This is a genomic window from Micromonospora sp. CNZ295 (assembly GCF_004217535.1).
Genome location: NZ_SHKZ01000001.1, coordinates 2,115,096 through 2,172,766 on the forward strand (window position 1 = coordinate 2,115,096; position 57,671 = coordinate 2,172,766).

Below are 57,671 nucleotides of genomic sequence, written 5' to 3' on the forward strand. Positions count from 1 at the left end.
GCCCGGGTCGGGATCACGAGGAGGTGACTCGTCTTGCGGTTGATGGCCTTGCCCAGCGGTGCGAGCTCAGTGGCGCGCTGCAGATCGGCTGCCGCACCTCGCGTCTGCCGGTACGCGTCCCATTCGGCGAGGCAACGCAGGAGATGGGTGGTCTCCGGATGGCGGTTGCTGATGTCGATGCGGACCGGCATCTCGTCGTACGTGGTCTGCCAGATCGCTTGCGCTGCTCCGACCATGCGCCGTGCGGACGTCTCCCCGACGCCTGGGAGCGCCTGAAGGGACGAGCCGACCTCCAGCACATCCTGGACCGTGCTGACGCCCGCCTCGACGAGCGGCCCCAGCCGGAGTCGATCGCGGGTGGCGGTCTTCAACGCATCCACCGGCATCTCCTGCAGGACCCGTTGGACCTCGGCGCGTCTGACCTTCTCACCCGCGTCGCGCACAGCCGAGCGGTACGACGCCTCGCCGGCGACGACCTTGTCGATGACGGCCAGCGCCTCCGGCAGGCCCTCGAAGACCGACCGGTCCAGAATTTCCGGCTCGGGGCCCGTCAACCCGGAGACGAGATCGAAGCGAAGGGCCGGGTCGAGCAGCGCGTCGATTTCAAGTCGTGCCGTGTCGACGGGCGCGGTGAAGACGGCGAGCTGCTCCAGACGACCCTGTGCGCCGACCCCGGTGATTGCCGCGTGGTGACGACGCAGGTACTCACCGGCGGCCTCCGCCGACTGCTTCCGCGCCGACCCGAGGAAGAAGCGACGCACGTTGAGCAGCCGGCTGACGTCGGCGATGGCGCTCGGCACATCCTTGGTGAGCAGCCGCAGCAAGGCCGAGTCGTCGGCCGTCGTCCCCGGGAGGTTCGCGCGCTCGCGCAGGCGCCTCACGATGTCGGTGTCGCTCGCCCAGAGTGGCACTACGCGCCAGGTCGGCTGACCAGCCCGGTCGATTCCGACACTGCGTGAGCGCAGCTCCCGCTCGCCGCTGCCGGCGGCGTCCCGGACAGCCTGGTGCCAGGCCTGCACATCCGCGGCTTGCAGACCCCACTGTTTGAGGTCCGCCACGAGGCGGCGAATCTGCTCGCGCTCTGTCTTGTCCATGCCTCGCCAGAAGTCGGATGGGTCAGCGGAGCGTATGGTATGGCACCCGTCCGACAGGACGGGACCTCCAGGGATCCCGGCCGTTGGCGCAGGTCAGTAAGCTCTGCAGGCGGTTGATCTGGGGGTAGTCGGTGAGGCTTGAGGATCTGGCGGCCGGTGTCCGGGTGGCCGGGGTGGTGCCCGGTGAGACGGTCTCGGTGATCGCCGCGCAGTGGCACGGCCCGGACGCTCTGGAGCTGACCTTCAAGACGCTCAACGGGGGCCTGCGCCAGCAGGTGCTCTTCCGGGCCGACGAGGCCAAGCTGAGGGCCTCCGATGCGGGCAGCCGGCCGTTCGACGCCGATGCCGACGAGTTCCGGCTGGTCGCTGAGGCTCAGCGGATCTCTCTGGCGGGGTTGTTCGACCCGATGTTGGCGGTGGCCACGAGCGACGTGCAGCCGTTGCCTCACCAGATCCGGGCCGTGTACGGCGAGATGCTCGACCGGACGCCGCTGCGGTTCCTGCTGGCCGACGACCCGGGCGCCGGCAAGACGATCATGGCCGGGCTGTACGTCAAGGAGCTTCTGCTCCGCGACGACGTGAAGCGCTGCCTGATCGTCGCGCCCGGTGGACTGGTCGACCAGTGGCAGGACGAACTGTTCTTCAAGTTCGGCCTGCGGTTCGACATCCTCACCACGGCCATGGTCGACGCCGCGCTCGGGTCGAACGTGTTCGAGCAGTACCCGTTGCTCATCGCGCGCATGGACCAGCTCGCGCGCAACGAGGACCTGACGGCCCAGCTCGACGACGCCGAGTTCGACCTGGTCGTCGTGGACGAGGCCCACCGGATGGGTGCGCACTACTTCGGCGGCAAGCTGAACAAGACCCGGCGCTTCCAGCTCGGCGAGCGGCTACGCGACCGCACTCGTCACCTGCTGCTGATGACGGCCACCCCGCACGCCGGCAAGGAGGAGGACTTCCAGCTCTTCCTCACGCTGTTGGAGCGTGACGGCTTCGAGGGCAAGTTCAAGGCCGGCGTTCACAATCCGGACACCAGCGGGCTGATGCGGCGCATGGTGAAGGAGGATCTGCTCACCTTCGAGGGCAAGCCGCTGTTCCCCGAGCGCATCGCCCAGACCGTGCCCTACGAGCTGACCACCGACGAGCAGGACCTCTACGAACGCGTCACCGAGTACGTGCGGGAGGGGATGAACCGGGCCGCCCGGCTGGACGACAAACGCCGCAACACCGTGGGCTTCGCGCTCACGGTGCTGCAGCGTCGCCTGGCCTCCAGCCCGGAGGCGATCTACCAGTCGCTCGTTCGGCGCGCCGAGCGACTCAAGCGTCGCCGTGACGACCTCATCCGCGGCCGTGGCGTGAGTGACGAGCCCGCCCCGATCGACCTGCGCGACCTGGACGACGACGAGCACAGCGCCGAGGAGGTCGAGCAGCTCGAGGAGGAGCTGCTGGACTCGGCCACGGCGGCCCGCACCATCGAGGAGCTCAACGTCGAGCTGGCCGACCTCGACGAGTTGATCCACGTCGCCCGCCGGGTCCGTAACCTCGACACCGATCGCAAGTGGGTCGAGCTGCGCAAGATCCTCAAGGACAACCGCCTCATCCACCCGGGCGCGGAGAAGGCCCGCAAGCTGATCATCTTCACCGAGCACCGCGACACCCTGAACTACCTCGCCCGCAAGATCCGCTCGCTCTTCGGGAGGCCGGAGACGGTGCAGGCCATTCACGGTGGTGTGCGGCGCGCCGACCGACGGACCATCACCGAGGAGTTCACCAAGAACCCGACCTGTCAGGTGCTTCTGGCGACCGACGCCGCCGGCGAGGGGCTCAACCTTCAGGCCGCCCACCTGATGGTCAACTACGACCTCCCGTGGAACCCCAACCGCATCGAGCAGCGCTTCGGACGCGTCCACCGCATCGGCCAGACCGAGGTGTGCCGCCTCTGGAACCTGGTCGCGGCCAACACCCGCGAGGGCGAGGTGTTCACGCGGCTGCTGCAGAAGGTCGAGGAGCAGCGCAAGGCCTACGGCGGCAAGGTCTTCGACGTTCTCGGGTCGGCCTTCGACGAGACGCCGCTACGAGAGTTGCTGGTCGAGGCCATCCGTTACGGCGACCTGCCCGAGACCCGCGCCAAGATGGAGCAGGTCATCGACGCCTCGGTCGCCCACGGCGTTCAGGAGCTCCTCGAGGAACGCGCCCTCACCCACGACGCCATGTCGGACGCCGACCTGACCCAGATGCAGCGCCTCATGGAGGAGGCTCGCGCCCGGCGGCTGCAGCCGCACTACGTCGAGTTGGCCTTCCGCCTCGCGTTTCAGCGCCTCGGCGGCCGGCTCACCAGACGTGAACGCGGCCGCTACGAGATCAGCCACGTGCCCGCGGCCATCCGCGCCGTCACCAGGCACGGCCCCGTGGCCAACCGCTACGAGCGAGTCACGTTCGACCTCGATCGCATCGACGTCGACGACAAGCCGCGTGCCGACCTGCTCGCTCCAGGTCATCCGCTCCACGACGCCGTTGCCGAGCTCACCATCACCCAGCTCCGACCCTCGCTCGAGCGCGGCACCGTCCTGGTCTCGCCGCAGGTCGAGGAGCCGACGCTGCTGGTCGGCGTGGTGGAGGAGGTCGTCGACGGCACCGGGGAGTCGATCGCCCGGCGGTTCGGCTACGCCTACGTCGACGCCGCCGGAGAGGTCACGCCCGCCGGCCCGGCGCCGTACCTGGACTGCGTACCCGCTCCGCGCACCCCGGCCGTGGCCGCAGCGACGAAGCTGGCGTGGCTCGGTGAGGCCGAGTCCCGGGCGAGGACCTGGATCATCGGCCACCAGCTCAAGCAGTACCTCGCCGAGGTCTCGCCCCGCCGGCTCGCGGAGACCGAACGGACCCGGAAGCGGGTCGACCAGCGGCTGGCGCATGAGTCGAACCGGCTCATCGACGAGGCCGTCGCCGCCCAGGAGAAGGAGCAGGCCGGCATCAAGCCGAAGGAGAGTTCCGACAGCCTCATCCGCAAGGCACAGGACCTCCAGGCTCGCCGGGAGAGCCGTCTGGCGCTGCTGGACCGGCAGGCCCAGTTGGCCACGAAGCCGCCCCGGATCATGACCGCAGCTCTCGTGTTGCCGCTATCTCTGGTCGGTAGCGAGATCCCAGCGGATGCCCCGATCCATGCCTCAGAGACGAATTCCGTCGAGCGGCGTGGAATCGATCTGGTCCTTGCCGCCGAGCGTTCTCTCGGCCGAAAGCCGCAGGAGCAGAGCTTCCACAACCCCGGCTACGACGTACTCTCCATCCCCGCCGACGGCGGCCCCTCGATTCGCATCGAGGTCAAGGCACGGTTCCAGGGAGCCGAGGACTTCCACGTCACCCACAACGAGATCGTCACCGGCAAGAATGCCGCCCCGCACTATCGGCTCGCCCTGGTCACCGTGAGCACGGCCGGCCCCGAGTACGACCAGGTGCGGTACGTCGCCGACCCGTTCCCGGGCGTGGACGTCGGGGATCTGGATGGGACCGGCCTGCGGGTCAGTTGGTCGAGGACGTGGAACGCCGGCATGACGCCCTTCTGATTGACGGCGCTAGGTCGACCGGCGGCTGCTGGTTGCCTCGGCACGAGCGAGGTCGCTGATCACCGTCGCGACCGTGTCCCGCAGGCGTCGTAGTTCACCGGCGGTGAGCCCGAGTTCGTAGCAGTGGTGGTGGCCTGCCCGGGACAGCGCCGCCCACGCGTAGCCGGCGCGGGCGGCGAGCTGCCGGCCGGCGTGGCGGTCGAGGATAAGGAACTGCGGTGACCGGGCGCGCATCGAGGCGACCTCCGGGCGGAACCGCCGCCAGTAGTCGTCCATGGCGGCCTCGAGGGCGAGCCGGAGCAGCCAGGCGCAGGCCCGCGGCCAGGCGCCGCGGGTGCCGCGTACGACGCTGGTGAGCAGCTTGTCGGCGGCGGCGAGGCAGTCCTGCGGCGAGGTGACAGCCGTCATCGCAGCTCCTTGGCGAGTCGGCGGCAGTCGCGGACGAGGATCTCGAGGTCGAAACTGCCCGGCCCGTGGACGCCTTCCTTGCAGGCGCGGAACGCATCGCCGGCCCAGCGGCCGTACTGGTTGAGGCGGTTGAACACCTTGCCGCCCTGGTGCAGGTCTCCGAACAGCGCCAGCGCGGTCACCTGGTTGAGCGTCAGCGCCTTCTCGATGAGCTCTTCGACGTCGCCGTGCCGCTCGCCTCGCGCGATGCGCTCCCGCCGGATCCGTTCATGGCAGGCCGCTTCGAGCGCCGATCGGCAGAAGCCGGACACCAGTGGATACCGCGCGTTGTCGGTTAGCTCCTCGGCCCGGAGGATCGCTGTGGCGTCGGCGAGGTACCGGTCGACCGGGTCGCTGTTCTTGCGGATCTCGACCTCCGACCCGTCGCGGCGGGTGACCGCCCAGATGGTGGCGTCGATGCGCAGTCGGCGTACCGCCTCGGGCAGCCGGTTGTCGTGCGTGAAAACCACGACCTGCCGGGTCTCGGCGAGGCCGGCGAGCACCTGCGCCAGGCCGTCGACCTTCGACGGGTCCATGCTCTGGACCGGGTCGTCGATGATGACGAACCGGAACGGGCTGTCGTCGGCGCAGGCGCGGGGGAGGAACACCGACAGGCCGAGCGCCTGCAGCTCGCCCTGGCTCATGACGGCCATCGCCGAGGTGTCGGTGCCGTCGACCTTCGCCGGGAAGGAGATCTTCCGGCGGGTGTTGGTGCCGTCGAGTCGCATCCCGCTCAGCTCGACGTTGCTCTCCTGTCGCAGCTCCTCCCAGATCTGCTGCGAGCGCTGCGCGAACGGTGCGAACCGTTGGTCGCGCAGCGCGGCCAGCGCGGTCTTCAACCAGTCCCGGGCGGCGTTGACCAGCTTGAGTTTCGCCTCGTTCTCGATGCCGGCCCGCGCCTGGCCGAGCCAGCCCTGCAGCGCGACGGCGTGCTCGCGCCAGGCGTCGTGCCGCTGCCGCAGCCACGCACCCGTCAGCTCCTGCAGCTCGGTGAACGCCTCGAGCAGCGGCGGGTGCGCGGTCCGCAGGCGCGCCGCGAGCTGATCGGGAGGAAGCGAGGCCGCGTCGGCACAGAGGTCGTCGACCCTGGCCCGGTAGCGCTTCACCGCCTCCGGCTGGTCGAGTGCACCGGCCATCGCGTCCAGGTCGTGGATGCTGATCCGCCGGTCCAGGTCGAGCAGCCGTACGGCTCGGGCCTGCGCCTCCCGCAGCCGCCGGTGCGCCTCCTCGACCGCGACCGTGTCGCGCCGCAACTGGGCCAGGGTCTCGTCGGCGCGAGTGCGCCAGGCGGCGTCGAGCGTGCCGGCGCCGCACACCGGGCAGCTGCCGTCGCCGTGGTCGTTGTGGAAGGCGACCGCCATCCGCAGCAACTGTGCGGCCTGCTCGGCGGTGCCGGCACGGGTGGTGGTGAGGCCGGCGGCCTGCGCTGTGGCGGCGGCGAGTTCGTCCGCCACCTCGGCGGCGTACCCCGTGTCGGGGAGGGCGGCGGCGACCAGGCGCCGGGCCGCGACCGCCACCGGGTCGGTGGTGTCGCTGCCGGCGCCGGCGAGTAACTGGTCGAGAGCGTCGAGGTCGACAGTCCGTTTCGCCAGGAGCGTGGCCGCGGCCTGGGTCCGCTGGTCGTCGACGACACTCAGCGCGTCACACAGGGCGGCGCGGGCCGCCTTGACCGCGCTGATCTGGTCGTTCAGCGTCCGGCGGACACGCATCAGCCGCCCGTCGGCCTCGACGAGGGGGTCCATGCCGAGGATCGGCGCCAGCGCGTCGAAGAGACCGCTGGGCCTGGAGGTGATGAGCCGGCCGAGGTCGCTCGCGGTCAGGAACGGCCGGTACGCGTCGAGCGGCTTGCGCCACCCCAGCTCCGCCGTCCCGGGGTAGCGCTGCCCGTCGTCGGCCAGGACGCTGCCGGTGCCCTGGCCGGCGTCGGTGTGCTCGTCGCGCCAGGTCCGGCGTACCCGAATGGGTTTGCTGGCTCCCTCGGCGCGGAGCTGGACCTCGATCTCGCAGGGCGACCCGTGGTGGAGGTTGCGCCAACCGTCCTTGAAGACGTTGTTGCGGTCGGCCCAGCGGGCGCTGTCGCCGGTGAGGGCGAGCTCCACGGCTTCGGCGAAGCTGGACTTGCCGGAGCCGTTGCGGCCGACGACGAGGGTGAGGCCGGCGTGTGGCTGCAACCGGAGGCTCTGCTGTGGACCGACGCCGCGGAAGCCGGCGACGGTGATGGACTCCAGGTAGAGCGGCTGCGGGCGGGACCGTTGAGTCGGATCCCGCTCCGGCAGGTCGACGGGCTCGCCGGCGAGGACGCCGCTGAGCGCCTCGTCTCCGACGTAGGCCGCGAGCACGAGGTCGACCACCGCATCGGACACGTCGTCTTCGGCCAACCGGTCGAAAACCTGGTCGAGTAGCGACTGGTCCCAGCCCATCCGGGTCTCCCTTCCAGGCGTCACCGTAAGTAGTGTTCCGCTTATCAACAATCCTGGTTACGGGGGATTGCTGGGAAACACTGGAACTTGTAGCATGCTCGTCGTGGCGGAGTCCATAGAAGACCTCGAAGGTCGGATAGACGACCTACGAGCGGCGGTCCGACGAGCGGTGGTGGCGCGCGACACGGCTCGTGTCAAGGCGCTGCGCGCCGAACTGCGAGCCGCCGAGCGTGACTGGGAGCTGGCCATCACCGACCTCGCCGACCGGGCCGAGACGGACAGCCAGTCTGTTCGGATCGAGGCGCCCCTGGTGTCGATGCGCGACCAGGTCCACCACGCCCTCACCCTGCTCTCCGCCCCGGCCGCCCCGAAGCTGATCGCCGAGGTGCACAACGCCTTCTTCGGCGCCGCCGGTCCCGGCCTCCTTCCCGGCAAGCTGACCCATCTGCGCCGCGACGAGGAGCGCTCGTTCCGCACCGCCCCGTACTCCCGGCCGTACTATCTCTGCTCCGCCCTGACCGCCGAGCATCTCGCGCCGGCCCGCGGCCTGCTCGCCGTGTCGACCTGGCCGCTGGAGCGGCGCATCATCGGGCCGCTGAGCCCTCGTGTCGACTTTCTGACAGCCACCATCAAGGTCGCGGAGCAGGCTGCTCGGATGCCGGAGCAGACCCTCACGGTGGCTCGCCTGCTCCGCCGGTTCGCCACCAGCATCCCCGGCGCCGTCGACGGCTTCGAGGCCGTCGACCCGGCGATCGTCATCAAGGCCGCCCAGGCCGAGCTGGCCGTCCACGCGGACGCCGACCGGGCCGACCGCGCCGCGGCGGCCGACCGCGCCCGCCGGCTGGACGAGGCGGAGCAGCTCTACGGCAGCCGCCTGCGCGTCATCCGGGGGCTGGCGTGACCGACCTCGCGCAGCGTCTGGCCACCATCCGCGGCGGCGTCGCCCCGGCCCGGCACAACGCCCGCACCATCGCGGCCCTCACCAACAACCCGGGCTGCGCGCGCCGGGCCGTGCTGGACTGCGCCGGCGTCGACAAGCAGCGCCTCGCCGCGTACATCGACCACCCGGCCCGGTTCGGCCAGTCCCAGTTCGCCATCACCCGGGGCAACGCCTTCGAGGCGCAGGTCAAGGCCAACGGCTGCGCCGAACTGCTGCGGCTGCTGCGCGAGCTGCTCGACCTGGAGATCCAGGAGGTCGCCTACGACGACCTGGAGTCGGTCGCCGGACGAGAGGGCAACGACGTCCGGTACGCGCGCGCCCGCACCCTGCTCACCCGCGCCGCCGCCGAGCCCGACCGGGCCGGCACGCTCTTCGACCACCCGCTGCTGCGGCTCGACGTCGCCGGTCAGCAGGCCTACCTCGAGCCGGATCTGATCGCGTTCCAGCACGCCGGCCGGTTCCACGTCGTCGAGATCAAGAGCTTCGCCGTCATCGACGGCCAGGCCGACCCCGGCAAGGTGGCCGCCGCCGCGATCCAGTCCGCCGTGTACGTGCTGGCCATGCGCAAGCTGCTCGAAGACGCCGGTCACGACCCGGAGATCGTCTCGCACGACGTCGTGCTGGTCTGCCCCCGCGACTTCTCCAACCTGCCGATGGCGGTCCTGGTCGACGTCCGCAAGCAGCTAGCCGTGCTGCGCCGGCAGCTGTCCCGGATGACCCGGATCGACGCGCTGCTCGCGGAGCTGCCGGCCACGCTCAGCTTCGACCTGGAGGCCGACGACACGGGTGTACCGACCCGCTCCCCGCAGTCGCTGATCGACACGCTGCACGACGTCGAGGCCCGGTACTCGCCTGAGTGCCTGGCTGCCTGCGAGTTGGCGTACTTCTGCCGGCACGAAGCCCGCGGCTGCACCGCCGCCCTCGGCAAGTCGGTGCGCGAGGAGCTCGGCGGCATCGAGCGGGTGGAGACGGCGCTGGCCATCGCCCGCGACGAGCGGGCGCCCGCCGAGGACCAGGCGGAGGCCGCGGAGCTGTTGCGCGCCGCCGCCCGGCTGCGGGCCGAGCTGCTCAGCGGGGTGGCCGGATGAGTACGCTCACCAGCCTGGCCCGCGCCGAAGCCGTCGTCGCGGAACGCGCGCAGCGGATCACCCTGGTCCGGCACCTGCACGTCGCCGACCGTCCGCTGGTGTTCATCCCGCTCACCATGGCCGGCGAGGCCAACGCGCCGCTCGCCGCGATGGTCGGCGACGACCCGGACAAGCCGACGCTGCTGATCGTGCCGCAGCCGCGGAACCGGGACCAGCGCTTCGCCTTCGCCGCTTCGCTGGCCGCAGTGTTGCTGTCCTATGTGGACAGCTTCCGTGGTGACGCGGAGGCGGTGTCCGTGAACCGGGGCAAGGACATCCGGGTCCGGTACGCGAACGCGCCGCAGCTGCTCGTACCGAACCGCGGCGGCGTCGCCTTCACCCGGCTCTTCGGTCGCTCCACCCGGTTCCGGCGCACCGACGGCGACTACCCGGTGCACCCGTCGGTGCCGCTGCTCGGCCGCTGGCTCACCTGGTTCGCCGACCGCGCCGAGCACCCGGGATCCTCGGCGCTGCTGGCGATGACCCAGGCGCTCACCCTGCACTGGGCCACCGGCCAGAGCCCAATGGAAGACGCCCAGCTCGCCGCCCTCATGGCGTGGATCGAACCGCCGGACGGGATGACCGGCCCGGAGGCCGCCGCTCTTGCGGAGGACCCGGTCACCTCGCCGCCGGCCGGCCCGACCACCGACCCGAGCTTCGACAACGAGGTCCTCGCGTCGGCGATGGCCGCCTACGACCGGGCGGTCGCCGCCGACTCGCTGGTCGACCGGCGGCGTGCCGAGCTGGAGGCGATTCTGTGCGAGCAGCTCGAACCGACCTGGCGGCTGATGTGGCAGGCCGTCGCGCTGCTGCACGAGCTGCCGGCCGGATCGCGGGTCACCGGCCGCTGGGCCGAGGACCGGGACACCTTCACCAACTTCTGCTCGTACCTGGACGACGGCGGCCTCCCGCAGCCGCGACGCGACGGGGCGGTGGCCGCCGCGCAGCGGCTGCACCGGCTGGAACGGGCGCAAGCCTCGTACGACGTGCAGCGCGCCTACGACGACCCGATGGTGATGGCCGACTACCGGCTCACCGGGGAGGCGTTCGTCGGCGAGGTGACGGCCGCCGACCCGACGCGGGTGGACAGCAGCGGCAAGCGCCGCGTGCTGCGCCCGTTGATCACGGTGACGACGGCCGATCCGGTGCTGGTCATTCCGGGCACGACGCTGTACTCGCCCGACCGGCCCAGCAACCAGAAGGCCAAGGTCGTGTCGATCGCCCGTAACGACGACGGGACCACTGCGGTGATGCTGGAGCTGACCGGTGGGATGGGGTCGTCCCTTACTCCGCCGCCGGGCAGCGTGCCGGAGGTGGGGGAGCGGCTCTGCTACACCACGCTGACCGACTCCTTCTTCCCGGCGGGCGCCTTCCCGACCCGGGAGGAGACGCCGTGGACCCACGGCGGCCCGCCGGCACCGTTCGACGACGGTGCCCCGACCGCCGAGGACGCCCGCGAAGAGTGGTCCTGACCCAACCTGATCCACCGCAGCACTACATAACGACCAGACGTTCAGATCCGTGGGGGAGCTGACATGAGCAAGTTGGGCACGATCCTCGACCAGATCGACTCGGGAACTGTGCTGCTGCCCGAGTTCCAGCGCGGCTACGTGTGGAACCGCGACCAGGTCCGCGGCCTGATGCGCTCGCTATATCTCGGCTATCCGGTCGGTGCGCTGCTGGTTTGGGAGACCGAAGCCGACCACGGGTCGGTGCGCGGCAACAGCAAGGCTGGTGGCGGGATCAAGCAGCTGCTCCTGGACGGTCAGCAGCGAATCACCTCCCTTTACGGGGTGGTGCGCGGCCAGCCGCCGGCCTTCTTCGAGGGCGACCCGGCGGCCTTCACCGGACTGCGGTTCAACGTCGAAGAGGAGACCTTCGAGTTCTACGCGCCGGCCAAGATGAAGGACGACCCGACCTGGGTCGACGTCACCGAGCTCTTCGTCGACGGCATCGAGCCGCACATCGGCAAGCTCTCCGCCGATCCGGCCACCATGCCGCATTTCGCCACGTACATGGGCCGTCTCATCCGGCTGCGCAACATCCTCGAGCGCGAGTTCCACCAGGAGAAGATCACCGGAGCCGACAAGGGCGTCGAGGTCGTGGTCGACATCTTCAACCGCGTCAACTCCGGCGGCACCAAGCTTTCCAAGGGTGACCTGGCCCTGGCGAAGATCTGCGCCGACTGGCCCGAAGCTCGCTCCACCATGCGCAAGCACCTCAGCACCTGGTCGACCGCGGGATTCCAGTTCAACCTCGACTGGCTGCTGCGCAACGTCAACGCCGTGGCGACCGGCCGCGCCCAGTTCGAGGCCCTGGAGGGCGTGAGTTCGGCGGATTTCGCCCAGGCGCTGACCTCCAGCGAGCACTACATCAGCGGATTCCTCGACGTGATCTCCGGGCGGCTCGGCCTCGACCACGACCGCGTGCTGATGGGCCGCTACGCCTTCCCGGTGATCTCTCGCTTCCTGCACCTCAACGGCGGTTCGTTCACCGACGCCACCCAGCGCGACCGGCTGCTCTTCTGGTATGTGCACGCGGCGCTCTGGGGACGCTTCGCCGGCTCGACCGAGACGATCCTGACTCAGGACTACGAGACCGTTGCCCGCAGCGGGATCGACGGCCTGATCACCAGCCTCAGTCGCTGGCGCGGTGGCAACCTCGTCATCGATGGTCAGGACTTCGAAGGATTCGGCCGCGGTTCGCGCTTCTACCCGCTGCTGTACCTGCTCACCCGCGTGCTCGGCGCCCGCGATTTCGGCTCCGGGCTCGAGCTCCGAGCCGAGATGCTCGGCTACCTCACGTCGCTGCAGGTGCACCACATCTTCCCGAAGGCGCTGCTCTACAAGCACGGCTACGGTCGCTCCGAGGTCAACGCGGTCGCGAACTTCTCATTCCTGACGCAGCAGACCAACCTGGCGATCGGCAAGCGGGCGCCGGAGGATTACTTCGCCGAGACCCAGCAGAAGCACCCGGGCGCGCTCGAATCGCAGTGGATCCCCACCGACCCGCAGCTCTGGCGTCTCGACCGCTACCGCGAGTTCCTGGCTGCCCGTCGAGAGCTGTTGGCCGAGGCCGCCAATGGCTTCCTCGCCAGCCTGCGTGACGGGACCAAGCCGACGGCCGAGCCGCTGCGACCGGTGGTCGTGGTGGCCGAGGAGGACGACGACGTCCGCGCCCGCCAGATCAAGGCGCTGGTCGACGAGCTGACCGCCGCCGGCTGTGCCGAACCCGCGCTGGACAGCGAAATCGCCGACCCGACGACGGGTCGTGTCCTGGGGGTGGCGGAGGCGTTCTGGCCGGACGGTCTTCAGCCAGGTCTCGGCAACCCGGTGGTGTTGGAACTCGACGCCAACCCCGACCTGCCGCGTATGGAGGAGCTCGGATACGAGGTGTTCACCTCGGTAGACGCGCTCCTCGGCTACGTGGCCCGGCGCAACGAGCAGGCGGCGGGACTGTCAGAGGACGACGACCACGTCGGCCCGGAGGATTTGACCGTCGAGGATGCAACGCCGACGGATGACCGGGCGTCGGCCACCGTGCCGGCGCAGGCCGCGCCCGGCGGCACCGGCGCCGACTTCGACCGGGCAATGCGGCACCTGTATGTGGCGGCGCGTGACGAGGCCGGCTACAACGCGACGCTCTTCCTCAGCATGCTCGCCGAGCACGGAAGTATCTCCACCGCGAAGAAACTGCTCGCCAGCCCGGTGGTGTCGGACGGGTTCGTGGCGCTTTGGGAACGTGGCCGGCTCGACCTGACGGTAGAGGCTCTGGTGACCAAGCCGGAGTTCGAGTGGCTGTTCGATCCCGCCGAGCTGGAGGTCGCTCGCACCCGCCTGCAGCAGTTCGAGTACGAGGCGCGATGACGTCCATGGCCGTCAGCAACCTGCTGCTTCCGCGACAGCCGGCGGTATCGCCGTCGGCTCAAGCCGAGCAGGTCATCACTGAGGTGCTGGCCGACCTGCATTCCCGCGAGCACCGGGGCGTGGTGGTCGACTCGCCGCCCGGCGCCGGCAAGTCGACCCTGGTCGTCCGCGCCGCCATCGAGCTTGCCCGCGCTGGCGAGCCGCTGATCGTCATCGCCCAGACCAACGAGCAGGTCGACGACCTGATCGACCGGCTCGCCCAGCAGGCGCCCGACCTGCACATCGGCCGCCTCTCGGCGAACGACTACAGCGCCACCGAGCGGATCAAGCGGTACGCGACGGTCCGGGTCGCCGCCAAGGTCGCCGACCTCGGTGGTCCGTCGATCATCATCGGTACGGCCGCGAAGTGGTCGATGGTGTCGGAGGGCTGCTGGCCCTGGGCGATCGTCGACGAGGCTTACCAGATGCGGTCCGACGCGTTGCTTCGCGTGGCCGGCCGGTTCGAGCGGGCGCTCTTCGTCGGCGATCCCGGCCAGCTCGACCCGTTCTCCACCGTCGAGACCGAGCGCTGGACCGGCCTCACCTGGGACCCGATGCAGTCGGCGGTCGCCGCTCTGCTGCGGCATAACCCGGACCTGCCTGTGCACCGGCTGCCGGTGTCGTGGCGACTGCCGCCGTCGGCCGCGCCGGTGGTCGCGGAGGCGTTCTATCCGTTCACCGGATTCCAGGCCGGCACGGTGCCTGGCGAGCGGTCGCTGTCGTTCAGTACGGCTGGGTTCGGGAACGGTCCGGTCGACGCGGCGCTGGGGACGGCGGCTAGCGGATGGGCGCTCTATGAGCTGCCCGCCCGGCACACGCAACGCACAGATGCCGAGGCGGCTGCCGCGTGCGCCGCCCTGGCGCGCCGGCTTTTGGAACGCGGAGCGGTCGCCGTCTCCGAACGCGAGCCCGGTGGGAGCCCCGTCACCCCCGACCGGATCGCCATCGGCGCTGCGCATCGGGACCAGGTCGCCGCCATCCGCTCCCGCCTCGGCGCGGCCGAGGCCGGCGTCACCGTCGACACCGCAAACCGGCTGCAAGGCCGGGAGTACGACGTGACGATCGTGCTGCACCCGCTGTCGGGGCGGCGGGACGCGACGGCGTTCCATCTGGAGTCCGGGCGGCTCTGCGTGCTGACGTCTCGGCACCGGCAGGCCTGCATCGTGGTAGCCCGAGCAGGGATTGCCGAGCTGCTCGACGCCCACCCCTCGACCGAGCCGGTTCACATCAATGTGCCGGTGAAGTTCCCCGACGGATGGGAAGCGAACCAAGCAGTTCTGGCCCACTTGTCCACCCACCAACTCTCTGCATAGGCGGAAAGATGAGCCCTTCAGACTCTCCTCTCGCAACCGCCCCCTCACCTCGGCAGAGCAACCGGCCAGCGGCGGGCAGGAATGAGAACACCGAAGTGGACCTTTCCGGCAAGTCGGTCCGTGAGGTCGTCGAGGAGCAGTCGCAACGCGTCCTGGAGACGTACCGGATCGATCCGGGCCTGATCCAGGAGCACGCCAACGGTGAGCGGCGCATTAATCAGGGCGGCTACGGCGAGCGTCAGGTCTACGAGCTGGTCCAGAACGGCGCCGACGAGATGCGCGGCGTGGGGAATGGCAAAATCCGGGTCATTCTCACCGATCAGTTCCTCTACTGCGCCAACACCGGCAATCCGATCACCCCGGAGGGCGCGGACACGATCCTTCGCATGAGCGTCTCTCGCAAGCGAGGCGGTCAAATCGGGCGGTTCGGCGTCGGTGTCAAGTCAGTCCTTAGCGTCAGCGATGCCCCTCAGTTCTTCAGTGCGACCGGCTCGTTCGGCTTCGACCGTGAGTGGGCTGAGCGGACCATCCGTGCAATCGTGCCGAACGCGATCGATATCCCTGTGCTGAGAATGGCCCGCCCCATCGACGCCGAGCAGGCGTCGGTGCAGGATCCACTGCTTGCCGAGATGCTGACGCGGGCGGTCACCGTGGTGCGGCTGCCTCTATTGCCCGGCAGCGCAGAGCGGCTGAGTCAGGATCTTAGGAATTTCCCCTCAGAGTTCCAGCTGTTCTCGCCGCATGTCGCCTCGCTGTACCTGGAAGACAGGTCCGGCGAGCAACCGGTGATCCGGGAACTCTACGTCAGGCGCACCGCCACAATTCACACACTCCAAGCCTTGAGCGCGGAGGGTAAGCGAACGACGACTGAGTGGCATGTTTTTCGTCGTACACACTCCCCATCAGACGCGGCGTTGGCCAGCGCTGGTGAGCTGCACGACCGCCCCGAGATTGACATCGCTTGGGCGGTACCGAGCCGAGGCTTCGGCGATCGCGGCACGTTCTGGGCGTACTTCCCCACCAACTACGCCACCACGTTGCGTGGCCTACTCAACGCGCCGTGGAAGACCAGTGAGGACCGACAGAACCTCTTCGATCACAACGCCTTCAACGACGAACTGATCGAGCAGGCCGCTCGACTCGTCGTGGAGTCCCTACCCGAGCTCGTCGATCCGACTGACCCGGGTTCCTACCTGATGCTGCTTCCCGGTCGTGGGCGGGAAGCTCCGCAGTGGGCTGACGAGCGGCTGACCAACGCGGTATGGAACGCTGCGGCATCGTTGCCTTCACTGCCCGACCAGGACGGCAAGCTTCGTCGACCCGCCGAGTTGCAGATGCCGCCGGAGAACACGTCGGACGCGTGGCTCAAACTGTGGGCGGACTACCCCGGCAGGCCGGTTGACTGGACGCACAAGTCGATCGAGAACAGGGAGCGCCGTGCGAAGGCGCGCCTTATCTTCGACCGCGCAGGACGCGGAGAGGCGACCGCCCGGGAGTGGCTGGAAGCGCTCGTGTCTGACGGCAGCGCGGAGGCCTCCGCCCGTGCCATCCAAATCGCTGCTGGGATGGTCAGTGGAAACCACGAACAGGCGAGAAGCGCACGGAGCGCACTGATTGTGCTCACCGAGTTGAGCGGCATGGTGTCCGTCGACGGCGCCGACGTGTTCCAACGTAGTGGACAGGACGAGCTGGCCGATGACCTCGTCTACGTCGATCCGCGGGTTACCGATGTGATCGGGGTGCGTAGCGCGCTGGAAACTTTGGGCGTACACGAGGCCACCCCCATCGGGCGGCTCACCGCCGTCCTCGAAAAGGGCTTCGCCCACTACCGAATCTTTGAGTGGGAGAGCTTCTGGAAGCTGTGCCGACGGATTACACCACGCGATGCGGCCGCGGCCATTGCGCAGTTGTGCCCTGACTGGTGGCGGATCCTGCGCCTACGCACCTGCGATGGCACTTATCGCCGCCCGATCGACTGCCTGCTTCCAGGTCGAGTCGTGCCCGCCGACGGCAGCCGTGACCAAAGTGTCGCCGTTGACCTGCGAGTTCACTCCGCAGACCGACCGGTGCTCGAGGCCCTCGGCATGTCGGACGTGCCGGTGGCAAGCGGCGACCCGCGCCGCGAGGCGTGGTTCGAGGAGTATCGGGCCAGTGCCTTCAACCTGATGTGTGCAAAGCTCCCGGCTGGAGTCGCCCATCCTAAAATGAGCAGCGTCGTCGTCGATGGCGCCAACCCGCCGGGACCGCTCGGCATGCTGAAGGTTCTCAGTGACGAGGCCAAGTATCTTTTCATCAAGAACCTTCCGGCTAGCCAGCTGGTACACGACTGGAGCGTGCGCACCAACCGGCACACCGGGCGAGTCATCTCTCCCCTGGTGTGGATGGTTCGCCGGTACGGGGTGCTGCAGAGCAGTCAGGGTCTCATCCCTGCAAAACTCGCGGTGGGTCCCTCCCTGAGCGAGTACCGGGCGGTGCTGCCGGTCGCGCTGATCGACCGCGGCGTCGCCGACCTGCTCGGGCTGCCCGCCACTGTCGACCAGATCCCCGCCCGCCTCTGGCGACATCTCGTGGATGCCGTCGCCACCACCGAGGAAGACGCCGTGCCCGGCACGGCTTACGCGCTGGTGCTGAGATCGGGGGCCGACTGGCCCGGTGGTGATACCCGCTGCCGGATCGGTGTCACCTGGGGTACGCGGCCGGACGACCAGATCTGCGTCACGTCGAGTCGGGAAGAATACGACTCACTGGTGTTGGAGAGCGTCCCCGCGCTGCTGGCGCCGACCCCGGCCGACGTCGAGGCGATGGTGGAGACGTGGGGCATGCGGCGGTATGCCACGACGATCAGCACTGAGCTGCGCAAGGTGGAGGAAACCGAACCCGTCGCGGTCGTCGCGGAGTACCCCCACCTCCGAATTCTGCGCGGTTCGAGAGCCAACGGGTGGTCCTTCGTGCAGTGCAGCGAGCTGGAGGAGGTGAAACGCACTCCCCACGGCATGCGTACTAGTCCGTTAGAGGTCGCGGCGCGCGAGGCAGTGGTCTACGTGCGCCATTCGACCGACAAACGTTGGATCCTCCAGGCCATCTCGCGGGAAATCGACCTACGCCTCTCCCCGCAGGAGGTCGAGATTGTCCTCGGCCGGAGCGAAGAGGCCAAGAACCAGGAGGTGCTCAAGCAGGTCCGCGCCACGAAGAACACCGTGGAGAAGATCCTTCTGTTGATCGGCGCCGAGCGATTGCGTCGAGGGCTCCCGGAAGGTCTGCTCGCCTGGGAGGAGGCATGCAGCGGCGCTCCCGTCGGCGATCGTCGCATCGCCGAGTTGGCGCTGCATGCCCATGGGGACGGCATCCTACGGCACCACCGGGAGGATCTCGGGAAGGCCCACGAAGCACTCGCGGTCGGTTTCACCGGCGACCGGAAGTCTCAGAGCATCGTCACCGACTTGGGACTACCTAACACCTTCGCGGGCGTGCGGGAGGAGCAGCCGCTGGAGACCGAGCACGTATTCGGTCCTACACCCCACTTCCCACTTCACGACTACCAGGAGAAGCTAGCCGGACGAATGCACCGACTGCTGATGCAGGAGAGACCGGAACGGGCGATGCTTAGTCTGCCCACCGGTGCGGGCAAGACCCGTATCGCTGTCGAGGCAGTCATCCGGTACCTCAAAGAATTCGGTTCAGAGGGTCCCGGCGGACCCATCCTGTGGATCGCCCAATCCGAGGAGCTCTGCGAGCAGGCGGTACAGAGCTGGCGTTACGTCTGGGAGAAGGTCGGCGTCGGAGGGACGCGGCTGACTGTCAGCAGATTCTGGAGCACCCGCGACGCGAGCCCGGTGACAGACAACCCTCATCTCGTCATCGCCACCGACGACAAGCTCACCTACAACCTCGAGAAGCCGACGTACGCCTGGCTGCGCGAGCCGGCGCTGGTGATCGTCGACGAGGCGCACGGGTCAACCACGAAGAGCTACACCCGGTTGTTGGAGCAACTCGGGCTGACCCAGTACCGCACCACTCGGCCCCTCATCGGGCTGACCGCGACGCCGTTCCGGGGAAAGAACAGCGCGGAGACCAGCCGCCTCGTCAGCCGGTACGGCAACAGACGGCTGGACAAGGACGTGTTCGGCGACGACGCGTACCGGACGCTGCAGCGCAAGGGGGTGCTCGCCCGCGTCGACCACCGCGTCCTCGAAGGAGGCCAGCTCACGCTCACCGACTCCGAGGTGTCTCGGATGTCGCAACTGCGCGGCGGCACGCTCCCACCAGAGGCGGAACGGCGGCTAGCGGATGACCAGGTCCGGAATGATGCCCTGATCAAGGCGTTGCTCGGCCTGGATCGGGAGTGGCCCCTCCTGGTCTTCGCGACCTCTGTCAACCACGCACGATTCCTTGCCGCTGTCCTCAACGACCAGGGCGTCACCGCCGCCGCCGTCGACTCGCAGACGCCGACAGCACGCCGGCGGCGCATTGTCGAGCAGTTCGGCCGCGGACGGATTCGCGTTCTCACCAACTATGGAGTGCTCCACCAGGGCTTCGACGCGCCTGCCACACGTGCCGTCGTGGTCGCCCGACCGACGTACAGCCCCAACGTCTATCAACAAATGATCGGCCGTGGCTTGCGCGGACCCGCCAACGGTGGGACCGATCGATGCCTGATCCTCAATCTGCGCGACAACATCGTCAACTACGGCGAGGAGCTCGCCTTCACCGAGTTCGAGAAGATGTGGACCGAGTCGTGAGTGCACACATCACCGTCGACGACCGGCCGACCCCGGAGCAGGTCCTTGCCGCGACCCGTCCCGCCGACTCGCGCACCCTCGTCATCGCCCCCGCAGGCACGGGGAAGACGTACACCCTGGTACGTCGCCTCAATTACCTGCTCGACGACGAGTTGTCCGCCGACGAGGTCCTGATGCTCTCGTTCTCGCGGGCGGCGGTGCGCGAACTCACGACGAGGACCGCAGCCTCCACCGGGCGCAGCCGGTTCGTGGCCGCCCATACGTTCGACGCCTGGGCCCTGGATCTGCTGAACCAGACATACGCGGACCAGGATTGGCGCCAGTTGCCCTTCGAAGAGCGGATCCGCGAGGCGACCGGTGCCATCCTCGATGGGCACGCCGTTGCGTACATCGGCTCGCTCCGGCACGTGCTTCTCGATGAGGTGCAGGATCTCGTCGGGGATCGCCGGGAGTTGGTACAGGCGCTGCTAGCGTCGGTGGACTGCGGCTTCACCATGGTCGGCGACCCGGCTCAGGCAATCTACGGATTCCAGGTCCGCGGACGGAGTGGTGAGCCGGACATCTTCTCCTGGGTGCGCAACGACAGGTATGCAGGCGATCTTGTGGAACTGACGCTGACCCGGGACTTCAGGGCGCGTACGCCACGCCCGCCTAGCCTCCTCGCGTGCGGAGAGGCGCTGCGCGCGCCGGCCGCAACGTCTGGGCTTGACATTCCGCGACGGATACGGGACGAGTTCCTCGACCTGCCGACCGCTGGACGCCTGGACGACATCGTCGGCGGCCTCACGTACACGGATGGCAGCTGCGCGATTCTGTGCCGGGACAACGGTCAGGCGTTGGAGGTTTCGGCCGCCCTGCACCACGCGGGTGTCCAGCATCGACTGCAGCGGCGCGCCGGTGACGACATCAATCCGCGATGGCTGGCCACCGTGTTCCGCAGGCATGACGGCCTCACCGCCGATCATGCCGCTTTTGCGGAGCACACCGGACTGACTGAAGAGTCACTGGCCACGGCCTGGGAGGCGCTGCTACGTGTGAGCCGGACCGGCATGGACCGCATTGATCTCGGCCGCCTCCGTTCGGCGCTCGCGGGCGGACGTCCGGCCAAACTCGCGATTGCATCGCCGTCGGATCCGGTCACGGTTTCCTCGATGCACCGGGCTAAGGGTCTCGAATACGACCGCGTGTTCGTGCTCGACGGCCGGCCCCGGGACGACGAGGACCCGATGGAGGAGGCGCGCCTGCTGTACATGGCGATGACCCGATGCCGGGACGATCTGTTCCGTCTCGAACCGCTCCTTCAAGCCGGCGCCGTATACACCAAGCGTCCGAAAAACTCAGACCGCTGGGGCCGCTATAACTTCCGGAATCGAGGGTGGCGGCACGGGATGGCGGTGGAGGGCGGCGACGTCAGCACGGATTTCCCCGCTGGCACGGATGTCTTCGCCGCAGATCCGGCTGAGCTGCAGGACTATCTGGCGACGAAGGTGTGGCCCGGCGACCCCGTGACGCTCACCCTTTCGGCGGAAGGCGCGGCCGACGAATTGGCCGTGCCGCTGTACACCCTTGAGCACCACGGCAGATCTATCGGGGTTGTCTCACGGCTGTTCCGAGAAGCCCTCGCGCGATACATGCACGGCCGGAAGACAATCGACGCGGGCTTGAGCTGGCCGTCGTCGATCACCGACTGCTGGATCGACGATATCGAGACGGTCGCCGGCAGTGTCGCCGCGGGAAGGCGTGCCGGCCTGGGAGAGCACGGAGTCTGGCTGGCACCCCGCCTGAGCGGGCTGAGCTGGTTTCGATACGCGGATGCGGAGTCTGACCATGAGTAATTTCGACGAGCACTTTCGGTTCAGAAACGAGCTGGCCGAACAGCTGATTCTCGATGTATTCGGCCCGGCGGGCGGAGCCGATGAGATCCTGGCCGACCAACCGGTGAACACCTACCTGACGGGGGTGCTGTTTCCACAGCGCGAGCCCGAGGACGGCGCCGAGGACGCGGCGGAATCCGACGTCGACCTCGCGAGTGGCCGGCTGGACAAGGACGAGCAGCCCGACATCGGGGTGTCAATGGCCAACGTTCAGAGCCCGTCCACCATGGGTTTGACCTTCGCCGTCGATTCGCGCTGCGGCAGCCTCACTATCTCCGTCAGCGCCGCGGCGTATGAACCGATCGACGCGGTAGGCAGTCCGGTGGAAGCGGAGGTGGAGACCGCGCGCTCCACCGACGAGTCGTCGATCAGGTGGCGACGCCGCCCGGTCCATGCCATGCCGGTCATCATCGACGTCACGCGTCCCGAGCGACACACGCAAGCCATCGTCCCCGGGCTGGAGATCCGTGCGCTGGTCCGAGAGCCGGACCGGGAACGCGGGACGGTGACCGTCACCGTGACGCTGGTCAATGTGCATAGCGTTCACGGCCGGCTTCTGCGGGACTCCTGGTGCTACTTCCAGTGCAACCTCAGCGTCACCTGCGATTCCGGCAAGCCGGCGATCGTCGAACAGCTCGCCCCGTCCTTCGACGACGACAAGGAGAGCCTGGTCTCGGCGATGCTCTATCGCCACGCACCGACGTTCGTCACGGGTCATGGGTGTGCCGCAGAGTGGAGCGAACCCGCGATCGGCGGAGCGCCCGACGCCCGAGGAGCGGTCGCCGAGGTCCGCTCCTGCTTTACGCCGAGCTTCGATGTGCGGCTCTCGGAATCGAACAGCGAGATTGACGTCTCGGGTTTGAGGATGATCGATCTCGCTGAAGGCGCACCTGAACAGGTGGTGCAGACACTTCGCAGGCTGGCGGACGGCTACCGCCGGTGGGTGAACGACCGGGAGGCGGAGGCCGCAGGCATGGCGGGCTCGCCGTACGCGAAGGTCGCCGTGGATCAGGTACGTCAGTGCCGCTTTGCCTGCGATCGGATGACCGCCGGCATCGACCTTCTCGCCCGCGATCCCGAGGTGATGCGCGCCTTCCAGCTGGCCAACAGGGCGATGGCGATCCAGCGGGCTCGTACCGTCATGATGCGCGACAAGACGTCCGTCGCCGACCTGGGCGCCGGTCGCTGGTACCCGTTCCAGCTCGGATTCATCCTGCTCTGTCTCGAAGGTGTCGCCGACCCCGACCACGAGGACCGGCAGGTCGCCGACCTGCTGTGGTTCCCCACCGGTGGTGGCAAGACGGAGGCTTACCTCGGCCTCATCGCCTTCACGGTGTTCCTGCGCAGGATCCGTCGAGGGGAGCTCGGCGGCGGGGTGACCGTCCTGATGCGCTACACGCTGCGCCTGTTAACACTGCAGCAGTTCGAACGCGCCGCCACGCTGATTTGCGCCATGGAACGCGTCCGTCGCGACCAGCCGGATCTGACGGGCGAGGAGATCTCGATCGGCATGTGGGTCGGCTCCAGCGCGACCCCGAACACGCTGCCCGAAGCCGAGACGGCGCTCAAGAAACTCCGCGCCGGGGAGACGCTGCGCGAGAACAATCCCGTGCAGCTGCGTCGCTGCCCCTGGTGCGGCATTGATATCGACGTGTTCAACTATCGGGTGGATCTTGCCGCGCAGCGGCTCGTGGCGGCATGCGGCGAAGTTGACTGCGACTTTCGGGACGACCTCCCGGTCCACCTCGTAGACCAATCCGTGTACCATCACCGACCCACGCTGATCATTGCCACGGTCGATAAATTCGCCCAGATGACGTGGAAGGCCGAACCGGCCGCGCTGTTCAACCGGCGCAACGCTCTGGAGGGCACACCCCCACCCGAACTCGTCATCCAGGACGAGCTGCACCTGATCTCCGGCCCGCTCGGTACGCTCGTCGGCCTCTACGAGGCGGCTCTCGACATCGCTGCGGACAGGCCCAAGGTGGTCGCCTCCACGGCCACGATCCGCCGCGCCCGAGAGCAGGGCAAGGCGCTATTCGACCGGGATGTCCACCAGTTTCCCCCGTCGGGGCTCGACGCCCGTGATTCCTGGTTCGCGGTGGAAGCCAGCCCCGAACGCAAGCCCTCGCGACGGTACGTCGGCCTCTTCGCCCCCGGTACGAGCCAGGCCACCCTGCTGGTGCGGGCGTACGGGGCCCTGCTACATCACGCCGCGGTCGTCAACGGCAAGGACGATGTCCGGGATGCCTACTGGACGCTCATCGGCTACTTCAACAGCCTACGGCTCCTGGCCGCGGCCGAACTCCAGGTCAATGACGACGTCGCTGGACGGCTGAAGCTACTCTCTGGGGACGGCACCCCCCGCGAGGTGGAGACCACCGAGCTGACCAGCCGCGTCTCCGCGAGCGACATCCCCTACCGGCTCCGGCAACTCGACGTGCGCCACCCCGACCCCAACGCGCTCGACGTCGTGTTGGCGACCAACATGATTTCCGTCGGCGTGGACGTCGATCGCCTGGGGCTCTTAGCGGTGACCGGTCAGCCGCAGACGACCGCCGAGTACATCCAGGCGACCAGTCGGGTCGGTCGTCGCTATCCCGGCCTGGTCGTCATGCTGTACAACGCCGCGCGATCGCGTGACCGCTCGCACTACGAGAACTTCCGCGCCTACCACTCGGCCCTGTACCGCCAGGTGGAGTCCACCAGCGTTACACCGTTCTCCGCCCGAGCCCGAGACCGGGCGCTGCACGCCGCTCTCATCGGGGCTGCTCGGTTGACGATTCCGGACGCCGGCGAAAACGAGGGTGCCGGCCGTCTTGACGCCTTCGCGCCGCAATTGCGTAATCTCGTGACACGGATCCTGGACCGGGTGAAGCGAATCGCGCCCGATGAGCTGCAGTCGACCGAAGGACATCTCGAAGAGATCGTCGGCAGGTGGGCGGAGCTGGTCGACTGGAACGACGATCTCGTATACCAGAAGCCCAAGTGGTCAGGCGACACGAAGCGCCGACCGGACTCCGCCGCCCTTCTGCGCACCTTCGAGGATGACGACCTGCCGTACTCGTTCCCGACGATGAACAGCCTTCGAGACGTCGATGTGGAGACCAACCTGCTGAACCGGGAGGGCCGATGACCAGGTCAGGAGGATTCCGGGGCCAGCGGCCGACGCGGCGGCCCACCACGCCCACCCTTGCGCCAAAGGGCACCGTCCGCCGCGCTCAGATGATCACCACCTACGGAGTGGGCTCGATGATCGCCATCGACGAGGCCTCCTACATCGTGGCCGGGCTCGAGGAATGGAAGGTGAACCGTGCCCAGCAGACCCACGAGCCCCGCCTCCAACACGCCCTGGGCGTCTCCGAGCTGTACCTGCCGCCAGCGGAGAGCCCATACTATGGAGCGGCGTTGCGGCGGTTCCCCAACTATTACTCGTGCCAGCGCTGCACGTTGTTGCAGCCGTATGGCCGGTTCGGCGGCGAGGATTCGACCTGCGCCTGTGGCGGGTCGCTGATCCCCTCCCGATTTGTGCTGGCCTGCGAGGATGGTCATCTCGATGACTTTCCATACTGGGCGTGGGTGCACCGCGGCGCGCAGGAAGCCAGTCCCTGCAAGCAGGACCTCCAGATGATCACTACAGGTCGGACTGCATCACTCCGGTCAATCGAGATTGTCTGCGGCTGCGGCCGAAAGGCTTCCATGCAGGGCGCGTTCCGGCGCAGCGAGCTTCGCAAGCTGAACATCCGATGTACCGGCGCTCGTCCCTGGCTGGGCGGCGACCAAAAGGTGGCCGGCTGTACCAAGGCGCCGCGGACCCTGCAGCGAGGTTCGTCGGCCGCCTGGTTCGGTCTGGTGCGGTCGTCATTGGCCATTCCGCCGTGGTCCACGAAGCTGCAGCGGCTGATCGATCCCCACTTCGCGATGTGGCAGGGCGAGGATGGGGCGGTCATCGCGCGCCAGGCCGAACGGGCGGGCCTGATCAGCGGCAGCATCAGCGTCCAGCACATCATTGACGCGGTGCGACGACGCGAGCAGCTCGAGGCCCGTGGGCCAGCCGAGGAGGCCAACCTCGACTTGGACCTCAAGGCGGAAGAGTACGAGCAGTTGTGCGCCCCCACAAGCGACCACGGCGACGAGAGCGACGACTTCGAGTGTCGGCCCACCGACGGCGACCCGCCCCTTTCTGAGATCGGCCAGGTCATGTTGGTGACGCGGCTGCGCGAGGTACGGGTACTGCAATCCTTCACCCGCGTCGAGCCGCCGACCGCCGCCGACCCGGCTGCCCGCAGGGCACCACTGTCGGCGGGTGAACTGGACTGGTTGCCCGCCATGGAGGTGGCGGGTGAGGGTGTGTTCCTCCGGCTGTCGGACGAGAGGCTGCGCGCCTGGGAGGCTCAGCCGGAGGTGCGCGCACGCGCGAAGCAGGTCACCGACAATTACGAGAAACTGCTGGCCCGACGTGCCGCGGCCTCGGGGCGGCCGGCGCCACCGTCTCGGGTGACCGCCCGCTCGATCATGATTCACGCACTCGCCCACGCACTCATCAATGAGTGGAGCCTCGACTCCGGTTATGCCGCATCTGCCATGCGCGAACGCCTCTATACCGACGAAGGAATGGCTGGTCTGCTCATCTACACGGCGACCAGCGACTCCGCGGGAAGCCTGGGTGGCATCGTCCGCCAAGGCGAGCCCGAGCGGCTCCGCCGGACACTGACGTCAGCGCTGAAGCGGGCGACATGGTGCTCGGCAGATCCGTTGTGCATGGAGTCAGGGGCCAGCGGTTCAGACGGCCTCAACCTTGCGGCCTGCCACGTTTGTAGCCTCCTACCTGAGACGAGCTGCGAATTCAACAACACACTTTTAGACCGCGGACTTCTCATCGGCTGGCCCGAGCAGCGCGGCATGGGGTTTTTCAAAGCATGAACGATGGCTGCGCAATGTCGCCGAACGTCAGCGTCTGGCGAGCCGCGTCGTGCAACTGACGATATCGGGCGGTGGCGAAGCAACCGACGCCCGCATGCCCTTCACCACGTCGATAAGGTGGCATGCGGCGTTTTCTGCTGGCTCGTGCTCCCAGATGCGTATGACGGTCCAGCCCGCGTCCTCAAGTTGGCGAGTGGTCTCGCGGTCCCGCTCGCGGTTCTTAAGGATCTTCGCCTCCCACCACGCGGCATTGGCCTTGGGCCAGGTTGCGTGCTGCGGACAACCGTGCCAGAAACATCCATCGACGAACACCGCTAACTTAATGCCGGTGAAGGCGATGTCGATCGTCCGTCGTCGCGAGCCAGCGACTGGCACGCCAGTCCGGTACCGAAGCCCTGCTCGGTGCAGGGCGCGGCGGATCGCCAACTCAGGTTCGGTGTCCTTCCGGCGCTGTCGTTGCATACGACCACTGACGCCAGCCGAGCTCGGTGCAGGACGTTCGGCCACGCCCCCACGGTAGATGGTTGGTCGATGCTGTCGTCGCTGGGGTGTTCTGTGAGCTTGTCCTCGGCTAAGTTCCTGCTCGTCACAGAGGGGTGGTAGATCTTGGGGCTATACACCGTCTTCGCGGACTGGGCGAGGCGAAACGGCATCGAGGCGGCCGTGCTCAGCTTCTCGGACTCGTTGCCGGACGCTCTTGTGGAGAAGTTTCGGCATCAGTTCGAGGCCGACAAGGCGAAGGTGCAGGCCGGTGGCCCTCCGATCATCACAGCCGGCTCAGACGACTGGTACAGCGGGCCCGGAGACGCCGACCGCTACTGGCTTGCGTTGAAGGCCCAGTTCGAGGCCGAAGGCTGGCCAGCAGAACGGATTGCTTCCGTGGACCATTCGTCCAGTACCGTCGTCGCTCACACCCCACGGCCGGATCGGTACAAGTGGGACTCGAAGGGTCTCGTGGTCGGCTACGTGCAGAGCGGCAAGACCACCAACTTCACTGCCGTCGTGGCGAAACTGGCCGACGTGCAGTACCGCCTGGTCATCGTTCTCTCCGGCATCCACAACGGGCTCCGCCGGCAGACCCAGGTGCGGTTGGATCAGTATCTGAAGGACCTCAACCCAGACCGTTGGGTGACTCTGACGGAGGAGTCACGAGACTTCGTGAAGCCGTCACACGATGCGTCAGCCGCCCTCAGCCCGGAAAAGACGGTCCTGGCTGTTGTCAAAAAGAATGCTGCTGTCCTCGGCAAGCTCATCAAATGGCTCGACACGCCGAACGGAAGGAAGGCTCTGGAGGTCGCGCCGGTATTGGTCATCGATGACGAAGCCGATCAGGCGTCGGTAGCCACCGGACGCATCAACCCACTCATCCGTAGACTGTTGAGTCTTATGCCGCGCTGCACCTACGTCGGGTACACCGCGACGCCATTCGCCAATGTCTTTGTAGATCCTGCCCAGGGCGACCTGTATCCGAAGTCGTTCATTCTCAATCTGCCGCGTCCATACGGCTATTTCGGCCCTGAGAAGATCTTCGGCCGTGATGCCGTTGAGTCGGAGGCCGCCGACGACGATGACGGTCCGCCGGACGGCTACGACATGGTCCGTCTCGTGGCAGAGGCGGACGTTCCCCTGTTACGCCCAGGCAGCAAGGAGCCCGCGGACGGGTTCACCCCCACCATGATCGATGAGTTGGTGAGGGCTGTTCACTGGTTCTGGCTGGCTACGGCCGCTCGCCGTGCACGGGGTGACAGCGGTCACAGCACGATGCTCATCCACACATCCGTCAAGATCGCCGTTCACGAGAGCTATCGGGCGCCCCTTGAGATGCTTCAGCGGAAAGCCATGGCCGGACTTGCCTCCGGTCGGCCTGACGTACTCGACGATTGGCGGAACCTGTGGGAGAAAGAGTCGTCACTAGTGCCGGCCGACGACTTCGGCCGGAAGCAGAACTCGTTCGATGAGGTGTTGCCGCATCTGGCCGACGTCATCGCCTCGACGCGTGTGATTCTCGACAATTACCGGAGCCAGGACCGCCTTGACTACTCCGAACCATCGGTGGTCGCAATCGCCGTGGGCGGTAATACCCTCTCTCGGGGACTGACCCTGGAAGGGCTCGTCGTCAGCTTCTTCGTCAGAGGAGCGACGGCGTACGACACCCTGCTTCAGATGGGCCGGTGGTTCGGGTACCGCACGGGGTTCGAGGACCTGCCCCGAATCTGGATGACGCCGAGTCTCGCAGCGGCGTTCCGTCATTTGGCAACTGTCGAACACGAGATGCGTGACGACATCGACCGTTACCAGCGAGAAAACCTGACGCCGACCCAGGTAGCGGTCAGGATCCGGACGCACCCGTCCTTGCGGATCACGGCCAAGATGGGTGCCGCCCAGCCGGCTTTCATCTCGTACGCCGGTCGTCGCCTGCAGACTCGGTACTTTCGACACACCAACGTGGACTGGTTGGACAGCAACCTCCAAGCTGCGGAGTACTTCGTTCAGGAGGCGGTCCGGCATGGCCAGCTCGACGAGGACTTGGACGGCGCGCACCTGATCCGAGATGTTCCCGTCTCGCTGGTGAAGACGTTCCTCTCGCGGTATCAGGTGCACGAGGACTCCCCGGACCTGGACCCGGACCTAATGATCAAGTACATCGACAAGCAGCTCACTAGCGATCCGCCGAGTCTTGCCTTGTGGTCGGTCGCTGTCGTCATCGGTGATGGTCCCACCCAGAGTTTGGGCGGACTAAGCGTCCGGTATTCGATCCGGTCGCGATTGAACGATGGCCAAGCTGAGCGCGCCGACATCAAAACGCTGATGAGCAAGCAGGACCGGGCGCTCGATCTCGGTCTGACGCCAGCGGAGGCTCGGGCGATGGGTGAGAGCGACCTTGTTGCGCTGCGCAATAACGACCCGGTCTGTCACGACCGGGGTTTGATCGTCCTCTACCTGATCGAACCAACGAGCGAGCCCGTGAATCCAAAGCAGGGTGCTGACCGCAAGACCCCACTGCGTACCGCACTCAACGCAGTAGGGCCGGTAATCGGAATGGGCATCACCTTCCCGGGAGACGTCAAGACGAAGGGGATCCAGGCTACTCACGTGGCCGTGGACCTCACCGACGTCGAGAGCGAGAACATCGACGAGGCGCTCGACGTGGACACCGAGGAGTTCGCGTGACGGAGATGGAACCAACCATGCTTGAGCGTGCGTGGGCGGTTCTGGTGCCGCCGCGCGCGAAGGAGCTGGTCTCCTTCCCGCTCGAAGTCCTGTGCGGCGCGGAGCCATGCCGCGTGGCACTGGACGGTCTGGGCGCTCGTCACCTTCTCGTTCCTGCTGGCGACGATGCCACGCCCGTCGACCCCAAGCCGGCGGTGCTCGGTATGGCGATTCGCAGGCTCAGCTTTGGGGGGTCAGCCGTGACGTACGTCGACGTGTCGTGCGCCGAGTCCGACCTCTTTCCCGAGTTCGACGAGGTCGTGACCGACGTGCTGGAGGCGGTCTCGGGCGCACAGAGGCCTGCGTCGGCGGCGATCGGGGCCGTGACACGCTGGCGGAGGCTCTTTCGGAGCCGTCTCGTCCGTGGCTTGTCACGTCAGGCAAAACTAGGGCTGTTCGCGGAGCTCGCCATGCTCTCCTCCCTTGTCGAAGCGGATTCCGGATTCCCGCTAAGAGCGTGGCGCGGTCCGCTCAACGAGCCCCACGACTTCGAGGCGGCCGCCCGGTGCCTCGAGGTGAAGGGACTGGGCGCCGCTACTGACAGCATCGTCGTCCATGGGCTGGAGCAGCTGAACACCCATGACGGCCGACCGTTGGACCTCGTCCTTCTAAGAGTGGTGGAAGACCCTGACGGGCAGAGTGTGAGTGACCTTGTCGAACAGCTCCGCGGCGCCGTGGCCTCGCGGGCGGACCTCCGCACCCACCTGTCGGCGGCAGGCTGGTCCGAACAGCGAGATCAAGCCGACCTCGACACTTTCTCGATAGAGGAAGTGCTCAGGCTCGTGGTAGGGGTTGGCGTACCTCGCCTCGCCCCCTCGTCCCTCGTCGAAGGCGCTCTTCCGCATGGCGTCGGAGACCTGAGCTACCAGGTCGATCTCGCCGCGTTGCTTCCGCTGAGCTCCGGCGCATCGCTGGCAGAGATTGCCGTGGAGGCGGTTCGTTGAGCGGCCGCTGGTGGTCACAGCCTTTCGCGCCGGAGGGTTCAGCGGCCGCGGAAGGCATCGTCAAACAGTTGGGCCGCCCTGCGCTTGACCCGCTAACCGTTCTGGTCAGGGAGGCGGCACAAAACAGCTGGGACGCGCGTTTGTCGGAAGGCGTGGTGGAGTTCGGGGTTGACGTCCGTGTGCTGGACGAAGACGTCGACGCCTGGCGCGAAGTTCTGCTGCCCGGCCCTGCGAGCGATTCGAACGTTAATCTCGACGATGCTCTGCGGCCCGAGACTGTCGTGCTAGTCATCTCCGACCGCAACACTGTCGGCTTGGGCGGTCCGCTCCGTGCCGGTGAGCGGGCGCGTGACGACGAGACACCGGACTTCGTGCAGTTCCTCCGGAACGTCGGGGAACCGAGTGATCATGAATTTGGCGGGGGCACGTATGGCTTCGGGAAGGGCATCTTCTACCGACTCAGTCGAATCGGCGCCATCTTGGTCGATACGAACACGGCGGCGGGTGGCCCGACTGGTCGGCGGCTGATGGGCGCCGCGCTCGGACACAGCTGGTACCTGGGTGACCGACGGTTCACCGGTCGGCACTGGTGGGGGCATGTGGCGCCGGATGACATCCCGGACCCGCTCCTGGCCGCTCGGGCGGAGTCCGTGGCCAAGGACCTGGGCCTCCCGGGATTCGCCGATGGCCGCACCGGCACGGACGTCGTGGTCCTCGCCGCTGACCTGGGCTCGACCGGTTCTGAGTCGTACACCCGGGAGCGCACGCCGGCGGAAGCTGCGATGTTCATCGCCTCATCCATCGTGTGGAACTTGTGGCCGAAGATGATTCCGAACGAGCGCGGCCGCTACATGCGCTTCGTCGTAGCTGTCGATGGCTCACGCGTATCTGTCCCCGAACCTGACAACTTCGACGAGTTGGCGCCCTTCGTCGAGGCGCTGCATGACGTCCGTGCAGGTAAAGGTGTTTCGTACTCGCGGACCGTTCCGCCGAGAAAAGCGGGCTCCTTTGCGTTGGCGCTGGGAGCCGCCGACGGCAGAAGTACCCGTCTAATGCTCGGAGCGGCGAAGCCCTTCGAGGGACCGCCTCATCACGTCGCCCGGATGCGTGTCGCTGAACTCGTCGTGGACTATCTGCCGGGCCCGCCCCACCCTGACACACGCCTGTCCTACGGGGCCGTGTTCAGGGCGTCCGAGGATGCCGACGCGTTGTTCGCGTCTGCTGAGCCACCCACGCACGATGACTGGATCGCGAAGGGGCTGAGCGGATCAGCTCGAGGCGTTGTGCTTGGAGCCCGCAATTTCATACAGAAGCAGGTGGATGAGAAACTCGGCTTCGGAGCCCAGGCTGGCGGCTCAGGCGGTCAGGGTCTGGGCGAACTGTCAGCCTTGCTCGCTGGAATTGTCCCGGCTCCTAGCAGTGTCGGCCAGGACACCGATGGATCCGCCGTGAAGAGTGGCCTTTCAGACGGTGGAGGGGCAGGACTCGGGGTCGGCGGTGGCTCAGGCGGTGCTTCGGCGACGCGGCGAGGGGGGAAACCTCGCCTGGCTGGGGCGCCGTCTCTGCAGATTTATCAGGGACGTGCGTACCTCGTCGCTCTCGTGAAGGTTCCTGCGGGTTCAAGCGTGAGGACTGTGTCGGCTGACGTTGAAGTCGTCGTCGAAGGTGGCGGCCGGGAGAACGAGCCCCCGTTAGGTGCTGCGCTGCCGCAGGTCATGCAATGGCAGTCCGTTTCCGGGGACGTCGTCGTGCAGGGTAGGACCATCCAGGTGCCCGCGGGCGAGGAATCGGACTGGTACGTGTATGCGACGCACGTGCCAGACGCCGTCGTGCGGTTTCGAGTGAGCCAGGTGATGTCGGATGCCAGCTGACGTCCGTCCTTATCTTGTACCGAAACCTGGCACTGTCGTGTGGCAACCATGGATGTTGCTCGGCGCCCAGGAGTGGTTGCCATTGCCCGATGCCGTCGACGGTTGGGATCCGGGCACAGACCTGCGGGTCGCGCGACGAGTGCAAGTCGACGCAGGAAGGTTCGTTCAGGAGACGGGTCTGGAGCTCGATGATGTCGTGTTGACCGTGTCCTGGACTAGTTCCACGACCGACATGACCGAGGCCTCGTCTCCTGTGCCGTTCCATCCCAATGGTGCGGCCGTCGCCGACACGATCCTTGTCGGGGAGCGCTTGTCCGGGATACTGACGCTCCGCACCACTGTCAGCCTGGTACGCCCCCCGGCCCGCCGGGCGGTCGGCGTGGCCGCCGTCCAGGGCTCCGTGCTTGCCGAACACGTCCAGCGTGTAGTGCTGGAGAACGTGTCCTCCATGTTCCCAGTGCATGAGATCGACTTCTCTCACACGCGTCTCTCGCCGACTGCCAGCTGGCATCTCGAGACCAGCACAGAACTCACCGCGCCGTTCTACGGAACGTTCCGTGTATTGATCAACAAGCGTGACCGTGAGCTATGTGCGGCCGTCGCTCGCGGCGCCAAGGACAGAAGGCAGCAGGCTCTCCTGGACCAACTGCAGGCGGACGTCGCCGCGCTGCTGCTGGAGCTTGCTCTTCACCTTCGTGACGAACTTGCCGAACGCGAGGCATGGCCCCCGGATAGCGTCGGCGACGTCCTCTCGAGAACTGTAAGGGCTTCGCCGCTGCCGGTTGCTGCTCCACCGTCGCCCGTCGAACTGGCCGATTTCAGGACTCAAATCTCCGGCGCAATCAGGAATCTCGGAAAGGGGCGGATATTCCAGTGAGCGAACTGTGGCCCCATCTTCCGGCAGTCATAGGCGCAGCGATGTATGCCAGGATCAATGAAGGGTGGACTCCTACGCCCTCTGAGACACACCCGGACCAGACCTGGGCCCCTGTGGGCGGTCGCGTTTCCGTCAAGCGGATACGGGACCTGATAGATGCCGTGTCGACGCTCGCGGAGCGGCATGGCTTTCCCAAGGCGGCTGCCCCGGATGCGCGAGTCGCCTTCGACCGGGACGCCGCCAGGCTAATCCGAAAGAACATGGACCTCGCCTGGGCAGAGGCGGGCAACCGGGATGTCTGGTCCTTCATCTCCCTCGTCGCCCTACCTGACGTGACCATGTGGCGCTTCGGTCGCGAGAACAGGGAACGGTGGGTCGCGACCGATCTGACCAGGCACACCTGGGCGCGGTTGTGGTGGCAAGCAGTGGTCTTCGCTGGCCACGAGCAGATTCTTGCCGCCCTCAGTGAGAGCGACCTCAACCAGCTTCTCGAGCGCCGCAGCATCGGCGGCGACTCACGCCTCGTACGTGAGACGGCGCGCGCCGTCACGGAACTCTCTGCGGGCGTTCCCCGGAGACGGGTTATTCGTGACGTCACACTCCGGTTATTGCGATACCTGGCATTCCTGGACGTACGAGCCCTCAGCGACCACCAGGTCCGAGATCTGTGCTCGGCGCTGGTAACCGAGACGGTCATGAACCTGCCGAGAGCCACGCCTCATCGTTAGTGCTGGTCCAGCGTGGCGGCTATGTGCTTCGCCAAACCTGCCGCCAACTCGACCGGCACGGCGTTGCCGATCTGCCGGGCGATCTGGATCTTGGTTCCGCACCACTTGAAGTCGTCGTTGAAGCCCTGTAGCAGTGCCGCTTCGTGGTGGCTCAATGCGCGGTGTTCCTCGGGGTGCAGGTAGCGACCTTTTTCGGGCTTAAAAAATTCTGTCCTGATGGTGACGGACGGTCGATCCCAGCGGAGACGCGCGAATACGTCCATGCCGTCTGTCCGTCCCACCCAGCACGGGGGAAGGAGATGCGGCGGGATGCTACGCCGATCACCCTCCGGAGGGATGCTCTTCATCCGCTCGACGGAAATCTTGGCGTACTTTCGTGCGAAGTCCAGAGCCGACGCCTTAAAAGCTCCTGGTACCTCTTGTCTGAAGAACCGGTCCGTGTCATCCGGAAGCTCGGTGTTGTCAGGTATGACAGAGTGGCGGAGCTCCCAGATGGCATCCCGTACGGTTCTCCATTCTTCTCGGGGCACATCGCCATCTGGTACATGTATCCGGGGGAAGTCCTTGAGGGTCCCGATGACAATGAATCTGCGACGCAGCTGCGCCGCTCCGAAATTTGTAGCAAGAACCGTCTGAAAGCTCAACGAGTAGTTGCTGAGCATGCCGCCAGGTAGCGTCTCCTTCCAAAGGCTATGAAATTGGCCGGAGCGCTTGAACTGTGGCACGTTCTCGAGCAAGAACGCCGCAGGTTTGATCTTCACCAGGGCCTCGACGTAGTGGCGCCACATGGAGTTGCGCGGATCACCGATGTCGCGCTTGCCGAGGCTCGAAAAGCCCTGGCAGGGCGGTCCGCCGATGACCACATCGGCGGACGGCAGATCTCCTTTCACCCATTCCTCGATATCGCCCCAGTAGACGTTTTCTTCTCCAAAATTGGCTGCGTACGTCGCAGCTGCTGCGAGATCGAGTTCGACTGCCCCCACGGTCCGGAACCGACCGGTGCTGTGGAAGCCAGACGTCAGACCGCCGCAACCAGCGAAGAGGTCGACGACTCGCAGTTTGTCCGGCCCGCTCTGCAACGTGTCGGTCACCCTTTCCTCCTGCCGATAGCCGCCGCTACGCACAAATCGCTAGGGGAAGTCAAGCAATCGTATTGATCAGGTTCGCCGTTGCCGCGGAGGCGCGCCGGCCGCCAGGTGACGGGAGGGGATGGTTGTTCCAACGGCCTCTTCCTTCATCGAACAAGGGATCCGGACGGCCTGCGCACCGTACAGGCCCCCTACGACATGCCTCGCCTGTCGTTCCCTGCATTGCTCGCTGGCCGAGGGTTCCTGGGCCAGGGTCCAGCAGCGTAGCCGAAGACCCCTCGCCTCTCGCGGATGGGGAGGCCGCCGACCAGCCGGGCCTCCATGGCCTGCGGACGTCCTTGGATGAGGCGAAGACGGGGATCTCGCCTTGCCAACGCTTGCCCACGGCATCGCCAATCAGGAGGTTCTGCCGGGTGCGGGAACGACGGTGCGTCGGACGCGCGGAATTGCTTGGTGTCCTTCCCTGATCCAGCGACTCCAAGAGAGCGGGGCGTACCGGTTGGCCTGGAGGCAATCCAGATGGGGATTACGACGGTCGTCGATCCAGCGGATGTCAATCGCGTCGCCGCGGTCGGATGTGTCTAGGACCGCGATGTCCAGGGCAAGGTTCGGGAAGGTGCGTCCTAGGGTCTCGTCCTGCTGCACGACGTGCTCGAGTTGGTGGATGATGCCGACCCCGCAGAATTCCACATGGCCTTTTACCAGGCTCTGCCCGTCTCGCTCTACGGTCACTGCGCGGAATAGTAACAGCGGCGGTGCGAGCAGCCGGTCTTCGATGCTCATCGAGGCATGGAGGGGCCAAGTATCGAGGAGCGCCTTGTTGCCTACAGTGGAGCCGAGTGGGCCTGGGCTGTTGGCCTTATGGTCTCCGTAGTAGCGAACATGCCCGCGATTCAGGTCGAACTCGTCGTACCAAGGATTAGTCGCGTGCCCCGCCTTCCAGGGACTGGATCGAAGGGCAACGACGGGACGTCGTACCCCGTCCGGCCCGTGGACATGGGCCGTTGCATTGATGCCTCGCTCGAGCTGGATGCGCGGCAGGCTGCCGTCTGGCGGCGACATTGTGAAGTGGTAGTTGAGGTAGCCGTCCAGCTTCTCTTCATGGAGCCTGGCATCGCGCGCGTAGCGAAGGATGTCGTGCGTCCGGACGATGCGGGGCTTCATGATCGCATCCTGCCGCATCTGGACCGGGGGGCAACAGGCCCCTTCGGCTCAGACGGACGTAGACCGTCGGACGTCGACGGGGCGACGGCAGTCCGAGGCAATGAACCTGGTTCTTGCTCCTTCTAGATCCTTGGGTTCGAGAATCTGAACAACTGAGTCAGGTTTTCAGGCTGCGGGCCTGAGGCGTGCTCGGGCGATGTAGTCGTCGACGTGGTGGTCGATGGTGGCCAGGGCTTGGCGCAGGGCGGGTCGGGCTTGGGGCTGGTCGGCGGCGAGGAGTGGGCGTAGGAGGCGGTCGTTGAGTTTGGTGTAGAAGATCGCGAGGCGTTGGCCGTCGGGGGTCAGGACGTAGGTGTGGGTGTGTTCGATGCGTCGGATCAGGCCGTTGAACCGCAGGCGTCGTAGGTCGTAGGTCATCTGGCTGGTGGTGTAGCCGGTGCCGAGCAGCCGGGCGGTCAAGGCGCGAAGGCTCTTGTTGGTGACGCCGGTGACGGCGAACAGGCTCAGGCATAGGGCGCCGGTCAGGGCCATGACCCGAGGGTCGGCGAAGCGTAGCGCTGGGGCCCTCCTGCCATCCTCGGTGAGGGTGGGCTGTGCGACCCGTTCGATGACTGGGCTCGCAAGGACGCAGCTCTGACCGGCACGGATAGTGTCCAGCAGCCGGCGGTTGGCGTCACGGGCTTTGGCGACGACTTCATCGAGGTGTTCCAGGCGGCGCAGTACGCCGATGTCGTAGGTGTCGTTGATGACGGTTTCGATGCGTAGGGCTCGCCGGTCTTTGAGGTAGTACTTGACCCGGCTGTCAATCCCCCGGAATCGTGGAGGACTCCGTTATGCGGCTTCGGCTCCTCGAGCCTGGGCCATGAGTCGCTCGTAGTCGATCGGTGACATGCCGTCGCAGGCGCTGTGACGTCTACGGGCGTTGTAGAAGTCGACGATCCAGGTGGCGATCTTGATACGGGCTTCGGCGCGGGTGCGGAACCGGTGCCGGTGGATGTATTCGACCTTGATGGTGGAGTTGAACGCCTCGGCCGCGGCGTTGTCCAGGGCGCAGCCGACCCGGCCCATGGACTGCAGGATGCCCAGCCGGCGGCAGGCGGTGGCGTAGTCGGCGGCGGTGTACTCACTGCCGCGGTCGCTGTGGAAGATCACCCCGTCGATGGTGCCGCCGCGGGTCGCGGCGGCCATGGACAGCGACGCGGTGGTCAGGTCCGCGTCGTGGTGGGCGCTCATGGCGTAGCCGAGCAGCCGGCGGGAGTACAGGTCGATCACGGTGGACAGGTAGAGCTTGCCCTCATCGGTGGTGATCTCGGTCAGGTCGCCGCACCACAGCAGGTTCGGTGCGACGGCGGTGAACTGCCGCCGGACCCGGTCCGGCGCGGCCGGCCGTTTGCCCTGCTTGGTGAGGCTGCGCCGCCGGCGCGGGGTGCGGCCGGCCAGGCCGAGGGCGGCCATCCGCGCGGCGACGGTGTTCTCCCCGACCCGCCAGCCGGCCGCCCGCAGGTCCAGGGTGACCCGCGGGGAGCCGTAGGTGCCGCCGGAGGCGTCGAAGCTGGCCCGGATCGCCCCGTCCAGGTCGGCCTGCCGCTGCCGGCGGGCGGTCAATGGACGATCGCGCCACTTGTAGAACCACGACTGCGACAGCCCCAGGGCGCGGCAGGTCACCGCGTGCGGCACGCCGTGCTCGGTCCTCTGGGAGGCGACGAACGCCGCAACGCTCACTTCGTCGCCTCCTTGACCCACAGGACCACAGATCGCTTGAGCACGTCGCGCTCCATCGCCAACTCGGCGTTCTCCCGCCGCAACCGGACAAGCTCCGCGCGCTCGTCTTCATCCAACCCACCGGCGGCGCCCTCACCACGGGCCCGCCGGTCCTGCGCCACCCAATTGGCAAGGGTGCCGTCGTTGATCCCCAGGTCCCGGGCCACCTGTGCGATCGGCTTGCCCGTCTCCCGGACGATCCGCACGGCGCCCTCGCGGAACTCCCGGTCGAACCGTCTCCTCTTCTCAGCCATGACCATCTATCCCCTTAGGTCTGGCCTCCACGCTATCGGGGGAACCTCACGGCTGTGGCGGTAGAAGGCGTTGACCACGACGCCGTCGTTGTCACGGTCGATCGCGGTGCGGAACACGCCTTTGGTGGTGGAGCGGACCTGCCGGTTGAAGATGATCTCCATGTTGTCGGGGCGGCCGATGTCGAGGTTGTCCGCGGCGAGGGCTTCGAAGAAGGCCCGGGCATGGCGGGGCGCGGTGAACACGATGGTCTTGGCGACCTCGATCTGGCGCATGGAGATGTCCCACCAGTAGCCGGCGGCCCGATCGGCGGGGGTGAACGGCAGCGGCAGCCGTGCCCACCAGCGCTCGGCGAACACGGTGACGGTGCCGGGTCCGAGCCGGTCACAGATGTCCTGCAGCCCGGTGGGGTCGTCGCAGGCGGCGAAGCCGTTGGACAGCTCACGGAAGCTGATGCCCGCCTTGGTGGCTTGGCGTTTGGCCCACTCGTGCCCGTTGAACCAGATCTTTCCCGGGTAGGGGAAGTAGGCGCAGATCTTGATGAACGCCGGCCCGACGTCGACGTCCCACAGGTAGAAGTAGTAGCAGGTGACCCGCCGGTCAACGCGCTGGTATGAGAACCACACGGCCCCGGTGCCGGTGGCGGACTTCGATCCGGTGAACACGCGCTGGTACTCCTGCGCCACACCGATCGCGACGACCTGAGACCGGCCACTAGCCGCGGCTTCACGCATCAACGGCATCACCTGATCGATCTTGCGCTCCGGCCACGGGCTGTCCGCCAGCACACCCGGGCGGGTCTTCTCCTTCCTGCCGGTGAAGCTGATGACCGGGATGTCGTTGGCCTCGGCGAACGACAGCACCGCCCGGCGGAAAGCCTGCCCACGCCGTTCCAACAGCGCAGGAGACGGCACCGGCATGCCCTCGTGCTGGGTGAGGAAGCTGACCACCTGCCCACCCACGACCAGGTTCGGCACGGACATGGTCAGATAAATCCGGTCCAGGCAGTCGATCTCCAACAGCTTCTGCCCATCGAGCACGTCATTGACCGTGACCGCATTCGTTCTCGCCAGACGTGAGGCCATGACCAACCTCCGCATCCACGCCTACGAATGCCAGAATGAACCCGCCGGCACCGGTCCGACCAGCCCAGCCACCCACCTCGGCGGTCCGAGGCGGAGCCTCACTGGTGCCGCATCAGGCAACGTTCGCCCTGTTGACTACCTCGCGTAGGCGTTCGTCGGCGGCGTTCTTGTTCCGCCAGATGATGTAGCGGCGGATCATGCTGCCCTGCTGCTTGTGGCTGGTGTGGTCGGTGGTCGACGGCGTGCTATGGACTGACCGGCACCCCACGACGGAGCGGTACGTGTGGCAGATCGACGTCGCCAGCGTCGACACCAAGTTCGTCGAGCAGCACCGTGGTGTCCCGGCCCAGCTGCTGGACCGGCAGCTGGCACCCGAGCGGATCGACGCGGCAAAGCCGCCAACTCGGTTCGCCGAGCGGTACAGTGCCGCACCAAACCCACGTATGTGCGGCTGCGGGCGCTTGCCCGCCCCATCCCGGCGGCGCTCGGTCCGTTCAGCGAGATGACGGTCCCGGTTGACGAGTTGGCCGGCACTCCGCTCTCGTACGGGTGCTCGTCATGGAGAACGAAACTACGTACCTGGCCCTTCCGTCGATGCCGGACGCTGCTGCGGTCTTCGGCGGCGGCTACGCGGTCCGTGCGCTGGCGCCGCTGACCTGGCTGCACGACCTGGAGCTGAGCTACTGGGGCGACATTGACACCCACGGGCTCGCCATCCTCGACCGGCTCCGCCAGGTGTTTCCGCACACGACGTCGGTGCTGATGAGCTCCGCGACGTTGCTAGAGCACCGGCAGCATTGGGGCCGGGAGGCCGCCCCCGGTCGCGGTGGAGCTGGCCCACCTGACGCCCGCGGCGTCGCAGCTGTACCGCGATTTGGTCGCCAACCGGTACGCACCTGCCTTGCGATTGGAGCGGGAGCGGATTCGGTTCAGCACCATGGAACGAGTGTTGACCGACTAACGCGACTCGGAGTCCGGGCACTTTCGAGCCGGGTCGCGCAACCTGCGGCGGGCCGAAGGACCGCGGAATCTCCCGGGAGGCTATTCGATACGGAGACGGTCAACGACCATATGCCAATCCAGCTCAGCAGGCAGGGACGCCACGGCGACGGTCGCGTCCTGTAGCAGCCGTAGGTGCCCGTCGTAGCTTGGATGAGCGGCTAACTGCTCCTTGACGTTCGGAAAAGCGTAGATCGGGATGCCAGCGCCGAGCGCCTCATTCAGGATGCCCAGCGCGAGGGTGTCGTTGATACCCTGCGCCCACTTGTTAATGACGTTGAAGGTGGCAGGTACGGCGGCGACGGCCGTAGCCAGCGGATGCGGCTCGGGGTCGCCGGGCTTCCGCCACTCCACCCGGACGGGATACCCGGTCTGCTCGGCAAGGGCCTCCCGGTCGATCCACGTCGCGGCGGTCGGCGTAGCGGTCAGGCAGACGGTCCAGCCGTCTTCCTGCAGCAGGTCGATCAGTTCAGCGATCCGCAGCACCGGCGGCGCGGCGCAGACGACCAGGGCAAGCACGCGGGGGTCAGTCATGCCAGCAAACCGGCCCGCTCTGCGAGTGGCCGCAGCCCTGGCGTCGCCGCTCGGCGCTCCTTCGCCAACAGGTCGAGCAGGAGCATCCGGGCGCGCACGTTTGAGTGGACCATCTCGGCGGCCACTCGCTCGGCTTCGAGCAGGTGCAACACCGAGACGGACCTGTCGCCGGACGACAACAGTGCCGCTGCGGCCAAGTCCACGTGTACTTGCGCCCTCCGCCCGACCAGGACGGGCGGCAGTCGCGACGTGTCGAGCCGCGTCGCAATCTCCATGGCCTGGTCCGCGTTGCCGGCTCGGACGGCAGTGGACACCGCATGAATGACAACGTTCGTCGGACCGAAACCCGTCCACAGCCGGTTGCGGTCAGCTCCCAACGTCGTCGCAAGCGCCTCGGCGTGCGCCAGGAACTGGCTCGCTTGCTTCGGATCGCCCTGTTTAGCAGCCATGACGGCAGCTAGGAGCAGTAGTGCGCCGTGAGCGGAGAGAAGGTCAGGATCGGCAACTGAACCAGCCGTGGCCAGGCGCTCGATGCTGGTCCGCACCACCTGCTCCGCTTGGGCAGTTCTTCCGGGCTGCCGCATCAGTCCACACGCCGCCTGGTGTGCGGCAACTGTAGCCAGCGCCCGATCGTCTGCGAGACGGGCTGCGGTCGAAGCCCGGTCGGCGGTCAGCAGGGCCGCTTCGCCGTCACCCACCTTGGCCGTGAGCTTCGACGCGGCGATGTAGGCGGCGGCGAGCAGCCGAAACGCAGCGCTGCGGTAGACGCCAGGTGTGCTGGTGGTCAGGGCTGTCGCTTGGCTGAGCACATCCGGCAGAATGCGGGCGGCCGAGGTGTAACTCGCTCGCTGGTAAAGGTTGTGCACCCTGCCCACAGCTCGCCGGACCTCGACCAGCGTCGGAGCTGGCCGAGCGGAATCCACGAGATAGCTGGTGAGAAAGGTCCGGAGGCCGCTCAAGAGGTCCAGCCGGGCAGCAGTTGAAGCGGGATCGCGCTCCATGTCCTTCGCGGCCTGCCCTCGATGCGCTGCCACTGACACGTCGACGAGCATGTCGTGGAGCTGTTCGAGCGTAACTCCCAACGCGGAGGCGATTCGGCTTCGGTGCCATGGCTGCGGGTCCGTCTCGGCGTTCTCCCAGCGCACGACGGTAGACCGCTCAACACCGAGGAGGTCCGCCAGGCGCTCCTGGCTGTATCCCAGCGCCTTGCGCCGCTGACAGAGCCGGTGTCGCTTCAACGTCACGGTCGATCTCCCTCCGCTCTGCCGCCACTGTAGTAACAGTCCGTCAACGGGGTGAGTACGAAGGTGCCACATTTCTGCGTCACACAGGCGCCTCCGACGCTGTAGCTCCTGGTCAGCTCCTCGTCGAGGCTGAGCGCATGGCCCGGGGCGGGTGCTGGGCTCCGGCGGCGTTGACCCGAACGACGAGCGCCGTCCCCGCCCGCCCCGGTGCCCCACCAACGCGAGGGAGGGACATGGACTCGATCGACGAGGCGCTCGGCGAGCTGCCGCTTCCGCCGTACGTCACCGCCGAGGACGTCGGCTTCGCCCTCAAGGCGCTGACCGTGCACGCGCCCGAGCAGTGGCCGGACGGCCTGCGCTGCCGCAACGACCGCGCGCCGCACCCGTGCCGGCTGCACCGCTGGGGCCAGCGCGTCCTCGACCAGCGCGGCCTCACCGACCGGCAGATCCAACAGCTGATTGCCCAGCAGGAGGCACCGCAGCGATGATCTATGTGACCGGGGTACGCCTGCAGGCGCACCACGTCCGTGCCGCCGCCTTCGACACCCGTTGGCGCGGCCTAGACCCGAACCAGGTCAACGACTACCTCAACCGGATCGCCGACGAACTCGACCGCCTACATCGGGAGCTGACCACCGCGAACACCGAGTCCGAACGCATCCGCCAGGCGCTACGCCAGTGGCAGGCCCGCCACACCGGCTGCCGCCACACCCCGCCCGGCCTGCAGAACAGCAGGTGGCCACGATGAGCGCGCCCCGCTGGGTCATCCACCTGCCCACCACGCTGACCAGCCTCGACGGCGCCATCATCCTCGCCACCGCACTGCGCGACGCGCTCCGTCACGTCACCGCCATCGATTTCGGCGAGACCACGCTCAGCGAGGAGGACCGGCAGTTCCTGCGTACCCGGATCTGGTGTGACGCCCGACTCGACGGCGCCGGCCGCTGCCGACGCCGCAACGACCACGACGGCCCCTGCGCGGTCACGCGGGAGTAGCCTCCGGGCATGCCCGACCCCTTGATCGACGACCTGCTGGCCGGCTTCACGCCACCCGTGCCGTACACGATGGAGGCCGTCGCCGACGCTCCCCGCGCGCCCGGTGTGCACGTGGTCCTCGACGGCGGCACGGTCATCTACGTCGGCCGGACCGGGAACCTGCGCAACCGCCTGCGGCAGCACCTGACCGGCAATCGCGGCTCGTCGGTGCTGCACGAGCAGGTCGGCCAGCTCCTCGACAGGCAGGGCACGGTGGCGACGGCGCAGGACATCGCCGGCTGGCTGGGCGAGCGCGAGGTCCGCTGGCAGGAGACCGACAACCCGGAGGGTACGAAGGAAGCCCTGGTCCTGGCCCTCAAGCCCCGCTTCAACCGGCAGGTCCCGGAAACCGGGTGACGGGCGGGAGCAGCCTCCGTAGACCGTCCACGAGCCAGCTGCCCACGATTCGCCCCGGCGCCACATCGTCCGGGTCGGTAACAGATCTTGTACGCAAGGCGGCACACACGGCAAGGCACATTGCGGTTAGCGTCGTTGCTCGAGGACCCCGATCCTGGCCCGGATCATGTCGTTGACGAACTGGCCGGCGGGCTGTTTCTGGAGGGGCGACGATGGATAACGAGATTCAGTTGATCAGTGACGGTGATGGCCTGGCTGTCATCGGTGACCCGGGGGTGATCGAACTCTTCCTCGTCTCGAGGGGCTGCCGTCGAAGGACCTCGGGTTGCATCGACTCGGACCTGCCCTCCGTACGGCAGCGGGAGTCGCACAGGCAGGTTCCGAGATCGCCGCCCACTCAGGTCGCTGGATGAAATTGACTGAGGAGTCCGCGAAGATCGCGCAGAAGTTCCCGATGGTCACGAACTCGGTCTCCGGCAACGCTCATGCCACGCTGAGGGCGCAGAACGGTCAATTCGTCAAGAACCTCCAGTTCGTGAAGCCCGGATCGCTTCCGACCAACCCTGCGCTCCTGGCCGGCGCCGCGGGGCTCATGGCACAGCTTGCGATGCAACAGGCCATGGACGAGATCACCGACTATCTCGCCACGATCGACGAGAAGGTCGACGACGTGCTCCGCGCCCAGAAAGACGCCGTGCTGGCGGACATGATCGGGGTGGACTTCGTCATCGGGGAGGCCATGACGATCCGCGAGCAGGTGGGCCGGGTCTCCGAGGTCACGTGATCGAAGGTGCAGGCCACCTCGATGACGATCGCACGAACCCAGGCGTACGTGTTACGCCAGCTCGACGCACTCGCGGAGAAGTTGGAGCGCAAGTCCAAGATCGGTGACCTCGCCAAGGCGGCTAGGGAGGCGGAGTCCAAGGTTCAGGAGTGGCTCGGGGTTCTGGCTCGTTGCTTCCAACTGCAGGATGCGATCGCCGTGCTCGAACTCGACCGCGTGCTGGATGCGTCTCCGGACGAGCTGGACCGGCATCGCCTCGCACTTCGGGCTGCCCGGATGAACCGGCTGGAGCTCATTTCGCGGAGCACCGAGCGCCTCATGGCCCGCATGGATGCGGCTGCAGGCAGAGCCAACACCAAGGTGCTGCTGAACCCAATGGACTCCCCAGCTGTGGTGCAGTCGAGCAACCACGTCTCGATCGCCATCGTCGACTTCCACGGACGGCTCGGGATCGAGCGCGCTCGCCAGTCATCAGAGGCGAGACGATGGACGGACGCGGCCAAGGAGGCGAGGGACAAGGCGCTCGAGACGGGAGCAGACGGCGTTGACGCCGCCAAGCGCCTTGGCAACGAGACCCTCGGCCGGGCCAAATGGGCGACAGGCAAGCTCTCCAGCCGGATTGCCGAACGAGCGCTCCGTCGGCGCGGGGACGATGAGGAACGCGACGGGGAAGACTGAAGGGCCCGCCGGCCACAACGTCTTGCGGGTAGCACATGTGCTACGTTTGCTGTATGCATGAAGTTGGGCTGCGGGAGATGCGACAGAACGCCAGCGACCTCGTACGCCGGGCGCAAGCGGGTGAACGCGTGACGATCACCGTCGCCGGTCGCCCGGCAGCCGTGCTCGGCCCGGTCAGTCCTCGAACCTGGCGCGAGTGGGACGACCTTGCCGGCGTGTTCGACCAACCCACTGACCCAGGGTGGGCAGGTGATCGGGACCTCCTCAATGACACCATCGCCGATCCGTGGGTTGAGCGGTGAGCCGCGGCATCCTCGACACCAGCATCCTCATCGCTAACGACGTAACCCCGATTCCCGGCGAGTTGGCCATCAGCGTCGCCAGTCTTGCCGAGCTCCAGTTCGGTGTCCTGATCGCGAAAACCGCCGAGGCGAGGGCGCTCCGCTTGGCGCGGCTGAGCGCCATCCAACGTCGATTTGATCCGCTACCCATCGACGAGGTCATCGCTGACAGCTACGCACGGTTGGCCGCACGTGTCGTCGAGGTCGGCCGTCAGCCGCGAGCCAGGGTGATGGACCTGCTCATCGCCGCAACCGCACACGCGCATGACGCCGCCGTGTACACCCGCAACGCCGACGACCTTGCAGGTCTCGAGGACCTCATCACGATCCACACGATCTGACTTTGACCCGCCAGCGGCCCCGAGCAGGATGTCCCAGCCGGGCTCTAGCATGGGCGGCGGCTGAGTGACCAGGGCAGGGGCGGGCAGACGGCGGTGGCGATCGAGTTCGACGAGATCGAGTGGCTGCGCCGCAACAACGCGGCGTGGCGGCTGTTGCGCGCCGACCATGCCGCTCTTGTCCTGAGTTTCCTGGGGCTGGTGTTCGTCGAGGAGAACGTGCGCTCCATCTCCGGCGTCGAGCTGACCGCGCGCCTGGAGGACGAGCTGTACGCGCTCAACGAGCGGCTCGGCGCCGGCACCTTCCCGCGCGCCGCCAAGGCGTACCTCGACGACTGGGCGCAGCCGGAGGTCGGCTGGCTGCGGAAGTACTATCCGCCCGACTCGGACGAGGTGCACTTCGATGCGACCCCGGCGGTGGAGCGGGCGCTGTCGTGGGTGCAGTCGCTGCAGGCCCGGTCGTTCGTCGGCACCGAGTCCCGGCTCAACATCGTGCTCGAGCTGCTGCGCCAGATGGTCTACGGCGCGGAGACCGACCCGGACGCCCGGCTAGCGGAGCTGCAGGCCCGCCGGGACGCGATCGACGCCGAGATCGCCAAGGTACGCGGCGGTCAGGTGGAGGTGCTCGACGGCGCGGCGCAGCGGGACCGTTACCAGCAGTTTGTGACGACGGCGCGCGGGCTGCTCGGCGACTTCCGCGAGGTCGAGGCGAACTTCCGGGCGCTGGACCGGGCGCTGCGCGAGAAGATCGCCACGTGGAGCGGCTCGAAGGGGGAGCTGCTCGACGAGGTCGTCGGCAGCCGGCACGCGATCGCCGACTCCGACCAGGGGCGCAGCTTTCACGCCTTCTACGACTTCCTGCTGTCGCCGCAACGCCAGCAGGAGTTCGGCGACCTGCTCGCCCGGGTGCAGTCGCTCGACGTCATCGGAGAAGTGGATCCGCGGATGCGGCGCATCCACTACGACTGGCTCGACGCGGCGGAGCGCACCCAGGCGACGGTCCGGCTGCTGTCGGAGCAGCTGCGGCGGTTCCTCGACGACCAGGTGTGGCTGGAGAACCGGCGGGTGATGGACCTGCTCCGCGGTATCGAGGCGCATGCGCTGGCGCTGCGCGACCAGCCGACGCAGGGCCTGGTCTTTGAGCTCGACGCGCCCGCTCCGCAGGTCGTGCTGCCGATGGAACGCCCGCTGTACCGGCCTCGGGCGAAGCAGGCGCTGGACACCACGGTCGGCGCCGGCGAGGCCAACATCGATGTCTCCCGACTCTTCGAGCAGGTGCACGTCGATCCGGTCCGGCTGACCGACGCCGTACGCGCCGCGCTGCGCCGCAGCTCGCAGGTGTCCCTGCCGGAGGTCCTGGCCGACCGTCCGCTGGAGCAGGGCCTGGCGGAGCTGGTGACGTACCTGTCGCTGCGCGACCCGGGTTTCGACGTCGTCTTCGACGAGGACCGGCGGGACCAGGTGCGCTGGTACGACCCGGATGGGCGGACTCGGACCGCGGTCCTGCCCGCCGTCTCGTTCGTGCGCCGGGTGCCGGCATTGGATGGGGTGTGATGGCCGCGACCAGAAGCGAGGAACCGAGCCTGTCGGTGGCCGCCGCCCACCTGATGAAGGGCGTCGTCTACCGCGACACGCACCCGGTGCCCTGGCATCACCTGATGCAGTTGCAGGCGCAGGTCCGCGACTACGTCGCCGTGCTCGGCCTCACCGTCGTCGTCGACGAAGCCGAGGGGTACGCGTTCCTGCGCTCCCAGCCCGGCGACGAGGAGGCCACCGGGCAGCCGACGATTCCCCGGCTCATCCCGCGCCGGGCGCTGTCGTTCCACGTCAGCCTGCTGCTGGCGCTGCTGCGCAAGAAGCTCGCCGAGTTCGACGCCAGCAACGCCGACACCCGGCTGGTGCTGACCCGGCAGCAGATCGTGGACCTGTGCGCGGTTTTCCTGCCCACCTCGACCAGTGAGGCCCGGCTGATCGATCAGATCGACACGCACCTGGGCAAGATCGTGGAGCTGGGGTTCCTGCGCCGCATCGACGATGCCGAGCCGACGTACGAGGTGCGGCGGATCATCAAGGCCTTCGTCGACGCGCAGTGGCTGGCGGACTTCGACGCCCGGCTGGCGGAGTACGCCGCCGAGCTGGAGGCGACCCGATGACCGCGACCATGATCGGAGAGACCGCGCCCTCGGCTCTCGCCGGGTTCCGCCTGCAACGGCTGGAGCTGCACAACTGGGGGACGTTCGACGGCCGGGTCTGGACGCTGCGCCTCGACGGCGCCAACGCCCTGCTCACCGGGGACATCGGCTCCGGCAAGTCCACCGTCGTCGACGCCATCACCACGCTGCTGCTGCCGGCCAACCGGATCTCGTACAACAAAGCGGCCGGCGCCGACACCCGGGAGCGCACGCTGCGCTCCTACGTGCAGGGCCACTACAAGTCGGAGCGCAACGAGAAGACCGGCGCCTCCGAGCCGGTCGGCCTGCGCCGCGGCTCGTGCTACTCGGTGCTGCTCGGTGTCTTCGCCGAGCCGGTCAGCGGGGCGGCGGTCAGCCTGGCGCAGGTGTTCTGGCTGCACGACGGCAACCCGGGCCAGCCGGAGCGCTTCTACGTGACTTCCGATCGGGAGTTCACGATCGCCGGCGATTTCGCCGACTTCGGCTCGGAGATCGGCCAGCTGAAGCGGCGGCTGCGCCAGTCCGGCGCCAAGGTGTACGACCACTTCCCGGAGTACGGCAAGGACTTCCGGCGCCGCCTCGGCATCGCCTCGGACCAGGCGATGGAGCTGTTCCACCAGACCGTCTCGATGAAGGCGGTCGGTGACCTCAACGACTTCGTCCGCCACCACATGCTGGAGCCGTTCGACACCGGTGGCTGGATCCGGCGCCTCGTCGAGCACTTCCAGGATCTGACCAAGGCGCACGAGGCGGTGGTCACAGCCCGCCAACAGTTGGCCGCGCTCAAGCCGCTGCTCGACGCCTGCACCGCCTACGACGCGTACGGGCAGGCGATCGGCGAGCTGGACGCCAAGCGGGCGGCGCTGCCGTACTTCTGTGCCCGGGGCAAGGCCGAGCTGTACGCCGCCCGGGTCGCCGCGCACACCGCCGAGCTCACGGAGCTGCGCGCGCAGTTGTCCACCACCCGGGCCCGGCTGGCTGAGCTCGACAGCGAGCGGCAGCGCCTGGAGCTCGAGCGCGCCGGGCACGGCGGTGACCGGATCGCCGACCTGGAACGGCAGATCACCGAGGCCGAGGGCACCCGCGACGAACGCTGGCGCCGGTTCGAGCGGTTCAGCGGGCTGCTAACCGACGCGAACCTCCCGCCGGTGGAGGCGATCGAGCAGTTCACCGCCCGGCAACGGGAGGTCGCCGACGAGCTGACCGGCGCCGAGGAGCAGCGCGCCGCCCTGCAGAACGACCTGACCGACGCCGCGGTGCGGGTGCGGGAGCTGGAGCAGCAGGAGACAGAGGTCAACGCCGAGCTGCGCAGCCTGCAGGAACGACGCACCAACATCCCCCGGCGCAACCTGGACCTGCGGGCGCGCATCTGCGCCGAGCTCGAGCTGCCCGAGGCGGCGCTGCCGTTCGCGGGCGAGCTGATCCAGGTCCGGGCCGACGCCGCCGACTGGGAGGGGGCGGCGGAGCGGCTGCTGCGCGGCTTCGCGCTGTCGATCCTGGTGCCCGACGAGCACTACCCGACCGTGGCCAGCTGGGTCGACCGCCACCACCTCGGCGGCCGGCTCGTCTACTACCGGGTACCGGCGACCCTGCCCCGGCAGGCGGAGCCGCTGCCCGCCGACGCCGGCCGGCAGCTCTTCGCCAAGCTGGAGCTGAAGGAATCACCGTTCCGGCCCTGGCTGGAACGCCAGCTGCGCCGCCGCGCCGGCTACGAGTGCGTGCAGACGGTCGAGGAGTTCCGCCGCGCCGAACGGGCCATCACCCGGGCCGGCCAGGTCAAGGACACCGGCGGCCGGCACGAGAAGGACGACCGCAGCCGCATCGACGACCGCAGCACCTACGTGCTGGGCTGGAGCATCGAGCTGAAGATCGACGCGCTGCTGGCCAAGGCGCGTGCACTCACCACCGACAAGGCGCAGGCAACGAAGGCCCGGGACGCGGTCGTCGACCGGCTCGGCGCGCTCAACCGCCGACTCGACCTGCTGAGCAAGCTCGTCGAGTTCACCGACTTCACCGACATCGACTGGCAGTCCTCCGCGCAGCGGGTGCGGCGGCTGCGCCAGGAGAAGCAGCAGCTCGAACGCGCCTCCCGAGAGCTGGAGCGGGTCACCGCCCAGCTGAAGGCAGTGCTCGAAGCGATCGACGGCGGCAGCACCGAGCGCGACGATCTGCAGCGCCGGATCGCCCAGACCGAGCTACATCTGGAACAGGCCGAGCACGGCCGGCGCGACGCGGAGACACTGCTGCGCGAGCCAGCGGCGCAGGAGGCGGAACGCTGGTACGCGGCGATCGCCGAGCTCGCCGGCGACACGGCGCTGCGAAGCCCGGAGGACTATGACCGGCTGCGGGGCGTCACCGAGGACCGGCTCACCAAGGACCGCAACGAGGCAGCCCACCGGCAGGCCCTGGCCAGCAACCGGGCGGTACGCGCGATGGAGGACTTCCGCAACACCTACCCGGTGGAGGCCGCCGAGCTGGACAGCTCCATCCACTCCGCGCCGGAGTACCGGACGATGCACGAGCGGCTCGTCCGCGACGACCTGCCGCGCTTCGAAAACGAGTTCAAGACGTACCTCAACACCAACACCATCCGCGACATCGCCGGGTTCCACTCCCAGCTGCACAAGCAGGCCGACCTCATCCGGGAACGAATCGACACGATCAACCGGTCGCTGGTGGGCATCGACTACAACAACGGCCGGTACATCCGGCTGGAGGGCAACCGCACACCCAACGTGGAGATCCGCGACTTCATCAACGACCTACGCGCCTGCACCGAGAACTCCCTCGCCCCCGACGACGGCGACCAGTACTCCGAGCAGAAGTTCCTGCAGGTCAAACAGCTCATCGAACGATTCCGCGGCCGGCCCGGGTTCACCGACATCGACAAGGCCTGGGCGCGGCGGGTGACCGATGTGCGCAACTGGTTCGTCTTCTCCGCCTCGGAGCGGTGGCGGGAGGACGACAGCGAACACGAAACCTACAGCGACTCCGGCGGCAAGTCGGGCGGGCAGAAGGAGAAGCTCGCCTACACCATCCTCGCCGCCTCGCTGGCCTACCAGTTCAAGCTCGACCTGACCACCGACCCCGGCCAGACCTTCCGCTTCGTGGTCATCGACGAGGCATTCGGCCGGGGCTCCGACGAGTCGACCCGGTTCGCGCTCGCGCTGTTCCAGCGGCTCGGGCTGCAACTGCTCATCGTCACGCCGCTGCAGAAGATCCACGTGATCGAGCCGTACGTCTCCGCCGTCGGCTTCGTCGACAACCCCACCGGCAGCAACTCGCGGCTGCGCAGCCTCAGCATCGAGGAGTACCACCAGCAGCGCGAGACGCACCAGCTCGCCAACCTGATCAGCGTCGGGGATTGACCGTGCCGGCGTCGCGCTGGTCCACCCCGACGGACCTGCTGGCGAAAGTGCGCCGGCGGTGGAACTCCGGCGAACTGCTCACCGCGTACGCGCGGCAGCGGTGGGAACCGATCGTCGTGCCGCTGCGCGCGCCGACCGCCGTGGAGCTGGCCGAGGACTTCGGCGCGGCCCAGGACTGGCTCGCCGCGTGGCAGGCTGTCGACCCGGCCCTGGTACGCCTCGAATGGAAACGTGTCGGCGGGCGGCTCGTCGGCAGCAACGAGGTGCCGCACCGGGCGGTCATCGACAGCGCCGACCGGGTGTGGACGCTGCTGCGGGTGAAACGGCAGGTGGAGACATTCCTGCGGCTCGTCGAGGCGACGCGGCAGACCGCGCCCGCCGTGGTCGAGTGGATGACCGCCGAGCCGATGAAGGTGCTGGACAACGAGCAGAGCTGGGCCCGCCTGGTCGATGTCGTGCGGTGGATCGACCGGCACCCCACGACGCAGCTCTACGTGCGGCAGATCGACGTCCCTGGCGTCGACACCAAGTTCATCGAGCAGCACCGCAATGTTCTGGCTCAGTTGCTGGACCGGCAGCTGGCGCCCGAGCGGCTCGATGCGGCAAAGCCGCCGGCTCGGTTCGCCGAGCGGTACCGGTTCCGCACCAAGCCCACCTACGTGCGGCTGCGGGCGCTGGCCCGCCCCGCTCCGGCGGCGCTCGGCCCGTTCGGCGAGGCGACGGTCCGGGCCGACGAGCTGGCCGACACTCCGCTCGACGTCGTACGGGTGCTCGTCGTCGAAAACGAGACCACGTACCTCGCGCTTCCGCCGTTACCCGGCACAGTCGCGGTCTTCGGCGGCGGCTACGCGGTGCGCGCGCTGGCGCCGCTGACCTGGCTGCACGACCGGGAGCTGGTCTACTGGGGCGACATCGACACCCACGGGTTCGCCATCCTCGACCGACTCCGCCAGGTGTTTCCGCACACGACGTCGATGCTGATGGACGCCGAGACGCTGTTGGCGCACCGGGAGCACTGGGGCCGGGAGCCTGCTCCGGTCGCGGTGGAGCTCGCCCACCTGACGCCCGCCGAGTCGCAGCTGTACCGCGATCTGGTCGCCAACTGTTACGCGCCCGCCCTGCGGTTGGAGCAGGAGCGGATCCGGTTCAGCGTCGCAGAACGAGCGCTGACCAGGTGACGCCACCTCCGGAGTCCAGGCGCTTCCGAACCGAGTCAGAACCAGCGCCATCAGCAGCGACGATGCCGAGCACTGGGTCAGGCGAGCAGACCCGGCATGCCCAGGACGAGCGGCTGCTGGTCGCCTTACCGGCGTTCCTGGCCGCGGCCACCCGTTGAGTGCACCGGGCGCCCGAAAAGCGGCAGGGCTACCGGATTAGCGTCCCAAGCTGTAACGCATGTACTGCGCTGGGCCGCGCTGATCGTTGAACCGGTACCCCGATCTGAGCGTCAGCACAGGAGGACTCGGGGCCGGACTTGGACAACCAGTCACGTGGGGGTAGCTCCCACGCTGATCGGCCGTGTTCGCACCTACCAATGGCTTCGGTGACCTGGCTCGCAGCACCGACTCCGGCGGCCGGACACCCAACAGAGCCCAACAGCGCGGCGGGCTTGTTGGGCGGCAGCCCAACAGATCGCGCTGGGTCGCCCAACAGTTTTTCGGCGCTGACCCAACAGTCTTCGCCGTTGGCCAACAGCGTTGGGCGTTGGCCAACAACGGGGTCGCCGCGACCAAACAGCGCGTCGCAGCTACCCAACAGCGAGTGGCAGCCACCCAACAACGAGTCGGTGCTGCGGGCGCGCCCCCGACAGCCCGGGCTGTTGGGTCGCTGTTGGGTGAGCGCCGCGGCGGGGACGTTGTGTTGGCTACCCACCAGCGGGCATTCGTGGGCAAGACCTCGGACCGCAACTGCTCAGGTGTGTTCTCCGCGCAGGGCCATGGCTCGACGCAATGCCCTCGGTGGCCATGGGGGAGCCGCTGAGGGACGCCGCGAGCGTGCGCCTGCCACTTCCGTTTCGTCGAAGCCTCTCCTCGCCGATCAGTCCGGTCAGGGTCTCCCGACCCGGTCCAGACCCGGACGCCGCATCAGCCACAGACCCGGCCGGCACCCGGCGCCGTACTGCCGGGGCCTGGCCGCCCTCGTCTACCCAACAGCCCTGCTAGGAGCCGTCATGCCCGCTCACGCCGAATCCCGACACCTCCCCGAGGGGGAGCTCTCTACCGGGGACCAGCCCTTGGGCGCTCCACGTACGACCGACCGGCGCTGCACGTCCACCAGACCGAGGTCGGTGCCTGTGCTGGCGAACGAGACGCGACTCGGCCGAGGGCCGAACATCTGTCGGGCCAACACGCGATTGGCTTTCCATGGTGCGGGCCGGGCGGTGAGGTGCAGCGCCAGCAGCGACTCCGGTACTGGGATCTCGGCTGGCCGCCGGGACGCACCACGTTCCGGGCTGCCGCTCGACACCCGCGGGCGTGGCCTCGACCCGAACCAGGTCCACGAAAGGCGCCGACTGGAGCTCAGATTCCTGGCCCTGATGTACGGGCGATCTGGGTGACGAGGAAGTCGAGACGCTCTGCCTGTCCGTTCGGGGGGATGCGGCCGCTCTCGGTCAGGGCGGCGATGCCGTGCAGCGCGCTCCAGGTGACCTCGGCGAACAGCTCGCGTCGCGGGTTGTCCGCCGGGAAGCAGTTCACGAACTCGTCGAAGGCGGCGCGTAGCGGCGGTGGCGTCTCGGCGTGTGCGAACTTCACATCCGTCGGTAGGACGAACATGGCCTGATAGAGGGCGGGCCGCTCGGTCGCGAAGTCCAAATAGGCGTGGCAGACGGCGTGCAGTGCCGCAGGCGGCTCGGGGTCGGCGAGCCGGGCGTGGCGCAGGCGGTCCGCGAGTTCGCCGAAGCCTTCGAGGGCGACGGCGCGCATGATGTCGTCCTTGCCGCTGAAGTGGCTGTAGAGCACGGGCTGGCTGTACTCGACGCGCTCGGCCAGCCGCCGCGTCGTCACCGCCTCCCACCCTTCGGCCTCGGCGAGTTCGCGGGCGGCCGTAATGATCAGCTGATGGCGCTGGGCGCGTTCCCGTTCGCGGCGTTCCGAGATGGCGGACATGACCTCATCCTAGCAATGCTAGACAGGCTGTCGACGACAACGTATCGTCGCTACGATATCTAGCGCTGCTAGGGATCAAGCGAGGGGGAGGAACTCATGCTCGGCAACGTCGCCACTGTGCTCGCCGGACTGATCGGTGGGGCCGTCATCCTCATGGGCGCTAATGCGTTCCGGGCGCCGCAGGCAGCGGCCGGCTTCGGTATCCCCGACACTCCGACCGGGGACCGCACCTTCCAGGCCTGGCTGGCCGTCAAGTCCGTGCGGGACATCGCCGCGGGCCTCATGATCCTCGTCGTGGTGGTCGGCGGGACGACCCACCTGCTGGGCTGGCTCATGCTGGCCGCCGCCCTCATCCCCGTCGGCGACGCGCTGATCGTGCTGCGCAGCGGTGGGCCCAAGGCAGCCGCCTACGGCATCCACGCCAGTACCGCGGTGGTGATGCTGGCGATCAGCGTGCTGCTGCTCATCGCGTAGCGGTTCCCGCTCGTTGCCGGTCGGCCGCCTGCGCGGCGGCCACCCGCGCGAGCAGTACCGCAGCGGAACGGCCCGAGATCGTTGCCCCGTCGGCGGCGGGCGCCGTACTAGGATCTCGCCTGGCCGCCGACATCGACGGGAAGCCGCACCCGCGGTCCCGCGGCTGGTCGACACGGGGAGGTGTCATGCGGCGCCGTCCGCTTCTGTCCTACGGCGTACTGGCGCTGCTGCTCATCACCGGTGCCGCCGGCTGCGGCCGATCCGGTGCCACCGGAACCATCTGGGTCAACCCGGCGCCCACCGGTGCGGCGAACGCCGCCCCGACGGCCACGCCGCACCCGTCGGCGACCGCGCGTGCTGGCTCGGCCGGGGCCCCGGCGGCCGGCAAGGCCACCCCGGCACCGGAGTTGCCCCCCGGCTACACCGTGCTGTCGCAGACCTGCACCCTGCAGGCCGGCCAGCAGGTGTACGTCTCGCTCAGCGGCAAGACGATGGGGAAGTTCCGCTTCTGCACCCAACGGCTGCGCAAGGACGACACGGGCGGCCACTACCTCAACCCGTACGTCTTCGTCGAGCCCTTCTACTTCCAGAGCCGCCGCTGGCACCCGGACTCGCGTGCGCCGCTGAGCCTGACCATCACCTGCCAGGTCAGCCGTGCCGGCGAACAGGACCACTCCCTCACCGCCACCTCACCGAGCGGGAACGGCCCCGGGCACACCGCGTCCTGCGGCCGGCTGGTGCCGCACGCGGCCACCCCGACGACGGGCGGCGACGCCTACACGATCCGGTTCAGCGCACACACCTCGGGCGGGCACTTCGGCGCGCTGGCCTCCGAGAGCGAGGTGCACGTCCCGGGCGCCGGCAGGCCGAAACCGGAGCAGCGGGTGACCGTGCCGGGCTGACCCGGCCGTGCCGGACGGCCGCGGCGGGCCGGGCCCGGTGACGGACCAGCACCCCTGCGGGCGAACCCGGACGCGATCCCGGGGCGATCAAGGAGTGACCTGAGCAACTTTCACCACTAGCCTCGGTCGGACCTGGACAGTCACTACCCGGGGAGGACGTCCCATGAGGAGAACCGCCCGATGAAACCCCGTCCACTCGTCGCCGTCGCCGCCACCCTCGGGCTGGTCGCCGCCGGCCTCACCGGCACCGGCGGCACCGCCGTCGCCCACGGCAACGGCTACTCCGCCCTGATCCAGCGCGCCTCCTACGGCGTACCGCACATCACCGCCCAGAACTTCGCGAGCCTCGGCTACGGCGTCGGCTACGTGCAGGCGGAGGACAACGTCTGCCTGATCGCCGAGCAGATGGTCACCGTCCGCGCCGAGCGGTCCCGCTGGTTCGGCCCCAACACCGCCAACGTCAGCAGCGACCTGTTCCACCAGAAGGCCATCGACGACCGGTCCGCCGAGCGCTGGCTCACCGGCCCGCGCGACGGCGTCCGCGCACCCTCCACTGAGGTACGCGACCAGATCCGTGGCTTCGTCGCCGGCTACAACGCCTACCTGCGCAGCGCCAAGAAGAAGATCAACGACCCGGCATGCGCCGGCAAGGACTGGGTACGCCCGATCACCGAGCTGGACATGTGGCGCGCCAACTGGGCGCGGATGGTCCGGGCCAGCTCGGGCGCGCTCGCCGACGGCATCGTCGCCGCCGCCCCGCCCGCCGGGACCAGCGCGCCGCCCACCACGAACAAGGGCAGCGCCCCGCAGGCCGAGGCCGTGGTCACCGCCGCCGACGGCGCGCCGGCCGGGGTGGGCAGCAACGCGTACGGCCTGGGTCGCGACGCCACCGCCAGCGGCGCCGGCATGCTGCTCGCGAACCCGCACTTCCCGTGGGACGGCGGTGAGCGCTTCTACCGGATGCACCTCACGGTGCCCGGCCGCTACGACGTCGAGGGCGCGGCCCTGGTCGGCGACCCGCTGGTCGAGATCGGCCACAACGGCCGGGTCGCCTGGTCGCACACCGTCTCCACCGCCCGCCGCTTCGTGTGGCACCGGCTCACCCTGGTGCGCGGCGACCCGACGAGCTACCTCTACGACGGCAAGCCCCGGAAGATGACCTCCCGCACGGTCACCGTGCAGACGCCGGGCGGGCCGGTCAGCCGCACCTTCTACGACACCCACTACGGGCCGGTCGTGGTGGTGCCGGGCACCTTCGACTGGACCGCGCAGGCCGCGTACGCGATCACCGACGTCAACGCCGCCAACAACCGCGCGCTCGACGGCTGGCTCGCCATGGGCCGGGCGAAGTCGGTGAACGACCTGCGGTCGGTGCTGGACCGGCGGCAGTTCCTGCCCTGGGTCAACGTCATCGCCGCGGACCGCGACGGCCGTGCCCTCTACGCCGACCACTCGGTCGTGCCGCGGGTCACCGACTCGCTCGCGGCCGCCTGCATCCCGGCGCCCTTCCAGCCCCTGTACGCCAGCAGCGGCCAGGCCGTCCTCGACGGCTCCCGCTCGGCGTGCGAGCTGGGCCGGGACCGGGACGCCGCGGTGCCCGGCATCCTCGGGCCGGCGAGCCTGCCCACGCTGATCCGCAAGGACTACGTGACCAACTCCAACGACAGCTACTGGCTGGCCAACCCGGCCCGCCCGCTGGAGGGGTACCCGCGCATCGTCGGTGACGAGCGGACCCCGCGCAGCCTGCGGACCCGGCTCGGTGTGCACCAGGTGCGCCAGCGCCTCGCCGGCACCGACGGGCTGCCCGGCCGGGGGTTCACCACCGGGCGGCTGTGGGACGTGACGCTCGGCAACCGGGCGTACGGTGGCGAGCTGGTCCGCGACGACCTGGTCCGGGTCTGCGAGGCGCAGCCGACGGCGACCGCGTCGGACGGCACCACCGTCGACCTGACCGCCGCCTGTGCGGCGCTGCGCGGCTGGGACCTGAAGGTCGACCTGGGCAGCCGGGGGGCGCACC

Annotated in this window: 46 protein-coding genes and 1 pseudogene (2 of these 47 cut by a window edge); 33 read left to right on the forward strand and 14 right to left on the reverse strand. The window is 67.9% G+C overall.

Annotated elements, in window-relative coordinates; all coding sequences use genetic code 11:
• Nucleotides 1-1,094, reverse strand: partial view of a DEAD/DEAH box helicase gene (locus EV376_RS10090; protein WP_130322032.1) — the 5' portion only. Its footprint begins 1,567 nt before the window's first position; the window shows 1,094 of its 2,661 coding nt (coding positions 1-1,094); it begins with the start codon at nucleotides 1,092-1,094; its stop codon lies off the left edge, out of view.
• Between the two features lie 131 nt (nucleotides 1,095-1,225).
• On the opposite strand from EV376_RS10090, the gene EV376_RS10095 reads away from it, so the two are divergent.
• Nucleotides 1,226-4,654 carry a helicase-related protein gene (locus EV376_RS10095; RefSeq protein WP_130322034.1) on the forward strand — a complete coding sequence of 1,143 codons (3,429 nt, stop codon included), beginning with the start codon at nucleotides 1,226-1,228 and terminating at the stop codon, nucleotides 4,652-4,654.
• A gap of 9 nt (nucleotides 4,655-4,663) precedes the next feature.
• Here the strand turns inward: EV376_RS10095 and EV376_RS10100 are convergent, their stop codons facing one another.
• Entirely contained in the window at nucleotides 4,664-5,062 is a 399-nt protein-coding gene (locus tag EV376_RS10100; RefSeq protein WP_130322036.1) for a hypothetical protein, read from the reverse strand.
• Nucleotides 5,059-7,545 carry an AAA family ATPase gene (locus EV376_RS10105; RefSeq protein ID WP_165437974.1) on the reverse strand — a complete coding sequence of 829 codons (2,487 nt, stop codon included), beginning with the start codon at nucleotides 7,543-7,545 and terminating at the stop codon, nucleotides 5,059-5,061. The genes EV376_RS10100 and EV376_RS10105 overlap by 4 nt, the downstream gene beginning before the upstream one ends.
• A gap of 148 nt (nucleotides 7,546-7,693) precedes the next feature.
• Between EV376_RS10105 and EV376_RS10110 the strand changes: the two genes are divergently transcribed.
• The 9 genes from EV376_RS10110 (at nucleotide 7,694) to drmB (ending at nucleotide 26,342) form a co-directional block, all read left to right on the forward strand.
• The gene (locus EV376_RS10110; RefSeq protein WP_130322040.1) at nucleotides 7,694-8,422 is read left to right on the forward strand and encodes a hypothetical protein; all 729 of its coding nucleotides are present in this window, start codon (nucleotides 7,694-7,696) and stop codon (nucleotides 8,420-8,422) included.
• On the forward strand, nucleotides 8,419-9,549 hold the full coding sequence (locus EV376_RS10115; protein WP_130322042.1) for a hypothetical protein: 1,131 nt from the start codon (nucleotides 8,419-8,421) through the stop codon (nucleotides 9,547-9,549). Before EV376_RS10110 ends, EV376_RS10115 begins: the two co-directional genes overlap by 4 nt.
• Nucleotides 9,546-11,060, forward strand: a complete 1,515-nt coding sequence (locus EV376_RS10120; RefSeq protein WP_130322044.1) for a hypothetical protein — start codon at nucleotides 9,546-9,548, stop codon at nucleotides 11,058-11,060. The genes EV376_RS10115 and EV376_RS10120 overlap by 4 nt, the downstream gene beginning before the upstream one ends.
• 63 nt (nucleotides 11,061-11,123) lie before the next feature.
• On the forward strand, nucleotides 11,124-13,454 hold the full coding sequence (locus tag EV376_RS10125; protein WP_130322046.1) for a DUF262 domain-containing protein: 2,331 nt from the start codon (nucleotides 11,124-11,126) through the stop codon (nucleotides 13,452-13,454).
• 5 nt (nucleotides 13,455-13,459) lie between these two features.
• On the forward strand, nucleotides 13,460-14,806 hold the full coding sequence (locus tag EV376_RS10130; RefSeq protein ID WP_486482884.1) for an AAA domain-containing protein: 1,347 nt from the start codon (nucleotides 13,460-13,462) through the stop codon (nucleotides 14,804-14,806).
• Nucleotides 14,807-14,901: 95 nt separating this feature from the next.
• Complete coding sequence (locus tag EV376_RS10135; RefSeq protein WP_207228099.1) at nucleotides 14,902-19,545, forward strand: DEAD/DEAH box helicase family protein; 4,644 nt, start codon at nucleotides 14,902-14,904, stop codon at nucleotides 19,543-19,545.
• Complete coding sequence (locus EV376_RS10140; RefSeq protein WP_165437975.1) at nucleotides 19,542-21,380, forward strand: UvrD-helicase domain-containing protein; 1,839 nt, start codon at nucleotides 19,542-19,544, stop codon at nucleotides 21,378-21,380. The genes EV376_RS10135 and EV376_RS10140 overlap by 4 nt, the downstream gene beginning before the upstream one ends.
• Nucleotides 21,373-24,555, forward strand: a complete 3,183-nt coding sequence (locus EV376_RS10145; RefSeq protein WP_130322053.1) for a helicase C-terminal domain-containing protein — start codon at nucleotides 21,373-21,375, stop codon at nucleotides 24,553-24,555. Before EV376_RS10140 ends, EV376_RS10145 begins: the two co-directional genes overlap by 8 nt.
• Nucleotides 24,552-26,342, forward strand: coding sequence for a DUF1998 domain-containing protein (drmB, locus tag EV376_RS10150; protein ID WP_130322055.1), 1,791 nt, complete (start codon nucleotides 24,552-24,554; stop codon nucleotides 26,340-26,342). Before EV376_RS10145 ends, drmB begins: the two co-directional genes overlap by 4 nt.
• Nucleotides 26,343-26,369: 27 nt before the next feature.
• Here drmB and EV376_RS10155 read toward each other — a convergent pair whose 3' ends face one another.
• On the reverse strand, nucleotides 26,370-26,849 hold the full coding sequence (locus EV376_RS10155; RefSeq protein WP_486482574.1) for a very short patch repair endonuclease: 480 nt from the start codon (nucleotides 26,847-26,849) through the stop codon (nucleotides 26,370-26,372).
• A gap of 99 nt (nucleotides 26,850-26,948) precedes the next feature.
• Here EV376_RS10155 and EV376_RS10160 point away from each other — a divergent pair, with 99 nt between their 5' ends.
• The 5 genes from EV376_RS10160 to EV376_RS10180 are packed head-to-tail and all read left to right on the forward strand — an operon-like array spanning nucleotide 26,949 to nucleotide 33,972.
• Nucleotides 26,949-29,513, forward strand: coding sequence for a Z1 domain-containing protein (locus tag EV376_RS10160; RefSeq protein ID WP_130322057.1), 2,565 nt, complete (start codon nucleotides 26,949-26,951; stop codon nucleotides 29,511-29,513).
• 5 nt (nucleotides 29,514-29,518) lie between these two features.
• Entirely contained in the window at nucleotides 29,519-30,496 is a 978-nt protein-coding gene (locus tag EV376_RS10165; protein ID WP_486482885.1) for a PD-(D/E)XK motif protein, read from the forward strand.
• Nucleotides 30,493-32,367 carry a hypothetical protein gene (locus tag EV376_RS10170; protein WP_130322061.1) on the forward strand — a complete coding sequence of 625 codons (1,875 nt, stop codon included), beginning with the start codon at nucleotides 30,493-30,495 and terminating at the stop codon, nucleotides 32,365-32,367. The genes EV376_RS10165 and EV376_RS10170 overlap by 4 nt, the downstream gene beginning before the upstream one ends.
• 52 nt (nucleotides 32,368-32,419) lie before the next feature.
• Entirely contained in the window at nucleotides 32,420-33,244 is an 825-nt protein-coding gene (locus EV376_RS10175) for a hypothetical protein (RefSeq protein ID WP_130322063.1), read from the forward strand.
• Between the two features lie 41 nt (nucleotides 33,245-33,285).
• A complete protein-coding gene (locus EV376_RS10180) occupies nucleotides 33,286-33,972 on the forward strand; it encodes a DUF6339 family protein (RefSeq protein ID WP_486482886.1) in 687 nt (228 codons plus the stop codon).
• On the opposite strand, the gene EV376_RS10185 is transcribed toward EV376_RS10180, so the two are convergent.
• The 7 genes from EV376_RS10185 to EV376_RS30455 form a co-directional block, all read right to left on the reverse strand.
• On the reverse strand, nucleotides 33,969-35,063 hold the full coding sequence (locus tag EV376_RS10185) for a DNA cytosine methyltransferase (protein WP_486482575.1): 1,095 nt from the start codon (nucleotides 35,061-35,063) through the stop codon (nucleotides 33,969-33,971). The genes EV376_RS10180 and EV376_RS10185 overlap by 4 nt on opposite strands.
• Nucleotides 35,064-35,456: 393 nt before the next feature.
• Nucleotides 35,457-36,224, reverse strand: a complete 768-nt coding sequence (locus EV376_RS10190) for a hypothetical protein (protein WP_130322067.1) — start codon at nucleotides 36,222-36,224, stop codon at nucleotides 35,457-35,459.
• Between the two features lie 165 nt (nucleotides 36,225-36,389).
• Nucleotides 36,390-36,755 (reverse strand): hypothetical protein, encoded by a 366-nt coding sequence (locus EV376_RS10195; RefSeq protein WP_130322069.1) that lies wholly within the window; start codon nucleotides 36,753-36,755, stop codon nucleotides 36,390-36,392.
• A gap of 300 nt (nucleotides 36,756-37,055) precedes the next feature.
• Nucleotides 37,056-37,946: an IS3 family transposase gene (locus EV376_RS10200; protein ID WP_130321138.1), complete on the reverse strand. Its 891-nt coding sequence runs from the start codon at nucleotides 37,944-37,946 to the stop codon at nucleotides 37,056-37,058.
• A complete protein-coding gene (locus EV376_RS10205) occupies nucleotides 37,943-38,239 on the reverse strand; it encodes a transposase (RefSeq protein WP_130322071.1) in 297 nt (98 codons plus the stop codon). Before EV376_RS10205 ends, EV376_RS10200 begins: the two co-directional genes overlap by 4 nt.
• A gap of 6 nt (nucleotides 38,240-38,245) precedes the next feature.
• A complete protein-coding gene (locus EV376_RS10210; protein ID WP_130322073.1) occupies nucleotides 38,246-39,322 on the reverse strand; it encodes a hypothetical protein in 1,077 nt (358 codons plus the stop codon).
• Between the two features lie 112 nt (nucleotides 39,323-39,434).
• Nucleotides 39,435-39,635: a hypothetical protein gene (locus EV376_RS30455; protein WP_207228632.1), complete on the reverse strand. Its 201-nt coding sequence runs from the start codon at nucleotides 39,633-39,635 to the stop codon at nucleotides 39,435-39,437.
• Between EV376_RS30455 and EV376_RS10220 the strand changes: the two genes are divergently transcribed.
• From EV376_RS10220 to EV376_RS30140, 3 genes and pseudogenes are all read left to right on the forward strand, one after another.
• Nucleotides 39,604-39,828 carry a hypothetical protein gene (locus EV376_RS10220; protein WP_486482576.1) on the forward strand — a complete coding sequence of 75 codons (225 nt, stop codon included), beginning with the start codon at nucleotides 39,604-39,606 and terminating at the stop codon, nucleotides 39,826-39,828. The two genes, EV376_RS30455 and EV376_RS10220, sit on opposite strands and share 32 nt — an antisense overlap.
• Before the next feature lie 43 nt (nucleotides 39,829-39,871).
• A pseudogene (locus EV376_RS30135) lies at nucleotides 39,872-40,126 on the forward strand (Wadjet anti-phage system protein JetD domain-containing protein); the annotation flags it as partial.
• Nucleotides 40,127-40,148: 22 nt separating this feature from the next.
• Nucleotides 40,149-40,283: a Wadjet anti-phage system protein JetD domain-containing protein gene (locus EV376_RS30140; protein WP_165437976.1), complete on the forward strand. Its 135-nt coding sequence runs from the start codon at nucleotides 40,149-40,151 to the stop codon at nucleotides 40,281-40,283.
• An 80-nt stretch (nucleotides 40,284-40,363) separates the two neighbouring features.
• On the opposite strand, the gene EV376_RS10230 is transcribed toward EV376_RS30140, so the two are convergent.
• Both EV376_RS10230 and EV376_RS10235 read right to left on the reverse strand, forming a co-directional pair.
• The gene (locus tag EV376_RS10230) at nucleotides 40,364-40,855 is read right to left on the reverse strand and encodes a flavoprotein (RefSeq protein WP_130322079.1); all 492 of its coding nucleotides are present in this window, start codon (nucleotides 40,853-40,855) and stop codon (nucleotides 40,364-40,366) included.
• A complete protein-coding gene (locus EV376_RS10235; RefSeq protein ID WP_165437977.1) occupies nucleotides 40,852-42,099 on the reverse strand; it encodes a helix-turn-helix domain-containing protein in 1,248 nt (415 codons plus the stop codon). The genes EV376_RS10230 and EV376_RS10235 overlap by 4 nt, the downstream gene beginning before the upstream one ends.
• Before the next feature lie 233 nt (nucleotides 42,100-42,332).
• On the opposite strand from EV376_RS10235, the gene EV376_RS10240 reads away from it, so the two are divergent.
• From EV376_RS10240 to EV376_RS10290, 12 genes are all read left to right on the forward strand, one after another.
• The gene (locus EV376_RS10240) at nucleotides 42,333-42,587 is read left to right on the forward strand and encodes a hypothetical protein (protein ID WP_130322083.1); all 255 of its coding nucleotides are present in this window, start codon (nucleotides 42,333-42,335) and stop codon (nucleotides 42,585-42,587) included.
• Nucleotides 42,584-42,847 (forward strand): DivIVA domain-containing protein, encoded by a 264-nt coding sequence (locus EV376_RS10245; protein ID WP_130322085.1) that lies wholly within the window; start codon nucleotides 42,584-42,586, stop codon nucleotides 42,845-42,847. Before EV376_RS10240 ends, EV376_RS10245 begins: the two co-directional genes overlap by 4 nt.
• On the forward strand, nucleotides 42,844-43,095 hold the full coding sequence (locus EV376_RS10250; protein ID WP_130322087.1) for a hypothetical protein: 252 nt from the start codon (nucleotides 42,844-42,846) through the stop codon (nucleotides 43,093-43,095). The genes EV376_RS10245 and EV376_RS10250 overlap by 4 nt, the downstream gene beginning before the upstream one ends.
• A gap of 9 nt (nucleotides 43,096-43,104) precedes the next feature.
• Nucleotides 43,105-43,491: a GIY-YIG nuclease family protein gene (locus EV376_RS10255; protein ID WP_130322089.1), complete on the forward strand. Its 387-nt coding sequence runs from the start codon at nucleotides 43,105-43,107 to the stop codon at nucleotides 43,489-43,491.
• A 409-nt stretch (nucleotides 43,492-43,900) separates the two neighbouring features.
• Nucleotides 43,901-44,275: a hypothetical protein gene (locus EV376_RS30800; RefSeq protein WP_486482577.1), complete on the forward strand. Its 375-nt coding sequence runs from the start codon at nucleotides 43,901-43,903 to the stop codon at nucleotides 44,273-44,275.
• A 21-nt stretch (nucleotides 44,276-44,296) separates the two neighbouring features.
• Nucleotides 44,297-44,953 (forward strand): hypothetical protein, encoded by a 657-nt coding sequence (locus tag EV376_RS30805; RefSeq protein ID WP_486482578.1) that lies wholly within the window; start codon nucleotides 44,297-44,299, stop codon nucleotides 44,951-44,953.
• Nucleotides 44,954-45,006: 53 nt separating this feature from the next.
• Nucleotides 45,007-45,255, forward strand: a complete 249-nt coding sequence (locus EV376_RS10265; RefSeq protein WP_130322091.1) for a type II toxin-antitoxin system prevent-host-death family antitoxin — start codon at nucleotides 45,007-45,009, stop codon at nucleotides 45,253-45,255.
• Entirely contained in the window at nucleotides 45,252-45,635 is a 384-nt protein-coding gene (locus EV376_RS10270) for a PIN domain-containing protein (RefSeq protein WP_130322093.1), read from the forward strand. The genes EV376_RS10265 and EV376_RS10270 overlap by 4 nt, the downstream gene beginning before the upstream one ends.
• A 93-nt stretch (nucleotides 45,636-45,728) precedes the next feature.
• Nucleotides 45,729-47,186, forward strand: coding sequence for a DUF3375 domain-containing protein (locus EV376_RS10275; RefSeq protein WP_207228104.1), 1,458 nt, complete (start codon nucleotides 45,729-45,731; stop codon nucleotides 47,184-47,186).
• Nucleotides 47,186-47,785, forward strand: coding sequence for a DUF4194 domain-containing protein (locus EV376_RS10280; RefSeq protein WP_207228106.1), 600 nt, complete (start codon nucleotides 47,186-47,188; stop codon nucleotides 47,783-47,785). The genes EV376_RS10275 and EV376_RS10280 overlap by 1 nt, the downstream gene beginning before the upstream one ends.
• The gene (locus EV376_RS10285; protein ID WP_130322095.1) at nucleotides 47,782-51,171 is read left to right on the forward strand and encodes an SbcC/MukB-like Walker B domain-containing protein; all 3,390 of its coding nucleotides are present in this window, start codon (nucleotides 47,782-47,784) and stop codon (nucleotides 51,169-51,171) included. Before EV376_RS10280 ends, EV376_RS10285 begins: the two co-directional genes overlap by 4 nt.
• A 2-nt stretch (nucleotides 51,172-51,173) precedes the next feature.
• Entirely contained in the window at nucleotides 51,174-52,349 is a 1,176-nt protein-coding gene (locus tag EV376_RS10290) for a Wadjet anti-phage system protein JetD domain-containing protein (RefSeq protein ID WP_130328601.1), read from the forward strand.
• 1,341 nt (nucleotides 52,350-53,690) lie between these two features.
• Here the strand turns inward: EV376_RS10290 and EV376_RS10295 are convergent.
• Nucleotides 53,691-54,278 carry a TetR/AcrR family transcriptional regulator gene (locus tag EV376_RS10295; RefSeq protein WP_130322097.1) on the reverse strand — a complete coding sequence of 196 codons (588 nt, stop codon included), beginning with the start codon at nucleotides 54,276-54,278 and terminating at the stop codon, nucleotides 53,691-53,693.
• Between the two features lie 96 nt (nucleotides 54,279-54,374).
• Here EV376_RS10295 and EV376_RS10300 point away from each other — a divergent pair, with 96 nt between their 5' ends.
• The 3 genes from EV376_RS10300 to EV376_RS10310 form a co-directional block, all read left to right on the forward strand.
• On the forward strand, nucleotides 54,375-54,752 hold the full coding sequence (locus EV376_RS10300) for a DUF4267 domain-containing protein (RefSeq protein WP_130322099.1): 378 nt from the start codon (nucleotides 54,375-54,377) through the stop codon (nucleotides 54,750-54,752).
• Nucleotides 54,753-54,937: 185 nt separating this feature from the next.
• Nucleotides 54,938-55,654 (forward strand): hypothetical protein, encoded by a 717-nt coding sequence (locus EV376_RS10305; RefSeq protein WP_130322100.1) that lies wholly within the window; start codon nucleotides 54,938-54,940, stop codon nucleotides 55,652-55,654.
• 180 nt (nucleotides 55,655-55,834) lie between these two features.
• Nucleotides 55,835-57,671, forward strand: partial view of an acylase gene (locus EV376_RS10310; protein ID WP_130322102.1) — the 5' portion only. It continues 515 nt past the right edge of the window; 1,837 of the gene's 2,352 nt are visible here — the first part of the coding sequence; it begins with the start codon at nucleotides 55,835-55,837; its stop codon lies off the right edge, out of view.

What these genes read in the sequence shown, in the direction of transcription:
- EV376_RS10265 (WP_130322091.1), top strand. Translation starts at nt 45,007, where the DNA reads ATGCATGAAGTTGGGCTGCGGGAGATGCGACAGAACGCCAGCGACCTC.
- EV376_RS10255 (WP_130322089.1), top strand. Translation starts at nt 43,105, where the DNA reads ATGCCCGACCCCTTGATCGACGACCTGCTGGCCGGCTTCACGCCACCC.
- EV376_RS10175 (WP_130322063.1), top strand. Translation starts at nt 32,420, where the DNA reads ATGTTGCTCGGCGCCCAGGAGTGGTTGCCATTGCCCGATGCCGTCGAC.
- EV376_RS10125 (WP_130322046.1), top strand. Translation starts at nt 11,124, where the DNA reads ATGAGCAAGTTGGGCACGATCCTCGACCAGATCGACTCGGGAACTGTG.
- EV376_RS10165 (WP_486482885.1), top strand. Translation starts at nt 29,519, where the DNA reads ATGGAACCAACCATGCTTGAGCGTGCGTGGGCGGTTCTGGTGCCGCCG.
- EV376_RS10305 (WP_130322100.1), top strand. Translation starts at nt 54,938, where the DNA reads ATGCGGCGCCGTCCGCTTCTGTCCTACGGCGTACTGGCGCTGCTGCTC.
- EV376_RS10130 (WP_486482884.1), top strand. Translation starts at nt 13,460, where the DNA reads ATGGCCGTCAGCAACCTGCTGCTTCCGCGACAGCCGGCGGTATCGCCG.
- EV376_RS30800 (WP_486482577.1), top strand. Translation starts at nt 43,901, where the DNA reads ATGAAATTGACTGAGGAGTCCGCGAAGATCGCGCAGAAGTTCCCGATG.
- EV376_RS10230 (WP_130322079.1), bottom strand. Translation starts at nt 40,855, where the DNA reads ATGACTGACCCCCGCGTGCTTGCCCTGGTCGTCTGCGCCGCGCCGCCG.
- EV376_RS10145 (WP_130322053.1), top strand. Translation starts at nt 21,373, where the DNA reads ATGAGTAATTTCGACGAGCACTTTCGGTTCAGAAACGAGCTGGCCGAA.
- EV376_RS10295 (WP_130322097.1), bottom strand. Translation starts at nt 54,278, where the DNA reads ATGTCCGCCATCTCGGAACGCCGCGAACGGGAACGCGCCCAGCGCCAT.
- EV376_RS10195 (WP_130322069.1), bottom strand. Translation starts at nt 36,755, where the DNA reads ATGGCCCTGACCGGCGCCCTATGCCTGAGCCTGTTCGCCGTCACCGGC.
- EV376_RS10205 (WP_130322071.1), bottom strand. Translation starts at nt 38,239, where the DNA reads ATGGCTGAGAAGAGGAGACGGTTCGACCGGGAGTTCCGCGAGGGCGCC.
- EV376_RS10300 (WP_130322099.1), top strand. Translation starts at nt 54,375, where the DNA reads ATGCTCGGCAACGTCGCCACTGTGCTCGCCGGACTGATCGGTGGGGCC.
- drmB (WP_130322055.1), top strand. Translation starts at nt 24,552, where the DNA reads ATGACCAGGTCAGGAGGATTCCGGGGCCAGCGGCCGACGCGGCGGCCC.
- EV376_RS10210 (WP_130322073.1), bottom strand. Translation starts at nt 39,322, where the DNA reads ATGGCCTCACGTCTGGCGAGAACGAATGCGGTCACGGTCAATGACGTG.
- EV376_RS30805 (WP_486482578.1), top strand. Translation starts at nt 44,297, where the DNA reads ATGACGATCGCACGAACCCAGGCGTACGTGTTACGCCAGCTCGACGCA.
- EV376_RS10100 (WP_130322036.1), bottom strand. Translation starts at nt 5,062, where the DNA reads ATGACGGCTGTCACCTCGCCGCAGGACTGCCTCGCCGCCGCCGACAAG.
- EV376_RS10180 (WP_486482886.1), top strand. Translation starts at nt 33,286, where the DNA reads ATGTATGCCAGGATCAATGAAGGGTGGACTCCTACGCCCTCTGAGACA.
- EV376_RS10280 (WP_207228106.1), top strand. Translation starts at nt 47,186, where the DNA reads ATGGCCGCGACCAGAAGCGAGGAACCGAGCCTGTCGGTGGCCGCCGCC.
- EV376_RS10250 (WP_130322087.1), top strand. Translation starts at nt 42,844, where the DNA reads ATGAGCGCGCCCCGCTGGGTCATCCACCTGCCCACCACGCTGACCAGC.
- EV376_RS10285 (WP_130322095.1), top strand. Translation starts at nt 47,782, where the DNA reads ATGACCGCGACCATGATCGGAGAGACCGCGCCCTCGGCTCTCGCCGGG.
- EV376_RS10120 (WP_130322044.1), top strand. Translation starts at nt 9,546, where the DNA reads ATGAGTACGCTCACCAGCCTGGCCCGCGCCGAAGCCGTCGTCGCGGAA.
- EV376_RS10245 (WP_130322085.1), top strand. Translation starts at nt 42,584, where the DNA reads ATGATCTATGTGACCGGGGTACGCCTGCAGGCGCACCACGTCCGTGCC.
- EV376_RS10240 (WP_130322083.1), top strand. Translation starts at nt 42,333, where the DNA reads ATGGACTCGATCGACGAGGCGCTCGGCGAGCTGCCGCTTCCGCCGTAC.
- EV376_RS10190 (WP_130322067.1), bottom strand. Translation starts at nt 36,224, where the DNA reads ATGAAGCCCCGCATCGTCCGGACGCACGACATCCTTCGCTACGCGCGC.